Here is a 56,448-nt window from a genome sequence, read left to right as displayed (position 1 = left end):
CGCTGGATCGTCTCCCAGCTGCAGAAGACCGAGGCCCAGGTCACCAGGGCGATGGAGGAGTTCCGCTTCGACCACGCCTCCCAGGCGCTCTACGACTTCGTGTGGAACGAGTACTGCGACTGGTACCTGGAGCTCTCCAAGCCGGTGCTGTGGGACGAGGCGGCCTCCGAGGCCGCCAAGCGCGGCACCCGCCGCACCCTGGTGCGGGTGCTCGAGGCCGTGCTGCGCCTGGCGCACCCGATGATGCCCTACATCAGCGAGGAGATCTGGCAGCGCGTCGCCCCGCTGGCCGGCGCCGAGGGCGAGTCGGTGATGACCCAGCCCTGGCCGCTGGCCGACGAGGCGCTGATCGACGAGGGCGCCACCCGCGACATCGAGTGGCTCAAGGGCGTGATCGTGGCGGTGCGCAACATCCGCGCCGAGATGAACATCGCCCCCGGCAAGCCGCTGGAGGTGCTGCTGACCAAGGGAGGCGCGGCCGACCGCGAGCGCCTGGAGGCCAACCGGCTGTTCCTCTCCAAGCTGGCCAAGCTCGACGGCGTCACCTGGCTCGACGACCCCGAGCAGGCGCCGCTGGCGGCCACCCAGCTGGTCGGCGAGATGGAGGTGCTGGTGCCGATGGCCGGGCTGATCGACAAGGACGCCGAGCTCGCCCGCCTGGCCAAGGAGATCGACAAGCAGGACAAGCTGATCGGCGGTATCGAGAAGAAGCTCGGCAACGAGAGCTTCGTGGCCAAGGCCCCCGAGGCGGTGGTGCAGAAGGAGCGCGACAAGCTGGCGGATTATACGGCCGCCCGCAAGGTGCTGGTCGAACAGCGCGACAAGATCGCCGCGCTCTAGGCCGAGCCTCCCTTCCGGGATCGCCGGAAGCACAAGGGCCCGCCTGTCTCAGGCGGGCCCTTGTCGTAGCGGCGGAGGCGAACGCGTCAGTTGGCGCGTCGGAAGCCACCCAACACCCGCTGGTCCGGGCCGAAGAACACCAGCCGGTCGTGGTCGATCAGGTAGCGGTAGGCGTCGTCGAGCATGGCGGTCATGCGCTCGGATTGCTCCATGTGCGGACAGGCCATCATGGTCGAGGCCAGCCGGCCGAACTCGATGCGGTTGTCCGGCCCCAGTTCGACCCGGCCATGGAAGCGGTTGCAGCCGTCATGGCCGCTGACCCGGCCGTCCGGGGCGATCTCGAAGAAGGGCGTGGTCGGCAGGTCCAGGCGCTCGCTGGTGCCCACCAGCAGCAGGTTCCAGCGCGGCCCGACCACCGGGCCGGACAGGGCATCGCCGGGCTCGCTCACCGGCGCGGGGCCGGCGGCGCAGCCGGCCAGCAGCAGGATCAGCAGCAGGGAGAGGGCATGGCGTCGCATCGCGATCATGGCGGTCGTCCTTGAGGCGGTGAATGGGTCCCGCCAAGCTTGCCCCAGGCCCGCCTTTCGGACAATGCTGTAAGCACTATCATCGACAAGGAAGACGACCATGCTCAATGCCTTACACAACGACCCGCTGGGCAAGCTGATCCTGCGGCTCGCCGTGGGCGGGCTGATGCTGTTCCACGGGGTGTCCAAGCTGCTCAACCCCGGCTCCATCGACTGGATCGGCGGGCTGCTGCAGGGCTACGGCCTGCCGGCCGTGCTGGCCTACGGGGTGCTGATCGGCGAGTTGCTCGCGCCGATCATGGCCATCGTCGGCTGGCAGACCCGCCTGGCCGGCCTGCTGATGGCCGGCAACATGCTGGTGGCCTTCCTGCTGGTGCATACCGGCCAGGTCTTCATGCTCAACGACAACGGCGGCTGGGAACTGGAGCTGCAGGGCCTGTTCTTCTTCGGCGCCCTGGCGCTGATCTTCCTCGGCGGCGGCCGCATGGCGGTCCGCCCCGACTGACCCCAGGCCGCTTCAAGACGTCGCCGCCGGCGGTCGCCCCGCCGGCGGCGACGGACGCCTCACGCCTTGCCCCTCACTCTTCCCTTCATGCCTCACGGCATCCATCGGCCGGCGGGCTTCACCAGGTGCCGGTATTCTCCATCGACGCCCAGGGCTCCTTGGGCGGCAGCGGCTCGCCGGCCTGCAGCAGCTCGACGGAGATGCCGTCCGGGCTCCTGACGAAGGCCATGTGGCCATCCCGGGGCGGGCGATTGATGGTCACGTCATGGGCCTGGAGGTGCTCGCAGAGCGCATAGATGTCGTCCACCCGATAGGCGAGGTGGCCGAAGTTGCGCCCCCCAGTGTAGGTCTCGGGATCCCAGTTCCAGGTCAGCTCGAGTTCCGGCGCCTGGAGCTCCGTGGAGCGTGCCTCGTCCTCGGGAGCGGCGAGATAGACCAGGGTGAAACGCCCCTTCTCGCTCTCCTTGCGGCGCACTTCCCGTAGCCCCAGCAGGTCACAGTAGAAATGCAGCGAGGCCTCCAGGTCACTGACCCGGACCATGGTGTGCAGGTATTGCATGAAACTCTCCTTCTTCACAGGACAACCCGGCGTCGGCATCCTGGCAGGAACCCGCCGAGCTGCCAACGCGAGCACGATACATGAGCCACTACTGTGACCTGGCCCCGGAGCATCCGTTTCACGGGCCCTACCATGACCACGAGTACGGTTTCCCGGTCGAGGGGGACGACGCGCTCTTCGAGCGCCTGGTGCTTGAGATCAACCAGGCCGGCCTGTCGTGGCTGACGGTGCTCAAGAAGCGCGCGGCCTTCCGCGCGGCCTTCGACGACTTCGTCATCGACCGCGTGGCCGCCTACGGCGATGCCGACCGGGCCCGGCTGCTGGCGGACGCGGGCATCATCCGCAACCGCCGCAAGGTGGACGCCGCCATCCACAACGCCGGCGTGGTCCAGGGGCTCCAGGCCGAACACGGCAGCTTCCGGGCTTGGCTCGAGGCCCATCATCCGCGCCCCCACGAGGACTGGGTCACGCTGTTCCGGCGAACCTTCCGCTTCACCGGGCCCGAGATCGTCGGCGAGTTCCTGATGAGCACCGGCTACCTGCCCGGCGCCCACCGCGAGGACTGCCCGGTGCAGGCCCGCATCCTGGCCGCCGGCCCCCCCTGGGCGCGGGCGGCGGCCCCGACTGCCTGACGGACGGTCTCCCGGAGGATTCCCGCAGATGGACTCCCTGACACAGGCCGCCCTGGGGGCGGCGATCGGCGGCACCCTGCTGGGGCGTCGCCTGGGGCGCAAGGCGGTGCTGCTCGGCGCCGCCCTCGGCACCCTGCCCGACCTGGACGTGCTGATCGACTACGGCGATGCCGTGGCCAACGTCACCCGCCACCGCGGCTTCAGCCACTCGCTGTTCGTGCTGGCCGGGCTCGCCGCGGCGCTGACGCTGCTGGCGACACGGCTGGCCCGAGCCCGGGACATCGGCTGGCCCCGCTGGGCGGCCTTCTTCTTCCTCTGCCTGCTCACGCATCCGCTGCTGGACGCGTTGACCACCTACGGCACCCAGCTGTGGTGGCCGCTGGACGTGCGCCCCGCCGCCTGGCCCCTGGTGTTCATCATCGACCCGCTCTACTCGCTGCCGCTGCTGGTCGGCATCGCCACCGCCCTGGCCACCGGCAACGGGCGCCGCGGCCCCGCCTGGGGGCTGGTGATCTCGTGCCTCTACCTGACCCTGGCGCTGGGCGCCAAGACCCTGGTCGGCGAGCGGCTCGCACCGGTGCTGGCCGAGCATGGCCTGGCCGAGGCACCGCGGCTGCTCCAGCCCACGCCCTTCAACATCCTGCTGTGGCGCGCCACCGTGGTGGAAGGCGACCGGGTGCACGAGGCCGTGATCGGCGTGTTCGACGGCGAGCATCGCCCGGCGCTGGAGACCTATCGGCGCGGCGCCGACCTGGCCCCGGCGGCCCGGGCCCTGCCCGCCGGACGGCGGCTGGCCTGGTTCGCGGGCCCCTTCCTGCGCTACGAGCGCCGCCTCCACGACGGCCGGGAAAGCCTGGTGGTCACCGACCTGCGCCTGGGCTTTCCCGGCTTTCATCCCTTCCGCTACCGCCTGGCGACCCGGCGCGGCGGCGACTGGCAGCCGCTGCCGGCCACCGAGCGGCTGGGCAGCGCCCGGGACGACAATCGCCAGGCCCTGGCGCGCCTGGGCCGGCGCATCCTGTCGCCGGCGCCGACGCTCTGCACCAGCCGGTTCGTGTCCCGGGAGTGGCGCCTGCGGGCCCCCGCCGCCTGCCGGTGAGCGACCCCAGACGCGACGGGGGGCGGCCTTCCGGCCGCCCCCGTCATCCGACCCCGGGCCGGATCAGGCCAGGCGCTCGACCAGGCCGCCGATGGCCTGACGCGCCTCGCCCATGGCGGCGTCGCGGGACGCCTCGCCCATGTTGAGCCCCTCGGCATACACCAGGTCCACGTCCCGGATGCCCATCAGCCCGAGCATGCCCTTGAGGTGCGGCGTCTGGCTGTCGAGCTCGCTGCCGGCGTACTGGCCGCCGCGGGCGGCGAGGATCACCGCGCGCTTGCCCTCCACCAGGCCCTGGGGACCGTTCTCGGTATAGCGGAAGGTCACGCCGGCGCGCAGCACCCGGTCGAACCAGGCCTTGAGCTGCGAGGGGATGCCGAGGTTGTAGAGGGGCACCGCCAGCACCAGGACGTCGTGGGCCAGCAGCTCCTCGATCAGGGCATCGGAGCGGGCCGCCAGCTCGCGCTGCTCGGCGCTGCGCTCCTCGGCGGGCACCTGCCAGCTGGACAGCTCCGGCAGGGCCAGGTGGGGCAGCGCCTCGGCCACCAGGTCGCGGCGCGTGATCGACAGGTCGTCGCGCTCCGCGGCCAGGGCGTCGAAGTGATCGGCCAGCTGCTTGGAGTTGCCGCCGAGGATGGAAGAGGTCAGGACGAGGATACGGGTCATGGCGATCTCCTTGCGCATCGTTTGCTGAGGAATGACCGCCATTGTACGTTCATTTTTTCACACGATAAGCGGGAAAAAACGCAGCTATCGTTCGACTACATCGAACAACCGGCGCTCAGGGTGCGATACCCTGGCCACAGCCCCGATAGGTCTCCCCATTGAGCTTCAGCGTCACCCGGGCCGGCCAGGGCTGGCCGCTCATGTCGTCGAAGCAGGCCTTGGCCTCGATGCGCAGGGTGAAGGGCCGCGCCGCCTGGCCGCTGGCCAGGATCACCCGCCCGGCCTGGTTGTCGAGGGTGGTCACCCGGTAGGGCAGGGTCGCTTCCCGGCGGCCGTAGTCCAGGGTCATGGTCAGCTCCGGGACGTCGTTGGCCAGCTCCACATGCCAGCCGGGCTCGTTGCCGCGGCCATGGAACATCACCCCGGGGTGCTCCTGGCGGGTCAGGGCGTCCAGGGTGACGTCCTGCCGGCAGTCCAGCCGCCCCCGCTGGCTCTCGACCAGGGCCTCGTCGCCCTTCAGCCAGACGCCGAGCTCGCCGTTCTGGTAGCGGTTGCCGCTGGCCACCACCGCCGGCTCGAGACGGTTGGCGCCGTGAGCCGACCACAGCCGCAGCTCGTCCTCGGTGGTCGCGGTGACCAGGTCCTGGGCGGGGGTACAGCGCCAGCCGACCAGCTCGGCGGCCTCGCCGGGGAACAGCGCGGAGGGCAGCAGGGGCGCCTCGGGGGAGGCCGCGTCCTGGCCGTCGCCGGATGCCGCCGGGGGCTCGGGCGCCGGCTCGGGGGCCGGGGCGCTCACGTAGGTGACGCAGCCGGGCAGCCCCAGCGCCAGCAGCAGCGGCAGGGCGAGACGAAGGGGGACATGGCGGGACATGGCATGGGCTCCTTTGCGTACGATCCGTCGCCGCCAGGATACCAGCCGCCGGGCGACTTGGCGCCGCCCGGCGACGATCTGCGTGGCCCGGCGGGCCTCAGCCGTGGCGCCGGCGCAGCACCCGCGCCGCCTCGACCATGTTGGCCAGCGCCGGCTCCACCTCGGCCCAGCCGCGGGTCTTGAGGCCGCAGTCCGGGTTGACCCAGAGCCGCTCCACCGGGATGCGCTCGGCGGCCTTGTCCATCAGCGTCACCATCCAGTCCACCGCCGGGATATTGGGCGAGTGGATATCGTAGACGCCGGGGCCGATCTCGTTGGGATAGGCGAAGTCGCGGAAGGCGTCGAGCAGCTCCATGTCGGAGCGCGAGGTCTCGATGGTGATGACGTCGGCATCCAGGGCGGCGATGGCGCCGATGATGTCGTTGAACTCCGAATAGCACATGTGGGTGTGGATCTGGGTGGCATCGTCGACCACCGCGGCGCTGAGCCGGAAGCAGTCCACCGCCCAGTCGAGATAGCCCTGCCACTCGGCCCGGCGCAGCGGCAGCCCCTCGCGCAACGCCGGCTCGTCGATCTGGATGGCCTGGATGCCGGCGGCCTCCAGGTCGGCCACCTCGTCGCGCAGCGCCAGGGCGATCTGCCGGCAGGTGGCGGCACGGGGCTGGTCGTCGCGCACGAAGGACCACTGCAGGATGGTCACCGGCCCGGTGAGCATGCCCTTCATCGGCTTGTCGGTGAGCGACTGGGCATGCTCGCTCCAGCGCACCGTCATCGCCGCCGGGCGGGCCACGTCACCGAACAGGATCGGCGGCTTGACGCAGCGCGACCCGTAGCTCTGCACCCAGCCGAAGCGGGTGAAGGCGAAGCCGTCGAGCCGCTCGCCGAAGTACTCGACCATGTCGTTGCGCTCGGCCTCGCCGTGGACCAGCATGTCCAGCCCCAGGGCCTCCTGGCGGCGCACCGCCTCGGCGATCTCGGCCTCCATGCGCGCCTGGTAGTCGGCATCGGCCAGCTCGCCGTGGCGGTGCGCCCGGCGGGCGGCGCGGATCTCGGCGGTCTGCGGGAAGGAGCCGATGGTGGTGGTGGGGAACAGCGGCAGCGCGAGACGGCAGCGCTGGACCCGGGCCCGCTCGCCGTAGGGGCTGGCCCGCTCGCTGTCGGCGGCGGTCACCGCGGCCAGCCGCTCGGCCACCGCCGGGCGATGGATGCGCGGCGAGGCGCGCCGAGCGGCCAGGGCCGCGGCGGCCTCGGCCAGGCGCGCCTCGTCCTCGGCGGACAGCCGGGCGTCCAGGGCACGGCCCAGCAGCACCGTCTCGTCGAGCTTCTGGCGGGCGAAGGCCAGCCAGCTCCTGAGTTCGGCGTCGAGTTCGGTCTCGGCGGCCAGGTCCACCGGCACGTGCAGCAGCGAGCAGCTCGGCGCCAGCCACAGCCGCTCGCCGAGGCGCGCCGCCAGCGGGGCCAGGCGGTCATGCAGCGCGGCCAGGTCGGCGCGCCAGACGTTGCGCCCGTCGATCACGCCCAGCGACAGCGCCTTGTGGGGCAGCAGCCGGTCGACCACCCGCTCGACCTGGTCGGGGTCGCGCACCGCGTCCAGGTGCAGGGCATCCACCGGCAGGTCGACGGCCAGTGAGAGGTTGTCGCCCAGGCCGCCGAAGTAGGTCGCCAGCAGCAGCTTCACCGGCGCCGCCTGCAGGCGGTGATAGGCCCGCTCGTAGGCCTGCCGCCAGGCCGCCGGCAGGTCCTGGGCCAGGGCCGGCTCGTCGAGCTGCACCCACTCCACGCCCTGTTCGGCGAGCCGCGCCAGCACCTGGCCGTAGACCTCGAGCACCCCGTCGAGCAGCGCCAGGCGGTCGAAGGCCTCGGCATGCTCGCCGCGCCCCTTGCCCAGCCACAGCCAGGTCAGCGGCCCGGTCAACGCCACCTTGACCGCGTGCCCCTCGGCCCTGGCCTCGGCGACCTCGTCGAACAGCCGCGAGCTGGCCAGCCGGAAGCGCTGCTCCGGGTGAAGTTCGGGGACCAGGTAGTGATAGTTGGTATCGAAGTACTTGGTCATCTCGCAGGCCGCGGCGGGCTCGCCGCTGGGCGCGCGGCCGCGGGCCATGCGGAAGGCGGTGTCCAGGTCCACCTCGCCGCGGGCGAGCTCGTCCTCGGCGCCGAAGCGCGCCGGCACCGCGCCGAGCAGCAGGGAGACGTTGAGCACCTGATCGTAGAAGGCGAAGTCGCCCACGGTGACCACATCCAGCCCGGCATCGCGCTGATCCGCCCAGTGGCGGCGGCGCAGCGCGCGCCCCTCGGCCTCCAGGGCCTCGCGGTCGATATCGCCCTTCCAGTAGGCCTCGGTGGCCTTCTTGAGCTCGCGGTCCGCGCCGATGCGCGGATAGCCCAGAACATGAGTGAATGTCATGGTATAACCCCGTTTACTTGAATGATGCTACGGAGTCTGGCTGGCCACCATGACTGAATCAAACTAAGCTTTCTAATCCTCAACATGAACAGCGCTCAGGATCATGCTCGAACTCCGCCATCTCCGCACCCTGGTCGCCCTGCGCGACGCCGGCTCCCTGGTGGAAGCCGCCGAACGGGTACACCTGACCCAGTCCGCCCTCTCCCACCAGATCAAGGACCTGGAGGAGCGGCTGGGCAGCCCGCTGTTCCTGCGCAAGACCCGCCCGGTGGAGTTCACCCGGGCCGGCCGCCGGCTGCTGACCCTGGCCGAGCAGGTGCTGCCCCAGGTGCGCATGGCCGAGCGCGACCTGGCCCGGCTGGCCGGCAGCGAGCAGGGCCGGCTGCATATGGCCATCGAGTGCCACAGCTGCTTCCAGTGGCTGATGCCCACCGTCGACCACTTCCGTGACCACTGGCCGGAGGTGGAGATCGACATCCCCGGCGGCCTGCACTTCGACGCCCTGCCGGCCCTGGCCCGGGAACAGCTCGACCTGGTGATCACCGCCGACCCCCAGCCACTCACCGGCGTGCACTACGAACCGCTGTTCCGCTACGAGGGCCTGCTCGCGGTGGCCCGCCAGCACCCCCTCGCCGGTCGCGCCCACGTCACGCCGACCGACCTGGCCCGGGAGACCCTGATCACCTACCCGGTGGAGCGCGCCCGGCTGGACGTCTTCACCCAGTTCCTCGACCCGGCGGGGGTGGCGCCCCGGGAGGTGCGCACCGCCGAGCTGACCGTGATGATGATGCAGCTGGTGGCCAGCGGCCGCGGCGTCTGCGCCCTGCCCAACTGGGCGCTGACCGAGTACCTGGAGCGGGATTACGTCAAGGCGGTACCGCTGGGCGAGGACGGGGTATGGAGCACGCTGTTCGCGGCGATCCGCGAGGAGACCCGGGAGGCGCCCTGGATGCAGGACTTCCTGCGCACCGCCCGGGAGACCTCCTTCGCCGTGCTGGAGGGCATCAAGCCGGCCTGAGTCAGGCCGCGTCCGGCTCGCCGGAGCGCTGCGGCAGCAGCAGGGTGAAGCGGGCCCCGCCCAGCGCCGGGCTGGCGTCGACCATGACGCTGCCGCCGTGCCAGGCCATGACCTTCTGCACGATCGACAGCCCCAGGCCATAGCCGCCGGAGCGCCGCGCCCGGCTGTCGTCCAGGCGGGCGAAGGGCTTGAAGATCTCGCCGCGCTGGGCGGCCGGCACGCCGGGCCCGTCGTCCTCGACATCGATGCGCAGCAGCCGTGGCTCGTCGTGGACGCGGACCCGCACCCGGGACTCGGCGTGCCGGCAGGCATTGGCCACCAGGTTCTGCACCGCCCGCTGCAGGTAGCGCGGCTCGGCGGTGGCCTCCACCTCCGCCCCGGGCGCCAGGGCGATGTCCAGGTGCGCATGCAGCGGCTGCAGCCCCTCGATGACCCGCTCGGCCATGGCCCGGCATTCCACCAGGGCGGTCTCCAGGCCGGCGCCCTGGGACTGGTCGCTGCCCAGCCGCGCGTAGGTGAGGATCTCGTCGACCAGGTCGTCGAGCTCGGTGATGTCGGCGTCGACGCCCTCGAGCTGGCGACGCACCCGGGGATCGTCGGTCATGTCCTCGACCATCTGCACCGCGAAGCGGATCCGCGCCACCGGGGTGCGCAGCTCGTGGGACACAGCGCGCATCATGTCCTGCTGGCCGCGCAGCAGCGACTGCACCTGGGCGGCCATGCCGTTGAGCGCCATGCCCAGCCGGCTCAGGAAGTCATTGCCCTCGACCTTGACCCGGGTGTCCAGCCGCCCGGCGGCGATTCGCGTGGCGGCCAGTTCGAGGCGCACCATGCGCGCCTCCACCCCGCGCACGATCAGGTAGATGATCACCGCCAGCATGACCAGCAGCAGCACCAGCACCAGCAGCAGCAAGGAGACCGGCAGCGGCTCGAAGGCGCGCAGCGGGCCGACCTCCAGCCACTGGCGCTCGCCGGCCGCCCCCGGCAGGCGCAGGTAGAGCGACATGGCCCAGCGCTGGGGCAGCAGCCGCACCACCACCTCGGTGTCGTTCATCGAGGCGAATCGCTGGGGATCCAGCCCCTCCGGCGGCGTGTCGCCGAGCCGCAGCTGGATCACCGGGCTGCGCAGCCGCTCGAGCCGCGCCGCGCGGCGCTCGGGGGGCACCGCCCGCAGCCACTCGCCCAGCAGGCTCGCCAGCGCCACCAGCTGGTGCTCGCCCAGGCCCGTCAATTCGGCACGCAGCAGCCGCGGCTCGCCCGGCAGGCGGCGGTAGAGCCGCCAGTGCAGCCCCTCGGTCCGGCGGACCAGGGTCTGCCCGGCCTCGAGCCGCGCCCGCTCGAAGTAGCCCAACGGATAGTCGGCCATGGCATGCAGCGACAGCTCCATGCCCAGGGCCGCGCCCTGGCGCTGCATCCAGGGGATGCGCTCCAGCGGCGCCATCGCCTCGAGCTGGGCGGTGAGCAGCGTCATCGGCGCCTCGGCCAGCTGCTCCTGGTAGTGCTGCCGGCGCACCTTGTCGACCAGGGTGATGGCCAGCAGGGCCAGGGCGAAGATCATCACCAGCGCCAGGGCCAACAGCACGTAGACCCGCAGGAAGGTGCTGTCGGCCAGGGCGCGGGGCAGCAGGCGGGAGCGCGCCATCAGCCGTCCTTGACGAACAGGTACCCCTTGCTGCGCACCGTCTTGATCCGCTGCGGCTGATTGGGGTCGTCGCCGATCTTGGGACGAATGCGCGAGACGCGCACGTCGATGGAGCGATCCTGACCGTCGTAGCGGATGCCGCGCAGCTGGGAGAAGATCTCCTCGCGGGTCAGCACCCGGCCGGCATGGCTGGCCAGCAGCCACAGCAGATCGAACTCGGCGCTGGTCAGGTCGATGCGCTCGCCGGCCAGGAAGGCCTCGCGGGTGGCGTTGTCGATCTCCAGGTCGCCGAAGGTCAGCCGGGGCTCCTCGCCGGCGCCGCCGGACTCGCGCCGCCGCAGCAGGGCGCGCATGCGGGCCAGCAGCACCCGCGGCTGCACGGGCTTGGCCACGTAGTCGTCGGCGCCCATCTCCAGCCCCAGCACCTGGTCCATGTCGTCGGTGCGGGCGGTGAGCATCAGGATCGGGCCGGGATACTCCGAGCGCACCCGCCGGCAGATCGACAGGCCGTCCTCCCCGGGCAGCATCAGGTCCAGGATCACCAGGTCGGGCTGCAGGTCGAGGATGCGCGCGGCGCCCCGCCCGCCGTCGGCCTCCAGCGTCACCCGGAAGCCGTTGGCCTCGAGGTAGTCGCGGGTCAGCTCGGCCAGGCGCTCATCGTCCTCGATGATCAGGACATGATCCGGCTCGTGGGTCTCCAGGCTGTCATCCATGCGGCGTTATCGTCCTCGGCAAGGTTCAGGTAGCATGGCGGCGGCAACGACCGCCATCGGCTTAAGAATACCCGACAACGGCCCCCTTCGCTCAAACGCGTGCATCGCGATGGCCCCCCGGAGGCCCAACCGTGCGGGTTGGCGACGAGGCCGCGAAACGCCCCCCGGAAGGCCACAGCCCATCCACAAGTTATCCACTTGATGACCGGCCAAAAGCACACTATCTTGTGCTCGACTCAGGCGGGGGCACCACATCATGTGGCACTAGCAACCCTGCCGATTCCTGTCAACCGTCGCCCTCGGCGGCCTTCTTCAACCGACAAGGTAGGGAACCCCGGCGCCATGGATACCACCGCTGCCCCGGACCGTCCGTCCGTCTCCGTCACCGCACCGCAGACCCTGCGTGTCATCAAGCGCACCGGCGATGTCGTGCCCTTCGATGCCGACAAGATCGCCGTGGCCCTGAGCAAGGCCTTCATCGCCGTCGAGGGCGACAACGCCGCCGCCTCCTCCCGGGTCCGCGACTTCGTCCAGCGCGCCTCGCAGAGCATCGAGGAGGCCTTCCTGCGCCGCATGCCCGATGGCGGCACCCTGCACATCGAGGACATCCAGGACCAGGTCGAGCTGGCCCTGATGCGCGCCGGCGAGCAGAAGGTGGCGCGCGCCTACGTGCTCTACCGCGAGGAGCATGCCCGCGCCCGGGCCGAGGCCAGCGCCGAGGCCGACATCGCCAAGCCGCACCCGACGCTCAACGTCACCGCGCCGGACGGCAGCACCCGCCCGCTGGACCTGGGCCGCGTCGAGACCCTGGTGCGCGACGCCTGCGAGAACCTGGCCAACGTCGAGGCCGACAAGATCGTCGAGGACTCGCTGAAGAACCTCTACGACGGGGTGAGCGTCGACGGCGTCTCCCAGGCGCTGATGATGACCGCCCGCACCCTGGTCGAGAAGGACCCCAACTACACCTACGTCACCGCGCGGCTGCTGCAGGACAACCTGCGCCGCGAGGCGCTGTCCTTCCTGGGCATCGCCGACGAGGCCACCTACCAGGAGATGGCCGACTACTACAAGCCGGCCTTCCAGGCCTACATCGAGAAGGGCATCGAGTTCGAGCAGCTCGACCCGCGGCTGGCCGAGTTCGACCTGGCGCGCCTGGGCGACGCCCTGGATCACACCCGCGACGCCCAGTTCACCTACCTGGGCCTGCAGACCCTCTACGACCGCTACTTCATCCACCGCGACGAGGTGCGCTACGAGCTGCCCCAGGTGATGTTCATGCGCGTCGCCATGGGCCTGGCCCTGGACGAGGACGACCGCGAGGCGCGGGCCATCGAGTTCTACGAGCTGCTCTCCAGCTTCGACTACATGGCCTCGACCCCGACCCTGTTCAACGCGGGCACGGTGCGCAGCCAGCTCTCCAGCTGCTACCTGACCACCGTGCCGGACGACCTGGACAGCATCTACAGCGCCATCCGCGACAACGCCCTGCTCTCCAAGTGGGCCGGCGGCCTGGGCAACGACTGGACCCCGGTGCGCGCGCTGGGCTCCTACATCAAGGGCACCAACGGCAAGTCCCAGGGCGTGGTGCCCTTCCTCAAGGTGGTCAACGACACCGCGGTGGCCGTCAACCAGGGCGGCAAGCGCAAGGGCGCCGTCTGCGCCTACCTGGAGAGCTGGCACCTCGACATCGAGGAGTTCCTCGAGCTGCGCAAGAACACCGGCGACGACCGCCGCCGCACCCACGACATGAACACCGCCAACTGGGTGCCGGACCTGTTCATGAAGCGGGTCTTCGACGACCAGGAGTGGACCCTGTTCTCGCCGGCCACCTGCCCGGACCTCCATGACCTGTACGGCGCCGCCTTCGAGAAGCGCTACCAGGAGTACGAGGAGATGACGCGCAACGGCCAGCTCAAGCTGTTCAAGCGGGTCAAGGCCAAGGACCTGTGGCGCAAGATGCTGTCGATGCTGTTCGAGACCGGCCATCCGTGGATCACCTTCAAGGATCCGTGCAACCTGCGCAGCCCGCAGCAGCACGCCGGCGTGGTCCACAGCTCCAACCTGTGCACCGAGATCACCCTGAACACCAGCCCCGACGAGATCGCGGTGTGCAACCTGGGCTCCATCAACCTGGCCCAGCACGTGGTGGACGGCGCCTTCGACGGCGACAAGCTGAAGAAGACGGTGCGCACCGCGGTGCGCATGCTCGACAACGTCATCGACATCAACTACTACGCGGTGCCCCAGGCGGAGCGCTCCAACTTCAAGCACCGCCCGGTGGGCCTGGGCATCATGGGCTTCCAGGACGCCCTCTACGCCCAGGACATCGCCTACGCCAGCGACGAGGCCGTGAGCTTCGCCGACACCTCCATGGAGCTGGTCAGCTACCACGCCATCGAGGCCTCCGCCGACCTGGCCGCCGAGCGCGGCCGCTACGAGAGCTTCGAGGGCTCGCTGTGGAGCCAGGGCGTGCTGCCCATCGACTCCATCGACAAGCTGAAGGCCGAGCGCGGCGAGCAGTACATCGAGGTCGACACCTCCGCGACCCAGGACTGGGACCGCATCCGCGAGAAGATCGCCAGCCAGGGCATGCGCAACTCCAACGTCATGGCCATCGCCCCGACCGCGACCATCTCCAACATCTGCGGCGTCTCGCAGTCGATCGAGCCGACCTACCAGAACCTGTTCGTCAAGTCGAACCTGTCGGGCGAGTTCACCGTGGTCAACTCCTACATGGTCAACGACCTCAAGGCGCGCGGCCTGTGGGACGAGGTGATGATCAACGACCTCAAGTACTACGACGGCTCCGTGCAGCCCATCGACCGCATCCCGGACGACCTCAAGGCCAAGTACGCCACCGCCTTCGAGGTGGAGCCGAAGTGGCTGGTCGAGGCCGCCGCCCGCCGCCAGAAGTGGATCGACCAGGCCCAGTCACTGAACCTCTACATCCAGGGCGTCTCCGGCAAGAAGCTGGACGTGACCTATCGCATGGCGTGGTTCCGCGGCCTCAAGACCACCTACTACCTGCGCGCCCTGGGCGCCACCTCGGTGGAGAAGTCCACCGTGGACCGCGGCAACCTCAACGCGGTGAGCAACGCCTCGCCGGGCGCGGCCCCGGCGCCGAGCCCGGCTCCCGCCCCGGAAGCCAAGCCGGAGCCCAAGGGCATCGACGACTTCCTGCAGGGCAAGAGCGGCAGCGGCTCGCAGGCGCCCTCGGCGGGCGAGATCGACGAGCTGGGCTGCGAGGCCTGCCAGTAACAACCAAGAAGGAAGAGGGAAGACGGCGCTACGCGCCGATGAAGGGGGAAGGCCCACGGCCCCCTCTTCCGCCCGCAGGGCGCTTCCTTCTTATCCCTTCCACCTCCGAGGAACGAGGAAGAACATGATCGATTGGAACGAGTTCCACGAAGACGATACCGCGGTCGCCGAGGCGCCCCAGCCGGCGCCCGCCCCGCAGCCCGCCGCCGCGCCCCAGCCCGAGGCCCCCGCCGAGGCGGTCCGCGAGAGCGCCGGCCAGTACGCCGCCGCCGACCAGGACCGCGTGGCCCGCGCCAAGCAGTCGCTGGAAGAGCTGGACGTGGCCGCCGGCCTGGAAGAGCTGGAGATGGGCGCGGCGCGCATCGAGGTCGACCAGAAGCGCATGATCAACGCCCGCGCCGACCTCAACCAGCTGGTGCCCTTCAAGTACGAGTGGGCCTGGCAGAAGTACCTGGACGGCAGCGCCAACCACTGGATGCCCCAGGAAATCAACATGAACGCGGACATCGCGCTGTGGAAGAGCGACGATGGCCTCACCGAGGACGAGCGCCGCATCGTCGAGCGCAGCCTGGGCTACTTCTCCACCGCCGACTCGCTGGTCGCCAACAACCTGGTGCTGGCCGTGTATCGCCTGATCACCAACCCCGAGTGCCGCCAGTACCTGCTGCGCCAGGCCTTCGAGGAGGCGATCCACACCCACGCCTACCAGTACTGCGTGGAGTCGCTGGGCATGGACGAGGGCGAGGTCTTCAACATGTACCGCGAGGTGCCCTCGGTGGCCGCCAAGTCCGCCTGGAGCCTCAAGCACACCCAGTCGCTGGCCCGCCCGGACTTCCACACCGGCACCCCGGAGACCGACCAGGAGCTGCTGCGCAACCTGATCGCCTTCTACTGCGTGACCGAGGGCATCTTCTTCTACTGCGGCTTCAGCCAGATCCTGTCCATGGGCCGGCGCAACAAGATGACCGGCGTCGCCGAGCAGTTCCAGTACATCCTGCGCGACGAGTCCATGCACCTGAACTTCGGCGTCGACATGATCAACCAGATCAAGATCGAGAACCCGCACCTGTGGACGCCGGAGTTCCAGGACGAGGTCACCCAGATGATCCTCGAGGGCACCGAGCTGGAGATCGCCTACGCCCGGGACACCATGCCCCGCGGCGTGCTGGGCATGAACGCGGCGATCATGGAGGAGTACCTGCACTTCATCTGCAACCGCCGCCTGGCACAGATCGGCCTCAAGGAGCAGTTCCCGGGCGCCGAGAACCCCTTCCCGTGGATGAGCGAGATCATCGACCTGCGCAAGGAGAAGAACTTCTTCGAGACCCGCGTCACCGAGTACCAGGTGGGCGGCGCGCTGAGCTGGGACTGATCGCCCCGGCGAGAACCATCGACCAGCGCACCACGCGATGGCCAGTGCCCCCGGGCACTGGCCATTCTCGTTGCCGGGGCGGCGGGATGGACATCTTCCCCGGCTTGCGGCAGCGTAACCCGGCCAGCATCAGTCACAGGAGGTGAGCCACCGCATGTCCCCGCCCGCATGGACCGAGGAGGTCCTGGCGTTCGCCCGCGCCGTCTATCTGCACGTGTCGGCCGACGGCCGGATCCTGGATGCCATCGGCAACACCCGCGCGCGCCTCGGCCTTTCCCGGGAGGCCCTGATCGGGCGGCGCCTGGCGACCCTCGACGACCCCGGCATCCGCCTGGGCGCCTCGCTGGCCGAGCGGCTGGCCCTCGGGGAGCCCCGGCCACAACAGCCCCGCACCTTCGAGACCGACGCCTGCCGGGTCTACCCGCTGTCCGACGGTCGCTTCGCGATCCGGCTGCGCGCCGATCGCCCCGCGGACGGCGACGTCACCCGCCGCCTGCTGGACCGGCTGCCGATGATGGTCGCCTACGTCGATCCCGAGGGCCGCTTCCGGCTCAACAACCAGGCCTACCTGGACTTCGTCGGCCTCGAGCGCGACGCCCTCTACGGCCGGCCGGTGGCCTCGGTGCTCGACGAGGCCTCCTACGCCAAGGTGGCGCCGCGCTTCCGCCGCGCCCTGGCGGGCGAGGAAGTGACCTACGAGGACCGGCTGACGCTGGCGGACGGCCGGACGCGCTTCTTCAAGGTCCACTACATCCCCGACTACCTGGACGGCGAGGTCGCGGGCTTCTACGCCATCATCCAGGACATCTCCGAATACGGGGCCATGATCCAGCTGCTGCGCGACGTGCATACCGGCGTCAACCGCACCGACGTGGGTCCCCGGGAGATCATCGGCCGGCTGCTGGAGGATGCCCTGACCTACCTCTCGCTGGACATCGGCCTGGTCAGCCGCATCGAGGGCGAGCGCTACACCGTCTGGTGGGCCGCCTCCCGGGACGCCGAGATCGCGCCGGGCACCACCTTCGCGCTGGGCGACACCTACTGTCGGCTGATGCTCGACGAGGCGGATGTCTTCCATACCGTCCGGGCGGGCGAGGATCCGCGCGTCAACGGCCATCCCTGCTACCGGCAGTTCGGCCTGGAGAGCTATATCGGCATTCCCCTGCGCCTGGAGGGGCGGGTCTGGGGCACCCTCAACTTCTCCAGCCCCCGGCCGCGGCCAAGGGCGTTCAGCGAGATCGAGGAGGAGCTGCTGCGCCTGATCGCCAGCGCGGTGGAGCGGGTCATCGCCCACGAGGTCGAGATCGAGCGCATGCGCGACGAGCGCGACCGCATGGCCGACCGGGCGATGACCGACCCGCTCACCGGCCTGCCCAACCGCGCCGGACTGGATCGCCACTTCCAGCGGCTGCTGGGGGCGCGCGCCGAGGGCGCGCCGCCCTTCTCGCTGGCGGTGCTGGATGTCGACCACTTCAAGGCCATCAACGACACCCACGGCCACGACGTCGGTGACCGCGTGCTGGTCTGGCTGGGCGAGCGCCTGGCGCAGTGCCTGCGCGACGGCGATCTCGTCGCTCGCACCGGCGGCGAGGAATTCGTGATCGTGATGCCGGAGGCCCGGGCGCAGCAGGCCCGGGAAGTGGTCGAGCGCGTTCGCGCCCATGTCCGGCAGGGCCGCGTGCCGGTGGCCGACGATCAGGCCATCGCCGTGACCGTCAGCGCCGGCCTCGGCGAGCATCGGCCGGGCGAGGCCTTCGGCGAGCTCTTTCGTCGCGCGGATACCGCGCTCTATGCCGCCAAGCGCGCCGGCCGGGACCGGACGCACCTCGCCGGGCCCGCCGCCTGACGCGCACCGCCACCCCACGAGACAGGAGCGCCCTCATGTCCTACCGCCCCGCGGAAGATCGCTACGCGGTGGAGGGCGGCGTGAACCTCTGGGCGGCCTCGTCGGCGCACTGAGGCCGGCGCCGCGCTCTTCGGCTTAGTGCTGGACCGGCGGGATATCGTAGTCCGCCGGGTCGACGACGCCCTCGAGCTTGCCGATCTGGCCGAAGTCGCCGGTGGTCAGTTCGCTGTCGATATGGGTGTGGGGAAACGCCAGGTTCTTGATCACGTCGACCTTGCAGGGCATGCCCTTGGCGTCCACGTCCATGATCCAGGCCAGGAAGCCGCCGGAGAACTTGGCCAGGCTGCCGATCGGGTAGAGGCCATAGTGCTGGATGTACTCCACCAGCACGGTCTTGTCGTAGGTCTCGGGACGGTCGTTCACCCACCGATAGGCATCCAGGGGGGGCCGCGGCGGAATGCCGTTACGCTCATGGGTGAGCTTGTTGATCACCTTGACCACCGACACCAGCCGCACCAGCTCGGAAAGCTCGGCCTCGCGCTTGCCGGCCGGATAGCCGCCGCCATCGAGGCGCTCGTTGGCGTTCTCCAGCACATCCCGACAGCTGGGGCTCGGCTCCCAGCCCAGGGCCTCGAGCCGTGCCAGCAGGGTGTCGACATGCGTCTTGAGGAGCGCTTTCTGCTGGGGCTTCATGTGCGACTTGAGAGTCGGCAGCGCCTCGCCGATCAGCAGGGGCTTCCCCATGGTATGCAGCAGGGCCCCCACGACCGCCTCGCGCACCTGGGGGGCATGGGGATCGCGCAACAGCATCAGGTCGGCCAGTTGCCCCGCCACCTGGATGGCATGCCGCACCCAGCCCGGCTCGTCACGCAGGAAGACCAGCGCATAAAGGAACGCCTTGCGGTCCTGGCCCAGCATGAAGAGCAGGGCGTCGGCGCTGTCGTAGAGCATCTCCTCGGGAAAGCGATGCTGGTTCTTCATGTACATCAGGACCAGCTGTACCTGATGGGCGATCTCCAGCACCCCGCGCAGCAAGGGGGACTGCCGGGTCCGCTTCCTGCGTTCCTGCTCCTCGTGCTGCACTAGTCGCTTCTCCTTGGCCCCGGGGATGAACAGGGGCGAATGCGTGGCCACCTTGTCGTTGAGGCCGCAGCGATACACGGCCTCCCGCTCCGTCTCGGCCACGAAATGGAACAACAGTTCGGCGCGCGGGCGCTCCAGGTTCAAGAACTGGATCCCCACGGCGGCATGCCCATGCTTGCCGAAGGGGCGCAGGTGGGCGATGCGTCCCTCGGCATGGAAGCTTTCCCCGTTGGGGAACGACAGGGTGACGCCCGGCACCACCTGGCCCACCGACAGGGCGATGCTGTCCGCGATATCGATGTCCACCATGCACCCGCCGACCGACAGGTTGCGCAGCAGGCCGGGCACGCTGAGCTCGTGTCGGTAGACCTCCACCTCGACCCTGACGCGCATGCCGAGCACGAAGGGGATACGCACGGCCCCGCGGCTCTCCTTCATGAACACGGACTCGGGGAGCTGACAGTCCAGCCGGTAGGTCTGGGAATCGACCTTGAGGACGCGGGCCCTCAGCTGGTCGATGCTGTGGACGTCATGGCCGGCGGCATCTCCCGGTCGCCGGGCTTCGATATCGAGGGTCAGGGGCCTGTCGACCAGGTAGGGCTCGATATCCCGACCTCCGGCATCGACCTCCAGGGTCAGGCGCGCCGCGTTCAGGTCGATCTCGAGACACTCGACGGACAGCGGGCCGGGCAGGGCCGCGGAGAACAGCGACAGCTCGTGCTCGTGCTTGAGCAGGGACTGCAAGACCTGCATCAAGGGGTTGCTCGTACGGGAAACGATGGCCATGGCTTTAGCACCCTCTTAGCGGATCGGCCAACGGTCGCCTCGGGCGGCTCCGAGGAGGCGAGCGACAGGACACATAATGAGTGCAGGATATGCAATATTAGAAAATTGTGCCCAACCAAGCGCCCGATACGATCGCGTCAACGGCCATGGCGCAGGCGGCTCGGCTAGCGTCTCGCGGGCGGCGGCCCCCGTCGCCGCCCCAGCAGCAGGCCAAGCCCCGCCAGCATGCCCGCCAGGTGGGCGAAGTGCGCCACGCCCTGGCGGGTGCCGGCGATGCCGGACCATAGCTCCACCAGGCCGATGACGATCACGAAATACTTGGCCTTCATGGGAATCGGCGGGATCAGCAGCAGGATGTACTGGTTCGGATAGCGCATGCCGAAGGCCAGCAGCAGCGCATAGACCCCGCCGGAGGCCCCCACGGTGGGCGCGTAGGTGCCGAGCGAGACCACCGCCAGCTGGGCGGCGCCCGCCCCCAGCACGCACAGCAGGTAGTAGACGGCGAAGCGCTGGCTGCCCCAGTCCCGCTCCAGGGGGCTGCCGAACATCCACAGCACGAACATGTTGATGAACAGGTGGAAGAGGCTGCCGTGGAGGAAGGCATAGCTCAGCAGCTGCCAGGAGCGGAACTCGCCCACCGGCATGCCCGGGGGCAACGCCAGGGCGGCCGGCGCCTCGACCAGCGGCCACAGCGCCAGGTGGCGGAACATCGGTCCCGGCGCGACCAGCTCGGCCAGGAAGCCCAGGCCGTTGACCAGCAGCAGCAGCGAGACCACCGACATCCCCCTCGGCGGCCCGAGTTCGCGTCGCTCGCCATGCATGCCTCGCCTCCATCCGCCGCTGCGCCCTCACAATGTGGACGCCGTCCCCGGCCCGGGCAAGCCCGCCACGCCTTGACGAGGCGTCGAGCTCTGGCCCGGCTGGCGGAGGGATCTTCCTGTGGCTGGGCCTGGCCAGGGCCCTGCTGACGGCCTGGTGGCTCTGGCCGGAAACACGAGCCGCATCCCCCCCCGGGGTTGCGCTGTAGAGCTGACGGCCGCTCAGGGTGTGGCGTCGACCAGCCCCATCGGATCGGTCGCGACCTCCACTCGGCGGGTCTCGACGGCGGCGGGAGCTCCCGGCTCCACCGCCCGGGGACGCCAGGACAGGGTGATGCCGCGCCCATCAGGATCGGACTCCAGGGCCTCGAGGCTCCCGCGGTCGCCGAGGAACAGGCTATCCAGATGGGTCACGGCCTGGCGGTCGGTGTCGTGCGCCAGCAGCGCCAGGTAATGGAAGACCCCGCTGCCCTGGTTACTGACGCTGAACGGCACCACCAGGTACAGCCGGCCGTCACGCTGCAGGTCGAGGGCGCGCAGCCGGGTCACGTCCATCGCGACCCGGCCCCGTTCCGGGCCATGGGCATAGTCGCCCACCGCCCGGGTGAACTCGCCCTCAGGCTCGAAGCGGGTCAGGGGCACGGCCTGATCTCGCTCCGGCAGCCTCAGGGCCAGGGGCCCCCCGCCCTCGATCGAGAACAGCCGCCGCAGGACATCCTCCCCGGCCGCCTGGCGGGCTTGCCACTCGCCCAGCGGCACCACCTCCCCGTCCGCGGTGCGGTAATAGAGATCGTCGTCGGTGAAGTTGAAGCGATAGATCCCGGCGGCCGTCACCAGCACGCCGGAGACGGCGAGAATGGCGAGGGCGAGGGTGAACAGGCGGCGTGGCGACATGGCGGACTCCCGGCAGGAAGGAAGGGCGCGGCCATCCTCTCATGCCCGAGCCCTGCCCTCGTGACGAAGGGCAGGGCTTCCATGGTGGTTGCACGGACCGTCGTCCCGCGGCGACCGCCCCGGGGTCAGCGGCTCGCCCGGGCGCAGCCGGCGACCACCAGCGCCGCCGCCACGGGCAGGCGCCAGTCGAGGGCCGCCGCGCCGCCGACCACCAGGAAAATGGCCGCGAGCACCGGCACGGCGTAGGCCAGGCTGCCCACCAGGCCGCTGTGGCCGACGCGCAGCGCCCGGTCCCAGGCCACCATGGCCAGCCCGTAGGGGCCGGCCCCCAGGGCCAGGCCGGCGAGCAACGGGGACCAGTCCGGCATCGTCGCCCGCCCCTCGACGACCAGGCTGACCGCCGCCGCCGCCACGCTGGCCACCAGGAACAGCCGCGGCATCAACGGCGCCAGGGCGATCGGCGCCCGCTGGCAGAGCCAGGAGTAGAGCGCCCAGCAGCTGCCCGACAGCAGCGCCAGCAGGTAGCCCGGCAGGTGCGCGGCCAGCCCGCCGGCGCCCGCCTGCGGCGCCAGCAGCAGCGCGGCGCCCGAGAAGGCCACCACCGCGCCGCCCAGCACCGAGCCGGGCACCCGGCCGCGCAGCGTCCACTGGCTGAGCACCACGAACATCACCGGCCAGGTGTAGGTCACCAGCGCCGCCTCGGCGGTGGGCGCCAGGCCGAGGCCGCCCAGGTAGGCGCCCACCGCCCCCAGCACCAGCAACGGCATGACGCCGAACAGCCCGAGGCGCCAGCGCCAGGACAGCGGCACGCGGCGGACGGCGCGCCGGGCACTGGTCGGCAGGGCACCCAGGGCGCCGGCCAGCAGCGCCAGGGCGGTGAGGCGCAGCGGCGGGATGCTTCTCGCCATGTCCACCAGCAGCGGCGCCAGGCTCCACAGCACCACCGCCAGCAGGGCCGGCGCCACGCCGGCGACCATCACCTGTCCCGATCCCATGCTGGGTAACCGCATCTCGCCTTCCTCCCTGTCCGATGAATGACAGGGGCAGGCTATCCGGTCCAGAATCATCACAAAAACGATCTCTCATGATAGAAAACATCAACTTTGGTGATGCATGAGACCCAGAACCTTCGACCTCAACCTGCTGCGCACCCTGGTGACCATCGCCGACACCGGCACCGTCACCGACGCCGCCCAGCGCCTCGCCTACACCCAGTCCACGGTCAGCATGCAGCTCCACCGGCTGGAGGCCTCGCTGGGGGTGACGCTGCACGAGCGGCAAGGGCGGCGCCTGCGCTTCACCCCCGAGGGGGAGCGGCTGCTGGGCCACGCCCGGCGCCTGCTGACCCTCAACGACGAAGCCTGGGGCGACATGCAGGAGCGCCAGGTCACCGGCGACCTGAGCCTGGGCATCCCCGAGGACTATGCCTCGCTGCTGCCCTCGGTGTTCTCCTACTTCCACCAGCTCTACCCGGCGGTGCGCCTGCAGGTGCACTGCGGCACCAGCGACGACCTGGTCCGCCGGGTGCGGGAAGACGAGCTGGACCTGGCCCTGGCGACCCGCCAGCGGCACTCCCCCGGCGGCGAGGTGGTGCGCCGGGAACCCCTGGTCTGGGCGGTGGGCCTCCATCAGCAGCCCTCGCTGCAGGACCCGCTGCCCCTGGCGCTCTACTCCCCCGGCGCCGACGTCTTTCGCGAGGTCGCCGAGCGTGCCCTGCAGGCCGCGGGGCGCGACTGGCGGCCGGCCTACTCCAGCCAGTCGATGGCCGGGCTGGCGCCGCTGGTCACCGCCGGACTGGCGGTGGTGGTGGTCACCCGCAACATGCTGACCGACGAGCTGCGCGCCCTCGACGAGAGCAGCGGCCTGCCGCCGCTGCCCAGCATCGAGCTGGCCCTGCACCGGGCGCCGCGTCGTCCCACGGCGCCGGCCGCCCGACTCTACGAGCTGATCCGCGAGCAGCTCGCTCCCGACGCGGCCCTCGATTGAGGACGGCGGCGGCGTTGCGATTTAATCAGTTGATTAATACACTGCCGGCATCCCCCGGGCTCCCAGGACGGGAGCCCCTCACCGGCCGCCGAGGACGCCCCGATGCTGCCCACCCGCCGCCCCTCGATCGCCGCGCTGCTGGCGATCGGCCTGATGGTCCTGCCGCTTAGCGGTTGCTCCCCGGAGGCCGAGCCGCCGGAGGCGCCGCCCACCGTGGTCGACAGCCACGTCATCCGGGGCGACAACGGCATGGCGCCGACCCGGCTCTCGGGCCGCGTCAAGGCCGCCGAGCGCACCGCCCTGAGCTTCGAGATCCCCGGCGAGATCCGGCGCCTGCCGCTGGACGTGGGCGACGGCTTCAGCGCCGGCCAGCCCCTGGCGACCCTGGTCGAGGACCGCTATCGCCTGGTGGCGGACCAGCGGCGCGCCGAGCGGCGCGAGGCCGAGGCGGTGCTGCGCGAGAAGCGCCAGGACTACCGCCGCCAGGCCAGCCTGGCCGAAAAGGGCTACGTCAGCGACACCCGGCTGGACGCCGCCCGGGCGGCCCTGGACACCGCCGAGTCGCGCCTGGCCCGGACCCGCGCCGCCCAGGCGCTGGCCGAGCGCGACCTGCGCCTGACCACCCTGGCGGCCCCCTTCGACGGCTCGGTCAGCCGACGCCGGGTCGAGCCGTCCGAGCGGGTCGGCGCCGGCCAGCCGGTGCTCGAGGTGATCTCCGACCGGGAAGGCTTCGAGGTGGAGACCAGCGTGCCCGAGACACTGGTCGGCGCCCTGGAGGAGGGCGCCCGCCACCGGGTGATCCTGCCCGCCCTGGGCGGCGCCGGCACCCCCGCCACCCTGCGTCACCTGGGCACCCAGCCGCGCTCCTCCAACAACTACCCGGTGATCCTGGCCCTGGACGCCCCGCCCGAAGGCATCCGCTCGGGGATGACCGCCCGGGTCGCCCTGTCGCTGGCCGCCCCGGACGGCGACGCCGCCCTGCCGGTGCCGCTCACCGCCCTGGTCCACGACGGCGAGGGCGCGGCCCATGTGCTGCGCATCGGCGACGACCGACGCCTGGAGCGGGTCGCGGTCGAGGTGGTCAGCCTCGACGACGGCCTGGCCCGGGTGCACGGCGCGCTGGCCCCGGGGGAGCGCATCGTCGCCCGGGGCGCCGAGTTCGTCAGCGCCGGGCAGCGGGTCGCCCTGCTCGGCGAAGGCCCGGAACGCTACAACTGAGGCCGCCATGAACCTGACCCAGCTCGCCCATCGCCGCCGGCCCGTCGTCTACCTGGCCACCCTGCTGGCCATGCTGTTCGGCCTCTACAGCTATTTCACCCTGCCCGCCCGGGAGGATCCGTCGATCACCATCCGCGAGGCGGTGGTCACCACCGCCTATCCGGGATTGCCGGCCACCCAGGTCGAGGAGAACATCAGCAAGCCGCTGGAGGAGAGCATCCGCACCCTCGGCGAGGTGGAGCGCATCCGCTCCACCTCCCTGCGCGGCCGCTCGATCCTCCACGTCGAGATCCAGGATCGCTACTTCGACCTCGACCAGATCTGGGACGAGATGCGCCAACGGGTCGAGGCCGCCCGCCCGCGGCTGCCGGAGGGGACCCAGGCGCCGGTGGTCAACGACGACTTCGGCGACGTGGCGGTGGTCACCGCCGCGCTCACCGCCGAGGACTTTCCCCAGGCCGAGCAGCAGGAGATCGCCGAGCACGTGCGCGCCGCCCTCTACGGCGTGCCCGGCACCAAGAAGGTCGAGCTGCTGGGCCTCCAGGAGCAGCGGGTGTTCGTCGACATCGCCGAGGCGCGCCTCGCCGAGCTGGGGCTGACCCCGGGCGACCTGGCCGGCCAGATCCAGAGCCGCAACATCTTCCCGCCGGGGGGCGTGCTGGAGGCCGGCGATCAGCGCCTGGCGCTGGAGGTCAGCGGCGAGTTCGCGAGCCTAGAGGCGCTGGGCGACACCGAACTGCGGCTGCCCGACGGCGGCACCCTGCGGCTGCGCGATCTGGGCGAGATCCGTCGCGACTACCAGGACCCGGCGGACAAGACCGCCTACTACAACGGCGAGCCGGCGATCGTCTTCGCCGTCTCCATGCTCGAGGGCAACAGCGTCCTGGACTTCGGCCATGCCGTGAAGGACCGCCTCGAGGCCCTGCGCACCACCCTGCCGGCGGGCTACCGGCTGAACATCATGACCTTCCAGCCCGAGCAGGTGGCCAACGCCGTCTACGGGGTCACCGCCAGCGTCGTCCAGACCCTGGCCATCGTGCTGGGCGTGGTGATCCTCTTCCTGGGCGTGCGCACCGGGCTGATCGTGGGCTCGATCATTCCCACGGTGATGCTGGCCACGCTCGCGATCATGGGCTTGGCGGAGGTGACCCTGCAGCGGGCCAGCCTAGCCACCCTGGTGATCGCCCTGGGCCTGCTGGTGGACAACGCCATCGTCGTCGCCGAGGACTTCAAGACCCGCCTGGAGGCCGGCCTCGACCGCGACCGGGCGCTCCGCGAGACCGGCGGCGAGCTGGCCCTGCCGCTGCTGTCCTCGACCCTGACCACCATCCTGGTGTTCCTGCCGTTGATGCTCGCCGAGCACGCCGCCGGGGAATACACCCGCTCGATCTCGATCGTCATCGCCATCACCCTGCTGACCTCCTGGGTCCTGTCGCTGACCGTGACGCCGGCGCTGTGCTACCGCTTCCTCAAGGCTCCCCGGGGGGGCGATGCCGACGGGGGGCCGACGGACGGCGGCCCCAACCTCTCCGATCGCGCCTTCGGCTGGGTGTCGCGGCGCTACGCCCGGCTGCTGGTCCGCCTCCTCCACCACCGCGTGCTCTTCCTCGCCCTGATGGCGCTGGCCCTGGTGGCAGGCGTGGCGATGATGCAGGCGGTGCCCCAGAAGTTCTTCCCGGACTCGGACCGCAGCCAGGTGCTGGTGACCCTCGACTTCCCCTCGGACATCGCCGCCAACACCACCGATCGCCGCGTCCAGGCGCTCAGCGAGGCGCTGCTCGAGGCGCCGTCCCTGGCCGAGGACGTCTCCGGGGTCGCGGCCTACGCCGGCTTCGGGGGGCCGCGCTTCGTGCTCTCGCTGACGCCCCTCGACCCGTCCCCCAACAAGGGCTTCCTGGTGCTCAAGGTGACCGACCGGGAGCGAGTGGACGCGGTGATCCGCGCCACCCGCGAGTTCCTGGCCCGTCACCAGCCCGACCTCTCGCCCCAGGTCACGCGGATGTTCCTCGGCCCCTCGGACAGCACCCTGCTGCAGGTCCAGGTGAAGGGGCCGGACCGGGAGGTGCTGTTCGCCGCCGCCGAGCGGGTGGAGGGCCTGCTGCGCGACCTCGACGGGACCCGCGACATCCGCCAGAGCTGGGAGGCGCGCATCCCCTCGCTGACCGTCGAGGTGGACCAGGCGCGCGCCCGCGGCGCCGGCATCACCTCCGAGGACATCGCCCGCTCGCTCGCCGGCGCCATCGACGGCTACCGGCTGAGCCACTACCGGGAGGGCGACGACATCATCCCGGTGGTCATGCGCTACGCCGAGGAACAGCGCGAGAGCCTCGGCCGGCTCGAGTCGCTCACCGTCTATCCGCTGGGCACGCCGGGGGCGGGCGTGCCGCTCAACCAGGTCGCGGACATCCGCCTCGACAGCGGCTACTACCGCATCGACCGCGAGAACCTGGTGCGCACCATCACCGTGGAGGGGCGCCACCGGCGGCTCACCGCCGAGGACATGGTGCCGCGGGTCACGCCGGCGCTGCGCGAGCTGGAGGCCGAGCTGCCGCCCGGCCACTGGATCGAGTTCGACGGCGTGATCAAGGAGTCCCGGGAGGGCCAGGCGGCGCTGCAGGCCAACCTGCCGCTGTGCCTGGGGCTGATCTTCGTGCTGCTGGTGGCCCAGTTCAATTCCTTCAAGCGTCCGCTGGTGATCGTCGCCACCATCCCGCTGGTGATCGTCGGGGTGGCCCTGGGGCTACTGGCCACCCGCGCCAACTTCGGCTTCATGGTGCTGCTGGGGATCTACAGCCTGGCCGGGATCATCATCAACAACGCCATCGTGCTGATCGACCGCATCGATATCGAGCGTCGCGATCCGCGGCTCTCCGGCCGCGATGCGGTGGTCAGGGCCTCGGCACGCCGGCTGCGGCCGATCCTGATGTCGGCCATCACCACCATCCTCGGCTTCCTGCCGCTGATCGTCGGCCGCGACCCGCTGTTCTACGGCATGGCCGGCGCCATGGCCTTCGGCCTCGGCGTCGGCACCCTGATGAGCCTGGGCGTGGTACCGGTGCTCTACAGCTACTTCTTCGGCATCGACACCCGCGAACCGACCGGAGGACAGGCGTCATGACCGCCCCCCGCCAAGCGTCGGCCGCCGAGACCCGCGAGCGCCTGATCCAGGCCGGCATCCGCCTGTTCGGCGAGTACGGCTACCAGGCCACCACCACGCGCATGCTGGCCGAGACGGCCGGGGCCAACATCGGCTCCATCGCCTACCACTTCGCCAACAAGCACGGCCTCTACCTGGCGTCGGCGACCTACATCGCCGACCAGCTGCGCGAACGCCTGGCGCTCGAGGAGGCGGCGGCTCCCCCCGAGGACCGCGACGCCGCCCAGGCCGAGCTGCAGGCCATGGTGCGGCGCATGGTGCACACCTTCACCGAGGACGACGACTGCCGACAGTGGCTGCTGCTGGTGATGCGCGAGCAGGTCAGCCCCAGCGAGGCCTTCGAGATCCTCCAGTCGCGGGCCTTCGGCGTCGTCCAGGTAACGCTGAGCGGCCTGATTGCCCGGGTGACCGGCCGCGATCCCGACGATCGCCGGGTGATCCTCGAGACCCACACCCTGATCGGCCAGATCGTCTTCTTCCTGATCGCCCGTGAGCCCCTGCTGCGCCGGCTGGGGGTCGCCGCCCTCGACGCCGACACCCTGGCCGACATCGAGGCGGTGGTCGACGCCCATTTGCGGCTCTATGCCGCCCCGGAGGATTGAGGAGCTCGCCATGCGCCAGCCCATCGTCGGCTATCACCGTGACGAGGAAGGGCACTGGGTGGCCGAGCTGGCCTGCGGCCACAACCAGCACGTCCGCCATCAGCCCCCCTGGGTGGAGCGCCCCTGGGTGACCACCGAGGCGGGGCGGCGCTCACGCCTCGGCCTGGTACTGGACTGCGTGAAGTGCGAGCGCGGCGAGCCGCGGGACAACCCCTGAGCCTAGACTGAGGGGACAGGTCCAGCAGGAGCCGGTCCGCCATGGCCTCGTCCGATGACAAGCTCACCCGCTATCGCCGGAAGCGCGATGCACGGCGCACCCGCGAGCCCATGGGCGACGAGCCCCGGCGCAGCGGGGATGACGACCGACCGATCTTCGTCATCCAGCAGCACGACGCCTCCACCCACCACTACGATTTCCGCCTCGAGGTCGACGGCGTCCTCAAGTCCTGGGCAGTCCCCAAGGGCCCCTCCACCGATCCCCGCGTCAAGCGCCTGGCCATTCCCACCGAGGACCATCCCCTGGCCTATGCCGACTTCGAAGGCGTCATCCCCGAGGGCCAGTACGGTGCGGGCACGGTGCTGATCTGGGATCGGGGCCACCATCGCCATCTCGGGGAAGACGACGCCCCGCTCGCCGAGCAGCTCGCCGACGGCCACGCTACCTTCTGGCTGGAAGGCGAGAAGCTGCACGGCGGCTATGCGCTGATCCACACCCGCCTGGAGAAGGGCAGGGACTGGCTGCTGATCAAGATGAAGGACGAAGCGGCCGATCCCGGGGTCGATCCCGTCGCGACCCGCCCCGAGTCCGTCGCCACGGGCCGCCGCCTGGAGGAAATCGCCGCCGAGGAGGACGCCTGAGCCGGCCTCAGGCCGGCGGCAGGTGCCCGGTCTTGACGTAGACTCGGGCACCCGCCTCGCCGGTGCCGGGGGCGTGGCGGCCGCCCGGGGGCAGGCGCAGCCAGGTGCCGGCCGGATAGGCGCCCTCCGCATCCTCCAGGACACCCTCGAGCACCAGGTACTCTCCCCCGCCGGGAAGGTCGCGCTCGCCGCCCCGGGTGTTCGGCGCCCAGCGCTCGAGCCGCACCCGCTCGTCGCCGAAGGCATGCAGGGGCAGCGTCTCGATCCCCGCCACCGGGCCATCCGCCCAGGGGCCGTCCCGGGTGTCGATGACCGTCCGGGTGGTGTCGGCCGCCTCGAACTGGTGCAGCTTGACGAAGATCAGCGCCCCGGATGCGCCCACGCGCGGGGCATGGGCGGTGCCGATGGGGTTGCGCAGGTAGCAGCCCGCCGGATAGGCGCCATGCTCATCGGCGAACTCGCCCTCCAGCACCAGGATCTCCTCACCCCCGCCATGCTCATGCGGGGGGAAGACGCTGTTCGGCGCATAGCGCACCAGGGAGGTGGCCCGGGCCACCTCCTCGCCGATGCGGTCGAGCATCATGCGCTCGACCCCGGGGGTGGGCGAGGCCACCCAGCGATACTGGTCCGGCGTGATCGCCACGCGGGCCTGGAAGTCGGCATTGAGTCGCATCGGGCCTCCTGGGGCAGCGAGCCATGATCGATGATCGCCATTGTCGCTCGGGGGCCGGACGGGGTCACCCCCGGTCGACGGCTTCCGCCAGGGCCGCCGGGGGGGCGCTACCAGGGCGTCTGCCCGGCCCTGCTCGAGGCGAACTTCCTCGAGCGCTACCGGCAGGGGCTGGCCCTGCACGAGGCCGAAGCCGTCCTGGCGGAGACGGCACGCGAGATCGAGCGGGCGGAGCGCCGGCTGTACGACGAGGACACCGACGCCGAGCAGCGCCAGCGCCTGCACCAGGAGTTGCGCCGGCTATACCAGGACTACCGGCTGCGCCAGCGCGAACTGCTGCGCCTGGAGCGCCGCCTCGGCGATGCGGCCTGGGCCTCCCCCTGACGCCGGGCTCAGAGGACGCCGCCCCGCGCCTGGCGCACGTTGCGGGCGATTTCCTCCAGGTGTGTCTCCCAGGAGCCGCAACACCCGCCCCAGATATCGACATGCGGGTAGCGACGGGCCAGGTCGCCCATCAGGCGGCCCAGCTCGGGCGGATCGCCCTCCTCCAGGTGGCCGAGCTTGCACAGGGCGATCTTGTCCATCCGGGCGGCATTGGGGCGCAGGCTGCGCAGCCGCCGGATCCAGTCGCCGGGCTCGAGGGCCGGCTCGAACTCCAGGGGATGAGAGCAGTTGATGCCGTAGCCATCCGGGGCCGCCGCGCCGGCCTCGGCGTCCACCGTCTCGATCGCCTCGCGCAGGCTCGGCCCGGAGGCCAGCCGGCCCCGGCCGTCCAGGGTGAAGGACAGGTTCAGCGGCAGGCCGGCACCGGCCGCGGCGCGGGCGACGCCGACCGCCTCGGGCACGTTGTTGAAGGTCGCCGCCCAGACGCCGTCGACGCGGGCCGCCGCCAGGGTCTCGAGCTGGACGCCATGATAGTCCTCGGCCTCGGTGGCGGTGATGGCCTCGCCGCGGCCATAGGCATCGCCCCGCGGCCCCACCACGCCCAGCACCAGCACGGCGGGCAGTCGCGCCCGGAAGGGCGCCGCGGCCTCGCGCAGGAAGTCGATCGCCCTGTGCTGCATCTCGGCCAGCCCCGCCCGGGAGTAGCCCAGCCGTTCGGCCCAGTCGGGGCTGGCCCGATAGTCGAGGCCGCCCATCATCACGGCCAGGCCATGACGCTCGGCGACCTCCAGGTAGCGCCGGTACATGCCGTGCAGGTCGGCGACGGCCGCCGGATCGTCGAGCAGCGGGTAGATCGCGAAATGCGGCAGTTCATGGCCGAACTTGTACATGAGCTCGGTTTCCGTCCCGCCCTCGGTGAGATACGCCGTGCCCTCCGGGCGACGGGGAAACGTCAACATGACCGTGTCCTCCCGGCCGGCCGCCGGCGCGGCCGGCCCGTCTCGAAGTTCCCCTTCAGCATGGCAGCCTGCGCCGGGCCCTGCCGTTGCTCTATCATGGACGGATCGCGACCGCACGGAGCCCGCCTTGGCCATCGACCTGCTCTACAACGTCTTGATCTTCCTCGGCGCCGCGGTGCTGATCGTGCCCCTGATCAAGCGCCTGGGGCTCGGCGAGGTGCTCGGCTACCTGGTCGCCGGGGTGGTCATCGGCCCCTCGGCGCTGGGCCTGGTGCCCGACGCCGAGGCGGTGCTGCAGTTCTCCCAGGTGGGGATCGTCTTCCTGCTGTTCGTCATCGGCCTGGAGCTCAAGCCCGCCCGCCTGAAGCTGATGCGCAAGGCGGTGTTCGGCTTCGGCAGCCTGCAGGTGGCCCTCACCACCGTCCTGCTCGGCGGCCTGGCCCTGGCCGCGGGGCTATCCCCCGCCGCGGCCCTGGTGGTGGGCTTCAGCCTGGGGCTGTGCTCCACGCCCCTGGTCCTGCAACTGCTCGGCGAGCGCGGCGAGCTGGGCGCTCGCCACGGCCGCTATGCCTTCGCCCTGCTGCTGTTCCAGGACCTGGCGGCGATCCCGGTGCTCGCCGCCATGCCCCTGCTGGCCGGCCAGGGGTGGCTCGCCGAGGGCTGGGGCCCCCTGCTGCGCGAGGCGCTGGTGGCCGTCGGCGCCTTCGTCGGGCTGATCGTCGGCGGCCGCTACCTGCTGCGCCCGCTGTTCCGCTATGCCGCGGCGACCCGCAGCCGCGAGGTCTTCGCCGGCACCGCCCTGCTGGTGGTGATCGGCGCGGCCCTGGTGATGGCGCTGGCCGGGCTGTCCATGGCGCTGGGCGCCTTCATCGCCGGGGTGCTGCTGGCCGACTCGGAGTACCGCCACAGCATCGAGGCCGATATCGAGCCCTTCCGCGGCCTGCTGCTCGGGCTGTTCTTCATGGCGGTGGGCATGACCGCGCAGATCGGCCTGCTGGCCGAGACACCGGGGACGATCCTCGGGCTCACCGCCGCCCTGCTGGCGGCCAAGTGGCTCGCCATGATGGCGGCGGCGCGAGCCTACGGCACCGGCTGGCGGGTGGCGCTGAACCTCGGCGCGCTGCTCTCCCAGGGCGGCGAGTTCGGCTTCGTGCTGCTCACCGCGGCCGGCGCCGCCGCCCTGCTCGACGCCAAGCTGGTCGGGCTGCTGGTGCTGGTGGTGTCGCTGTCCATGGCCGCCACCCCGGTGCTCTTCCTGCTGCATGCCCGGCTGGTGCGGCCGCTGTTCAAGGCCGGCAAGCGCCGGCGGGACTTCGACCGCCTTCCGGAGACCGCGCCGCAGATCATCATCGCCGGCTTCGGACGCTTCGGGCAGATCATGGGCCGCGCCCTCCAGGGGCTGAAGATTCCCTACACGGTGCTCGACATCAATGCCGACCACGTCGAGTTCGTGCGCCGCTACGGCAACGAGGTCTACTTCGGCGACGCCTCGCGGCTCGACCTGCTCCAGGCCGCCGGCGCCGACCGGGCGCGGGTGCTGGTGGTGGCGGTGGGCGACATCGACGCCTCGATGCGCATCGTCCACCGGGTGCGGCGTCGCTTTCCCCACCTGCGCCTCTACGCCCGGGCCCGCAACCGCTACCACGCCCAGCTGCTGATGCGCGCCGGGGTCACCCACCTGATCCGCGAGCTGCTGCCGGCGAGCCTGGAGCTGACCCGGGAGGTGCTGGTGGGGCTCGGCATCCCCCGGGAGCAGGCCCAGCACACCGTGGACACCTTCCGCCCCCACGACGAGCAGGCGCTGCGCCGCCAGCTCGAGGCCTTCGGCAACGAGAAGCAGCAGCTGCAGACCCTCCAGGACGCGGCCCGGGAGCTCGAGGCGCTCTACGAGGAGGACGAGGAGATCGTCACCCGGATCCAGCCGCCCCGCTGAGCGCTCAGCGGTGGCGGGTGTCGAAGGCCACGCTACGCACCAGGGCCACCACCGCCATGCCCGGCCGCAGCCCCAGCTCGTCCCGGGACTTGCGAGTCAGCCGGGCGCGCAGCACCTGGCGGCCGAGGCGCAGGCGCACCTCCACCGCGGCGCGCCCCGGCGCGGGCGGCCCGATCTCCTCGATCACCGCCCGCAGCCGATTGCGGTAGCTGGTGGCGCCGGGGTCGTCCAGCGCCAGCGCCACCTCGCGCACCGGGATGCGCAGCCGCAGGCGGGTGCCGGGGGCGGCCTCCACCCCCGGCAGGGTCAGGGCCTGGCCGTCGTCGAGGCGCAGCCGGGTCAGGGCGTAGTCCGGCTCGTGGGCGTCGACCTCCGCCGTCACCAGGGAGGCGGCATCGAAGCCGCCCAGCCGGTCGGTGAGGTCGAAGCGCTGCAGCAGCGCCTCCAGGGGACCGTCGGCCAGCACCCGGCCCCGCTCCAGCAGCACCAGGTGATCGGCGATGGCGGCCAGCTCGTCGGGGTCATGGCTGACGTAGACGATGGGGATGTCGATGTCGCCGGCCAGCCGCGCGATGTAGTCCAGCAGCTCCTGCTTGCGGGCGCCGTCCAGGCCGGTGAGCGGCTCGTCCATCAGCAGCAGCCGCGGGTCGCTGAGCAGCGCGCGGCCGATCGCCACCCGCCGGGCCTCGCCCCCGGACAGGGTCGCCGGGAAGCGGTCCAGCAGCGCCTCGATGCCCAGCAGCGCGACGATGGCGTCGAAGCGGTCGCGCCCGGACCCGCGCATGCCGTAGGTCAGGTTGCCGCGCACGCGATAGTGGGGAAACAGCCGCGCCTCCTGGAAGACCACCCCCAGGCGCCGGCGGTGCGGCGGCACCCAGAGGCCGCGGCCGGTATCCACCAGCGTCTCCTCGCCGAGCCCCAGGCGGCCCCGGTCCGGGCGGTCCAGGCCGGCGATCAGCCGCAGCAGGCTGGTCTTGCCGCTGCCGGAGGCGCCGAACAGGGCGGTGACCCCGCTGGCGGGCAGCGTCAGCGAGGCGCTCAGCGAGAAGTCCCCCAGGCGCTTGTCCAGCGCCAGGGACAGGGCGGGGCGCCGGGTCGGCGGCGCGGCATGGGCGGCGGTGACGTGCTGCATGGCGTGGCGTCTCCCTCAGCCGTCGCGGTGGCGCAGCCGGCGCCGCGCCTGGCGGGCCAGCCACTCCGAGACCACCAGCGAGATCATGGCGATGGCCACCGACAGGGTGCACAGCCGCGCGGCGGCGCCCTCCTGGCCGGGGGTCTGGATCAGGGTGTAGAGCGCCAGCGGCAGGGTCCGCGTCTCGCCGGGAATGTTGGCGGCGAAGGTGATGGTGGCGCCGAACTCCGAGAGGGCCCGGGCGAAGGCCAGCAGGGTGCCGGTCAGCAGGCCGGGCAGCGCCAGCGGCAGGGTGATGGTGAACAGCACCCGCCAGCGCCCCGCGCCCAGGGTGCTGGCCGCCGCCTCCAGGTCGGCGTCCACCGTCTCCAGCGACAGGCGCACGGCGCGCACCAGCAACGGAAAGGCCATGACCCCGCCGGCCACCGCCGCGCCCTGCCAGGTGAAGGGCAGGGTGACGCCGAACCACTGGTCGAGCCACTGCCCCAGCCAGCCGCGCCGGCCCAGCGCGACCAGCAGCAGGTAGCCGACCACCACCGGCGGCAGCACCAGCGGCAGGTGCAGCACGCCGTCGAGCAGCGCCTTGCCCCGGAAATCGCGGCGCGCCATCAGCCAGGCCACGGCGATGCCGGGTACCAGGATCCAGGCCACGGCGGTCCCCGCCACGCGCAGGCTGATCAGGATGGCGTCGAGCTCGGCCTCGCTCAGCATCATTCGCGGCTCGCCGGCAGGGTGACGGTGAAGCCGTGCTCGACGAAGATCGCCCGCGCCGCCTCGCCGTCCAGCCAGTCGCGGAAGGCCCGGGCGGCCTCGCCGGCGGGCGGGTCGATCAGCGCCACCGGATAGCGGATCGGCGGGTGGCTGTCCGCCGGGAAGGTCCCCAGGCGATGCACGGCGTCGCTGGCCAGGGCGTCGGTGCGGTAGACGATGCCCAGCGGGGCCTCGCCCCGGGCGACCAGCGCCAGGGCCGCGCGCACGTTGTCGGCCCGAGCCAGCCGCGGCGCCAGGGCCTGCCACTCGCCGAGGGCGCGCAGCGCCTGGCGGGCATAGAGGCCGGCCGGCACATGGTCGGGGTCGCCCACCGCCAGGCGCTCGCCGTCGGCCAACAGCGCGCTCAGCGGGGTGCCCTCGCCGGGCGTGACGGGCGCCGACACCGCCGACGGGGCGGCGATCAACTCCAGGCGGTTGTAGAGCAGGTCGTCGCGGGCCGCCAGGGCCACCCCCTGCTCCGCCAGCCAGTCCATCCAGCGCGCGTTGGCGGAGAGGTAGAGATCGGCCGGCGCGCCCCGGGCGATCTGGCGCGCCGCCGTCGACGAGGCGGCATAGACCGGCACGACGTCGACGTCGTGGGCGCGCTCGTAGCGGGCGATGGCGGCGTTCAGGGCATCGGTGAGCGAGGCCGCGGCGAAGACCCGCACGGTGGGCTCGGCCTGGGCGGGGGCCGCGGCCCCGAATAGCAGCAGGATCAGGGCGGCGGCCAGCCGGGCCCGGCCCCGGCGCGGCGGCGTGACATGGTGCATGCGAGGATCGTCGTCTCCTTGAGTACAGCGCTGACACTACAGCGGCGCCCCGACCCGCGGCAAGCGAGGGCGCGGGCAATAGCTGACCGAATGGTCAGGATATGCCCGCCGGCGTCCGCCGGCAACTCAGCGCGCCGGCGGCCACCAGTCGGGCAGCAGCGCCCGGTTCTCGGGGCGGGCGAAGCGGTCGTCCATCAGCACCACCACGCCGCGGTCCTCGGGGCCGCGGATCACCCGGCCGGCGGCCTGCACCACCTTGATCATCCCCGGCACCCGGTAGGCGTAGTCGTGGCCGCGGCCGAAGCGGGCCTCGAGCCGCGCCTTGAGCGCCTCGTGGAAGGGATCGAAGGGCGGCAGCCCCAGGGTGGCGACCACGGCGCCGACCAGCCGCTCGCCGGGCAGGTCGATGCCCTCGGCGAAGGCCCCGCCGAGCACCGCGAAGGCTATGCCGCTCTCGCCGGGCACGAAGCCGGCCAGGAAGGCCTCGCGCTCGGCCTCGTCCATGCCGCGCCGCTGGGCGCGCACCGGGATCTCCGGCCAGGCCTCGCGGAACCGCGCCAGCGCCGCCTCCAGGTAGGCGAAGCTGCTGAAGAAGGCCAGATAGTGGCCCGGGCGGCGCCGGTACTGGCCGGCCAGCTCGGCGACGATGGGCGAAAGCGAGGCCTCCCGGTCGCGCAGCCGGGTGGAGACGTCGGCGCGGCAGCGCACCTCGAGCTGCTCGGCGGCGAAGGGCGCGGCCACCCGGCGGCTCACGGCGTCGTCGGGCAGGCCCAGCAGGTCGCGATGATAGCCCGCCGGGCTGAGGGTCGCCGAGAACAGCACCGCGCAGCGGGCGGCGGCGAAGCGCGGCGCCAGGAAGTCCGCCGGCACCAGGTTGCGGATCGCAAGGCTCGCCCGACCGCGGCCGGGGCGACGCAGCTCGCACAGCGAGTGCTCGCCGAAGCGTTCCGCCAGCCGGGCGAAGGCCAGGGCCTCGAAGAGGAACTCCTGGAGCGCGGGATCGACGCCGGCGGGATGCTCGCCCAAGTAGTCGGTGATCGCCGCCACCGCCTGCTGCGCCGCGCCGAGCAGCCCTTCGGGCGGGGCCTCGAGGGCCTGCCAGTCCCGCTCGTCGGCCTCCCGGAGCAGCGCCTGCCAGCGCCGCGCCAGGCGCCCCAGGGGCCGCGACAGGGCCGGCGGCGCACCCCGCCGCAGCCGGTTCAGCCGCCGCTGGTCGAGTTCGGCGCTGTACATGCCCCGGGCGCGATCGACCAGGTTGTGGGCCTCGTCCACCAACACGCCCAGCCGGATGCCGTCGGCCCGGGCCAGGCCGTGGATCAGGGCGCCGTCGTCGAAGTAGTGGTTGACGTCGCCCACCAGGACGTCGGCCCAGCGCGCCAGCTCCTGGCCCAGGTAGTAGGGGCAGACCGCGTGGTCCAGGGCCACCTCGCGCAGGGCGGCGCGATCCAGCCAGCCGCGGGCCACGGCGGCGCGGCGGGCCCCCGGCAGCCGGTCGTAGAAGCCCGCGGCCAGCGGGCAGGCCTCGCCGTGGCAGGCCCGGTCCGGGTGCTCGCAGGCCTTGTCCCGGGCCACCAGCTCCAGCACCCGCAAAGGCAGGCGCTCGGCGCCCCCGGTCGCGCCCAGGTCCGACAGGGCGTCCAGGGCCAGGCGCCGGCCCGGCGTCTTCATGGTCAGGAAGGCCAGGCGGTCGAGGCCCTGGCGGGGCATGGCGACGAGCAGCGGATAGAGCACACCCAGCGTCTTGCCGATGCCGGTGGGCGCCTCGGCCAGCAGGCAGCGGCCGGTGGCGGCGGCCCGGTAGGCGTCCTCGGCCAGGGCCCGCTGGCCGGGGCGGAAGTCGTCGTGGGGGAAGGCCAGCGCGCCGAGCGCCGCGTCACGGGCGCCGCGATGCGCGGCCTCCTGCTCGGCCCAGGCCGCGTAGGCGCGGCAGTGGGCCGCCAGGCGCGACCAGAGTGCATCGGCGCAGGCCTCGCGGGTCAGCACGGTCTCGCGGCCGGTGGCCACGTCCAGGTAGACCAGCGCCAGGGTCAGGGTCTCGAGCCCGCGGTCGGCGCACAACAGGGCGCCGTAGGCCTCCGCCTGAGCCCAGTGCAGGGCGCGCTGGTTGGCGGCCATGCGCTCCAGGCTGCCGCGATGGGTCTTGATCTCCTCCAGGCGGTTGGCCTCCGGGTCGTAGCCGTCGGCGCGGCCGCTCACCGTCAGGCCCTCGAGGCGGGCCGACAACGCCACCTCGGCCTCATAGCCCTGGCCCCGCCGCGCCCGGACCCGGGCATGGCCCTCGATGCCCTCCCGGGCGCTGGGCGCCGGGGTGAAGCGGTGATCCAGGTCGCCTTCCCGGGCGGTGAACTCGCACAGCGCCCGCACCGCGACCCGCGAGCCCGCCGCCGCGCTCACGATGCCGCCCAGCGCACGTGGCAGACCGCCGCCGGGATGTCGTGCGCTCGGAAGCAGGCCAGCCAGCGGCGCTGGTTGTCCTGCAGCCGGTCCCCGGGGGCCTTGACCTCGATCAGCCGGTAGCCCCCGCCGGGGAGGAACTGGATCAGGTCCGGCAGGCCGGCGCGGTTGACGCGGGGCGCCTCGAGCAGCCGCGCGAAGCAGGCCCGCAGGTGGGCCGGCGGGATGGCGGCCAGGGCGCGCTCCAGCAGCGTCTCGTCCAGCGCCTCCCAGTGCACGAAGGGCGAGGCCAGGCCCCGCTTGGTCCGCCAGCGCTCGCGGATGGTGGTCCGGTAGCGGCCGTCGTCGAGTTCGGCCAGACGGGCATCGAAGCGCGCCCGGCGCCGGGCCACGAAGTCCTCGCGGCCGAGGTCCGCCGGGCCGGCGTGGAAGGGATGGAAGAAGGCGCCGGGCAGCGGCGCGAAGATGACGTCCCAGCACAAAAGCCCGAACAGCCCGGCGATCAGCGCGTTCTCCACGTAGTGCACCGGCGCCGCCGGGGTGCTCAGGTGCTCGGCCACGGCCCGCTCCACGCCGTTCGCGGCGGGCGTCAGGACCAGCTCGAGCCGCTCGGGGGCCGGCTCCGGCGCCCGCGGCGGGGCCTCCAGGCCCAGCTTGCGGCACAGCCGCGGCCGCAGCCGGTCCAGGGCCTGGCGCTCGGCGTCGTCCACCGGCGGGGCCGCCTCGAGCTCGCGCAGGGCGCGGCGATAGGCGCCGAGGCGCTCGAGCAGGCGCAGCCGCCGGACCCGGGCCTCGCCGAGCCCGGCCTCCGCGTAACAGGCCAGGGCGGCATCGGCCTCGTCGCGGCGTTCGGCCTCGCGGCCCAGGCCAACCAGCAGCCGGGCCCGGCGGGCGGCCAGCCAGGCGTTGTCGGGCGCCGGCGGCACCTCGGCGGCCAGCGCGACGGGGCAGGCGCCGTCGTCGAGGCGCTCGCGCAGCCGGTGCAGGGCCAGGTAGGCATCGACCTCGTCCCGCCGCCGGAAGGCCCGGGAGTCGTCGCTGAAGGGTACCGTCTCGAAGCGCTGCCGGCCCAGCTCGGCGAGCACGAACTCGGCCCAGTCCTGGCGCAGGTTGCCGAAGAACATCAGCCGCAGCCGATCACAGAGGTCCATGCAGGTCAGGCGCACCAGGCGGTCCGGGGCCTCGGGCCACCACTCGCAGAGCCGCCGGGGGACGAGCGCCCGGGCGGCCAGGGCCTCGTGCAAGGCGTCCTTGGACGCCCGCGCGGGCAGGCCCGTCGCGGCGATCTCGCCGGCCAGGGCCCGGCGCAGCTCGGGCAGGCGCAGCTGGCGACACAGCTCGTCGAGGGACACCGCGGGCGCGTCCTCGACCCAGCCGGCCTCGATCAGCGGGCCGAGCGCGGCCTCGACGTCGCCGATCTCGTCATAGGCCAGGCGGGAGGTGCGGAAGTGCTCGCCCTTGCGCATCACCATGCGCGCCAGCAGCGCCCGGGACGGCTCGGGCAGGGTCGGGAAGTCGGCGAGGAAGGCCCGCTCCCGGCCATCGAGCAGGTCGGCGTGGCGCGCGGCGACCCAGTCCAGCAGCGACCGGAAGTTGGCCAGGTAGTAGCGAGGGTCGTCCAGGGGGGCGGTGAGCGCGGCGGCGGACGTGGCACTGTTCATGCATCCATGGTATCAGCCCGCCGCCGCGGGCGTCAGAGGCCTGGCTCGCCGGCCAGCCAGCGCAATTGCCGGGCCGCCGGCACCGCCCGGCAGCCGCTGGTGTCCTGCCCCGCCCACAGCGGCGAGAAGTCGCTGCTGCCGGCGGCCTCGGCGGCAGCCCGCAGCGGGGCGAGCGCCGCCGTGGCCAGCGGGAAGGCCGGCACCCCCTCGCCCATGGGCCCGAGCTCGCGCATCAGCCGGGTGACCAGGCCCCGCGCCGGGCGCCCGCTGTAGAGGTCGGTGAGCGCGGTGTGACGGGCCTCGCCCGACAGCAGGGCGCGGCGATGCCCCTCGCCGATGGTGCTCTCGGGACAGCCCAGGAAGGCCGTGCCCACCTGCACCGCCGCGGCGCCCAGGGCCCGGGCCGCGGCCACGCTGCGAGGGCCGGCGATGCCTCCGGCGGCGATCACCGGCACCGCCACCGCCTCGCGCACCTGGGGCACCAGCGCCAGGGTGCCGACCTGGGTGGTCATGTCGTCGTGGAGGAAGCTGCCGCGGTGGCCGCCGGCCTCCAGGCCCTGGGCGATGATCGCATCCGCGCCATGGGCCTCCAGCCAGCGCGCCTCCTCGACGGTGGTCGCGCTCGACAGCACCCGGGCGCCCCAGGCCTTGACCCGATCCAGCAGCGCCGGGGCCGGCAGGCCGAAGTGGAAGCTCACCACCGTCGGCCGATGGACCTCCAGCACCTCGCAGGCGGCGGCGTCGAAGGGGCGTCGCCCGGCGCCGGAGGCCGGCTCGGGAGGCGTCACCCCGTACTCCGCGTAATAGGGCGCCAACCGCGCCTGCCAGCGCGCCAGGGCCTCGGGATCCGGGGGCGGCGCCTCATGGCAGAAGGCGTTGACGTTGAGGGGTCGCGCGCTGCGCGCGCGATACTCGCCCAGGGCGGCGTCCAAGGCCTGCGGGTCGAGCATCGCCGCCGGCAGGGCGCCGAGCCCGCCGGCCTCGGAGACGGCGGCGGCCAGCTCGACGCCCTGGGCGCCGGCCATGGGGGCCTGGAGGATCGGCCAGGCGAGGCCGAGGTCGTCGATCCATGACATCCGATGACTCCTGTGCGGTGGGAAAGGCCGCCGGCGTTCAGCCGCCCAGCGGCCCGTGGGTGATCGCCGACAGCGCGGGGTTGACCTCGAGGACCTGCGCCTCGATACCCTCGACGCCCAGGTCGGCGAGGCGGGCGGCGTGCTTGTCGAGGTAGGCCCTTGCGCTGGCCGCGTCGTCGAACAGGTAGACGCCGCCGGCCTGATGGCGCTCCGGGGCCTCGGTCCACAGCTTCCAGCGCAGCCCGGGCTCGTCGTTGATGTCGTGGGCCAGCGGCGCCAGCGACTCGGCTATGGCCTCGCCGAAGGGGCCGGGAAAGGGGAAGACGATCTGCAGCAGGGCCGGCATGGGGGCCTCCGATGACAAGGGCGAAGGCCCCAGCATAGCGCCTGCGACGACGGGGGACACTCAGCCGCGGTCGGCGGGCGGCCGCAGGGTCATGGTCTCGCCGCGGATCTGGATGTCGAAGCGCCCGAGGAAGCTCATGCCCAGCAGCACCATGTCGTCGGCGAGCCCGGGGCCGATGGAGCCCCGCACGTCCCGGGCCGTGAAGCCGCCCAGGCTGACCGTCTCGAGGGTGGTGAGCGCCCCGCGCACCCGGCCGTTGGCGGTGGAGAACCAGGCCTCCCCCTGGCGCGCGAGGCCGAGGCGCCGGGCCAGGGCCTCGGGCACGGCCACATAGGTGGCGCCGGTGTCGAGCAGCATCGGCACCGGCCGGCCGTTGAGCCGGCCCGTGGCCACGAAGTGGCCGGCGGCGTTGCGCTGCAGGGTGATCGCCTCGCCGTCCACGGCGTCGACCAGGTGCGCATTGGGGTTGGCCCGCTCCTCGAGCAGGCCCTGGAGCCACCAGGTGCCGAGGCCGATGAACAGCACCCAGAAGGCCAGCATCATGCCCAGCCCGGCGCGCCTGGCGCCACCGCGTTGCGTGGTCATGCCCCGTCCTCGTCGCCGTCGCCTGTGGCCATCATGGCAGCGAACGCCCGCGGGCGCCTCAGTCGGCGACCTGGCCCGCGGTGGCGACCGCGCCCGGCGCCTCGGCCCTGGCCAGGTCCATGCCCACCAGGATGGCCAGCGAGATCAGCACATAGGCGGCGAAGCGTTTCCAGGCCCGGATCATGTGTGCCACCCCATGGCGTCAGGGCCGATGGAATGAGCGGACTCCCGGCGGCCGCGATCGCCCGCCGGGGCGACGAAGAGGGAATTCAGCGTTTGCATGGCGTGTTCTTGTGACCTTGGGTGAGCCCCTAGCATACCAGAGCCCGATGGCCCGCCCGAGGCGGCTCGGGATCACTGGCCATTGCGGGTCTCCCACTCTCTCGCTGCCTGCATGCCGCGCGCCTGGTCGACGCCCAGGCAGATCAGGATGGCGACGACGAACAGGCCCGCGCACAGCAGGATCGAGGCCTGGAGCCCCACCACCGACTGCAGCAGCCCCAGGCCGACGATGCCCACCACGCCGGCGAGCTTGTTGGCCAGCCCCCAGAAGCCGAAGAACTCGGCGGCCTTGCGGGTCGGCGAGAAGAGCCCCACCAGGGCGCGGCTGGCGGACTGGCTCGAGCCCAGGCTGAGCCCCGCCAGGCAGCCCACCACCAGGAAGAGGTGCTGGGCCTGCCAGTCGAGTCCGAGCGCGGCGTTGAGCCCTTCGGTGAGGGCGGGGGTGGCCCAGATGGCCAGGATCGCCGCCACCCACAGGGCCAGGGTGATCAGGTAGGTGCGCCTGGTGCCGATGCGATCCTGGATGGCTCCGAAGCCCAGCGCCCCGGCGGCGGCGGTGATCTGCACGATGATGAACATCAGGTTGCGCACCGAGGCGTCCCAGCCGATCACCTGGGCGCCGTAGATGAAGGCGAAGGCGATGATGATGTAGACGCCGGCCATGGAGAACAGCAGGGAGACCAGGAAGGTGGCCAGGTCGCGGAAGCGCCGGAGCTCGTGGAGGGTGGTCGAGACCCGCCGCCAGGCGATCTCCCGGTAGGGGCGGCCCGGCGGCTGGGGGGTGCCGCGCTCCCGGACCCACAGGAAGGTGGGGATGGCGGTGACCAGGAAGAAGCCGGCGGCGAAGGGCCCCACCCAGCGGATGCGCTCGAAGTTCTCGGCGCTGGCCTCGCCCAGCACCACCAGGGTGAAGCCGGCGGCACACAGGCCGCCGACATAGCCCAGCGCCCAGCCGAAGCCGGAGATGCGGCCCAGCGCCTCCGGCGGGCCCAGGTCCGGCAGGAAGGCGGCGATGAAGGACTCGCCCATGGAGTAGGCGTAGTTGGACACCACGATCAGGACGAGGCCCAGCCAGACGTAGCCGGGGGCCACGAAGTAGAGCAGCGCCGTGGTGGCCACGGTGGCCAGGTAGCTGACGAAGAGGAAGGCCTTCTTGGCGGCCCGGTAGTCCATCACCGCCCCGCACAGGGGACCGGTGATCACCACCAGCAGGTAGCTCACCGCCAGCGCCAGGCTCCACAGGAAGTTGGCGAGCCGGTAGTCGTCGCCGCGGTCGCCGACGATCACCGTGGTGAACAGCTCGCCGAACACCACGGTGATGATCAGCAGGGTATAGGCCTGGTTGGCGAAGTCGAACATCGCCCAGCCCAGGATCTCCTTGCGCGAGGCCCAGGGCCTGGCGGGCGCGTCGGCGGTGGTCACGCTCATGGCGGGGCATCCCTGTCGAGAAAGGGGCCAAGATAGCAGTCGCGGTGCTCACCGGCCATTGAGGGACGAGGGACGAGGGACGAGGGACAGCCATCAGGCCGGGGAAACGCCCCGGCCGCAAGGCGAGGCGCTGCCGCCTGGTATGGTACTTCCTCTACGCCCCGTCACCGAGGCCTCTCGGTGACAGGTGCTACACCAGATCCCGGGGAATCGTCTCGTCCCAGGTGCGGGCGAAGATGCGGGTTTCGCCCTCCCAGGCGTCCAGGGTGGCGCGCAGCCGGAAGTTCTCGGCGTCGCCGGTCATCAGGGTGCGGGTCAGGGTGCGCACCTCCCAGTCGCCGCGGCGGAAGCTGCGCTCCCATTCGGTCCAGCCGCTGAGGCTGTCGTAGCTGCCGTAGGAATAGCTGTAGCGCTCGGTGACCCGGGCCGCGATCTCCATGTCGATCTCGTCGAGGCGGTAGCGGCCCTCGTCGTTGATCACCTCCAGGGTCGTCTTGTCGTTGGCCAGGTCGCGGATCACCCGCCAGCTCTCCTGGGTCGGCTGGATCAGGGTCTTGGCGATCGGCGGCGCGCCCTCCGGCTCGGCGAAGGCCGGCAGGGCCGCCTCCTCGTCGGGGCGCGGCGCCCGCGTGGGCAATATCAGCCGACAGCGGGCGGGACACAGCGTCAGCGTGACCGGCCGCGGGGCGGGCCAGGCCAGCGGCCAGTAGCTGGTGGAGATCGCCAGGCGGATGGCATGGCCGGCGGGAAACTGCTGGGCGATATGCTTGAGCGCCACCCGGACCCGATAGCGTCGGCCGGGCTCCAGGGGCTCGGGACGCTCGTCGCTGTCCCGGTGGGTGAGGTTCAGCAGGCCGTAGGAGACCCGGGTGGCCTTGTCGTCGGCGGCGACGTCGATCAGCCGCAGGGCCACCATGGCCACCGGCTGGTCGGCCTCGAGCTCCAGTTCGGCCATCGGCTGACCGCAGATCTCCAGCGCCTGCTCGAGCCGCGGCGTCTGGAAGACCAGCGCGCCGCCGTCCTCGTCGCGCTGGTCGTGGGGCAGGTCGGGCGGGGCGTTGTAGGAGCACCACTTGCCGGCGTAGAGCCCCACCGAGAGCGGCGAGCGCAGGGTCAGCACCGCCGGGTCGTCATCGCCCTCGGCCTCCGGCAGCAGGTCGTGGCCCACCGTCAGCCGGAAGGAGGCCGGCACGATATTGGCCGAGGGCCACGCCGGCTCGGCCACCCAGCGCCCCGGGCGCACCTCGTAACGGGCCGAGGGTGGCACCGATTCCTGCATCCACACCCGCAGCATGGGCTCGTCCATGATTCCGGTGTCCTGGCCCTTGAGCCAGTGATCCCACCAGCGCAGCGAGTCCTGCAGGAAGCCGATGGCCGGCCCGGGTACGCCCAGGTGCGGGTACTTGTGGGCCCAGGGCCCGACCAGCCCCTTGCGCGGCACCGTCAGGCCGGCCAGCAGGCGGAAGACGGCGTTGCAGTAGCCGTCGGCCCAGCCGCTGATGGCGTAGACCGGGCAGCGGATGGCGGCGAAGTCCTCGCAGACCGAGCCGTGCTTCCAGTAGTCGTCGCGGCGCTGGTGCTCGAGCCATTGGGCCAGCCACAGGCCGCTGCCGTCGAGGCGCTCGAGCCACATCTCGCGCCAGCGTTCCCCGACCAGCTCGGGATCCGGCGGGCAGGCGTTGCCGTCGAACATGGTCGAGGCCCAGGACAGGTTGTCCCCCAGCAGGCAGCCGCCCATGTGGTGGATGTCGTCGGCGTAGCGGTCGTCGGTGGAGCACAGGGTGATCACCGCCTTGAGCGCCGGCGGCGCCAGGGCGGCGATCTGCAGGCCGTTGAAGCCGCCCCAGGAGATGCCCACCATGCCCACCTCGCCGCTGCACCAGGGCTGCTCGGTCAGCCACTCGATGATCGCCACGCCGTCGGCGAGTTCCTCGGGCAGGTACTCGTCGGTGAGCACGCCGTCGGACTCGCCGGTGCCGCGGATGTCGACGCGTACCCCGGCATAGCCGTGCCCGGCCCAGTAGGGATGGCTCTGCACGTCCCGGGCGGCGGTCAGGTCGCGCTTGCGATACGGCAGGTACTCGAGGATCGCCGGCACTGGGTGCGCCTCGGCGTCCTCCGGCCGCCAGATCCGCGCCGCCAGGCGGGTACCGTCGGCCATGGGGATCCAGGTCTCCTCCTCCATGACCCGGCGGGGCAACGTCTCGACGATACGCATCCGCGTCCTCCTCGTTCAGCCCTCGATCTCGTCGAACTCGAAGGTGAGCCTGGCGATCAGGCGGTCATAGTCCTCGAGCAGGCGTTCCGGCGAGGCGGCGCCCATCCAGATATAGGCCAGGGCATAGCTGTAGCTGTCCTGCTCGGGCAGGGTCGACAACCGCTGCCCGGGTTCCACCTGCAGGGCGATCACGGTCCCGGGGAAGTCCGACTCCAGGGCGGCCACCTCCTCGTCGCTCGGCACCCGGGTGACCACGGCGTCGGTGAAGAAGACGCGGTGGAAGAACTTGGCCGCCACCGCGTAGTCGCCCTGGCGGTGGGGCATGGCGGGCCGCTGGCCGAGCGCCAGGTCGATGGTGACCTGCTGATTGCTGACGCCGTCGACCTTCTCGAAGAGATCGCAATGGGACTGGGAGATGCGGGTGTTGATCTCCAGCAGCCAGATGCGGTCCTGGGCCTCGTCCCAGAAGTACTCGATGTTGAAGGCCGAGTCGTCGAAGCCGATGTGGCGCATCACCCGGCCGGTGAGCTCGCGCATGGTGGCCTGGACGGGGTCGGGCAGGCCGGAGGGATAGCGGTAATGGAAGAAGCTCAGCACCTGGGGATAGCGCAGCGAGTCGACGATGCCGTAGCTGACCACCTCGCCGTCGTGAACATAGCCTTCCACGGTGCACTGCCAGCCGCCGATGATCTCCTCGGCCATGCAGAAGTGGCCGTCCACGGCGGCGATCTCGTCGGGCAGCCGGGCGTGCTCGAGCACGGTGTTGAAGGGGTCGGCGATCAGGCCGATGTCGTCGCGCAGCCGCTCGATGGCGTGATAGAAGTCCTCGGGGGTGTCGATGCGAAAGCCCAGCCGGGAACCGGAGGACTTGATCGGCTTGACGAAGAAGGGGAAGTAGAGCCCGGCCTCGCCGATGCGGATCAGGGCGTCGTCGTCGAAGGGATCGAAGGCGGTGAAGGTGGGGATATGAGCGGGGATGACCTCCTTCTGCACCTGCCGACTCCAGTACTTGTGCTCGCACTTGAGCAGGCTCTCCAGCGACGGGGAGCGGGTGTCGAAGCGGTCGCAGAGGATCGGCAGCATGGTGGAGACCGGGAAGTCCATGTAGCCGACGATGGCATCCACGCGGCCGTCGAAGGCTTCCAGGGCCTCGGTGGCCTCCTCCAGCATGGCCGAAATGTCGAAGACCTCGGTGTCGTAGACCGCCGCCGGGGCGATGAGGCCGTGGAAGCGATACGCCTCGGCACCCTTCAGGGTCTCGAGTCGCTGCCGGTTGAAGTCGTTGAGCCCAACCACGAAGACATTGCGTGCGTTGCCGTTCACGATCGCCCCCTGCGGATTCCCGCCTCCGGGAGCGTCGCGGGCCCGTCCCGAACGTCTCCCCGGCGACACCGTCGCCTTCTTGGCAGCATAGTCCAGGCGGAGGCCGGCGGCGCCCCGGCGGACCGGGACGCCGCGCGCCGGGCTCACTGGCCGCGGGCGCTGTCCTCGATGGCCTTCAGGGCGTCCTGCAGGTCCTGGAACAGCGCCTGGGTGTGCGCCACCACCTCGCCGATGTCCTTCGCCGAACTCGAGGCGCGCTCCGCCAGCTCGCGCACCTCGCCGGCCACCACCGAGAAGCTGCGCCCCGCCTCGCCGGCCCGCGCCGCCTCGATGGAGGCGTTCAGGGACAGCAGGTTGGTACGCATGGCGATGGCCTCGATGTCCTCGGCGAAGCGGGTGACCCGCTGGTTGGCCTCGGCGAACTGCTCGGTGCGCTTGACCATGTTCTCGCGGTGGGCCACCTCGTCGGCGGCATCGCGCAGGAAGGCGGTGTAGACGATGGCGTCGTCGAGCCGGATGCGGGCCAGGGACAGGCTGGCCCAGCCGGAGCTGCCGTCCTTGCGCACCACCTCCACCTCGCGGGTCTTGCCGACCAGGCGGTCCTCGCCGGTGTCGCGGTTGCGCTGCACGTAGGCGTCGTGGTGATCGCGGATGGCGTGGGGCACCAGCATCTTGACGTTCTCGCCCAGCACCTCGTCGCGGCCGTAGCCCCACAGCCGCTCGGCGGCGCCGTTGAAGAAGGTCACCCGGTTGTGTTCGTCGATGGTCACCACGGCGTTGATGGCCTGCTCCAGGGTGCTCTCCATCAGCGCCCGTACCTTGCGCTGCTCGGTGATGTCGCGCACGAAGGCGGTGTAGCCCTGGCGCCCCTCGACCACGAAGCGCGAAAGCGCCAGGTTGACCCAGCGCATCTCGCCGTCGAAGCGCACCAGCTGGACGTCGCGGCTGGTGCCGACGATGCGATCGTCGCCGTGGCGACGGTGGCGGTCGACGTAACCGTCGTGATGGGCGCGGATGGCCTCGGGCACCAGGCGGTTGACGTTCTCCCCCAGCACGTCTTCCCGCCGACAGCCCCAGAGGCGCTCGGCGGCGCCGTTGAAGAAGGTCACCCGGTTGTGCTCGTCGATGCTGACCACCGCGTCCAGGCACTGCTCCAGGGCCTGGCGCGGCCCCAGCGCCGCCTCGCGGCTGGCGGTGATGTCGCGGACCACGGCGGCATAGCCCTCGCCGCCATCCAGCGCCACCCGCGACAGGGCGATGCTCACCCAGCGCCTGCCGCCGTCGGGACGCTCGAGCTGGACCTCGCGATGGCGGCCCACCTGGACGTCATGGCCGGTGCTGCGATGGGTCTGGACATGGTCGTGGTGCGCCTCTCGCAGCAGCTCCGGCACCAACCGATCCACCGGCTGGCCGATCACCGCTTCCCGGGACAGCCCCCAGAGCGCCTCCGCCGCCGCGTTGAAGCGCACCACCCGGTCGTCGGCGTCGACCACCACCATGCCGTCCACGGCCGTCTCCATGGCCGCCTCGGCGAGCCCGTCCGTCGCCCCGTCCTCCAGCACCGAGGCCCCCTCCACTTCCCTGCGCGTCCCTGGCTGCAGCCATTTCCGATAGTTCAGTTGCATGCGCATCCCCCGCATCGTCGCTTGTTGTTCGTCGTAGGCACCGGGCGAGCCTCACGGGGCTCGCCTCGTGGTATGTCCTACCCTAGTCATTGATCGTCAGGAGTAACGTTTAATTAAGATTAACGGCTGTCACGGGGGGCAACGGGGAACTCGACAGCCGCGGCGCGACCTCAGGCAGAACAGGCGGGCGGGAGACGAGGATGCGAGAGCGCGACGATGTCATCGAGCGGTTCAAGGCCAGCCTCGACGACTGGAATGCCGAGATCGAACGGCTCGGCGAGGCGATGCGACGGGCCGGAGCGCGGACGCAGGCGCGGCATGCGGAGGACCTGGCACGGTTGAAACGCCGCCGCGACGAGGCACGCCGGCGGCTCGAGGCGCGGCTGGCGGCCGGCGAAGAGGCGCGGGACGACCTGCGCCAGGGGGGCGAGGCGGCCTGGGCCCGGCTGCGACGGGCCCTCCGGGACGCCGCCTCGCGCTTCGAATGAGCGTCGCCCGGCTCAGCCGTCGGGACCGTCGCCCCGAGCCTCGCCGCCGCGATCGAGGCGCTCGATGGCCGCCTGACCCCGATGGGACAGGGTCTCCAGGCGCTCGATCTGCTCGCCCAGCCGCGGCAGGGCCTCGCGACGGTAGCTCGCCAGGTCGTCCACCGCCGCCATGACGTCGGCGAAGGCGCCTTCCAGCGCCTTCATGTCGAGGTTGGCCGAGGCGGCCCGGGTCTGGATGTCCACGCCCTGCTGGCGCAGCGCCCGAGCGGTGCCGGCGATGGTCTCGCTGGTGGCGGCGTTGAGCGATTCGATGCGGTCGAGCACCAGCCGCTGGTTGGCCAGCGCCAGCGCCACCGTGGCCGCCACGCTCAAGGCCGAGACGGTGACGTTGATGGCGCGATCCACCCCGCGCATCAGCTCGCGGTTGTTGCGAATGATCACCTCGAGGGCCAGCACGCCCTGCTGGCAGACCGCCTGCTGCTGCTGGAGGTCGAGGATGCGCTGGCGCAGTGGGAACAGCAGCTCCTCCTCGACGAAGCGGCGCCGCGATTCGTCGGCGATGTCCGCCAGGGCCGCGCTCAGGCGGTCATCGATCAGCCGCCCCAGCGCCACCTGGCGCGCCAGCTGCTCCAGGGTGGCGCGCATGGCCTCCTGGTCGTCGGAGAGGGTGAGGTTGTCCCGATCCAGCATGTCGCGGCCGCCCTGGAGATCGGCGATGATCGCCTCCAGCGCCTGCTGGGCGGTCTCGAAGCGGTGGAAGTAGCGCTGCAGCCGACTGCTGGTGCCCGGCAGCAGGCGCAGCACCCGATCCATCGGCCCCGGGGTCAGCCGATGGTGCCGGGGATCCAGGGCCTCCATGCGGCCGCGCAGCTCGACCAGCGCCTTGGCCACCGGCCCGCCCTCCTCGCCGTGCCGGGCCAGCTTGCGCAGCGGCGTCTTGAGCATCTCGCTCTGTCGCGCCGCCTGCTGCTGGAGCTCGAGGCCCATCTCGTCCACCGCCCGGCGCTGCCGGTCGGCCGCGCCCTCCCCCTCGGCCTCCAGGGTCTCGGCGACGAAGCGCTCGGCCATGGCGGCGAGCTCGGCATCCGCCTCGGCATGCTCGGGGGCATCGGCCGCCGGCCGCTCCAGCTCTTCGGCGATGCGTTCCACCGGCGGCAGCGACAGCGGGTCGCCGCGGCCGGTGTCGGGGGCGTCACTCATGGGGCTCTCCCTCCTCATGCTTGCAGTCTATCGCGTCTCGCGGCCATAGCGCCCGGCGCCATCGATGAAGCGGCGCAGCTCCTCGCAGGCCTGGTCGGCCCCGACCCGGGCCCGGGGTCGGTCGGTGACGATCCGCGACAGGGCCACGCTGGTGTCGTCCAGCGCCGTCAACGCCGCCTCGTTGCGTGCGGCCAGCCGGCGCAGCGAGCGCTCGGTGTCCTCGATCAGCGCCAGCCGGCGGCGCAGGGCGCTGGTCTCGTTGGCGCTGAGCCGGTCGGCCTCCTGGCCCAGCCGGCGGCGGATGAATTCCACGTCCAGCCCCTGCACGCCGCGCGCCTGGGAGGCCATGGCGGTGAAGGTGTCCACCGCGCCGTAACAGACCTCCTCAACCAGGGAGCGGGCCCGCTCGTGGGCCAGCTCGGTGGCGTCGAAGCGCGAGCCGAGCACCTCCAGCACGTGCCGGTAGCGGCTGTAGAGGCGATCGACCTGGGCGGCATGGTCGTCGCGCCCGACCTCGACCAACGCCTGCTTGGCGCGGCACAGGGCCTGCACCACCTCGTCGGCATCGGCCGGCGGCGCCGCCGGGTCGAGCTCGCTGACGCCGGCCTCCCGGGACGCCTCGGCGCGCCGGCGATCGGCCTCCGCCTGCAGCATGGCCTCGAGGCGGCGCTTGTGGCGCCGCGCCCGGAAGCGTCGCCAGCGCCGCTCCAGGGGGATCTCCACGGCGATCCCGGCGAGCCCGGCCAGCCAGCCGGCGAGGCTGGGGTCGAAGCCGCCCCACAGCGAGGTCAGCCACATCAGCAGGCTGAGAAAGGGCGCCAGGAAGGCATAGCGCACCACCGCCTGCCAGCGGGTGGGATGCTCGGAGGGCACCGCCAGGCGGGGGCTGGCCAGGCCGACCAGGCACCAGGGCAGGCAGGTCAGGAACAGGCCGTAGGCCGCTCCCTGCAGGAATCCCAGCATGGCGTCGTCCTTCTCCTCCCATGGCCACGGCGATCGCTAATGCCCCCATGATGAGGCCAGCGGGCACTTCCCGCCACCCCGGCACGGCCGCCGGCCATGGTATGCTGGCGGCATCCCGCTACCGGATTCGTCCGCCGAGGCCGCCCGACGTGATCGCACCCGACTCCCTCGCCACCGCCGACAGCCAGGCCTGGCACCAGCACCTGGCCCGACTGATCCGCAGCGCCGGCGGCACCGGTTTTCCGGGCCTGCTGGAACAGACCCTGCAGGCCCTGTGCGGGTTCGATACCATCCTGATCAATACCTACAAGGGCCAGCATCGGCCGCTGCTGATCCACGACAACTACCCGCCATCGCGGCGGGAGCAGGGGATCGAGCGCTACCTGAGCGAGGCCTACCTGCTGGATCCCTTCTTCAAGGCCGTCCACGACGGCCTCGACGGCGGCGCCTACCGCCTGCGCGAGCTGGCCCCGGATCGCTTCGAGAGCAGCGACTACTACCACCACTACTATCGCGCCCTGGGGCTCGCCGATGAGGTCGGGCTCTTCGCCCGGGTCGACGCCGACGTGGTGATGGTGGTATCGCTGGGCTTCACGGACCAGGGCCCGCGTCTGACCCGCCGGACCCTGCAGGCCCTGCGCCATGCGAGCCCGGTGCTCGAGGCGCTGCTGGGCGAATACTGGAAATGGCAGGGGCACAGGTTCCAGGCCAGCCTCGAGGAGCACGAGCCGGTGGAGGCCGCCTTCGACAGCTTCGGCCAGGAGACCCTGACCCAGCGCGAACGGGAGATCGTCCGGCTGCTGCTGGCCGGGCACTCCACCAAGTCGGCGGCCCGGGAGCTGGACATCAGCGACGGCACCGTCAAGGTGCACCGCAAGCACATCTACCAGCGCCTCGAGATCTCCAGCCAGTCCCAGCTGTTCCGCTTGTTTCTCGACCACGTGGCGCTGGTCTCCCGCCAGCAGACAGAACAGTAGGCGAGCCCCCCAGGGGGCTCGCTCGTTGTCGCGCTCATCTGCCAGCGACTACTCGGCGTCGGCCATCTGGGGCGCCAGCCGTCGCAGTCGGGCGTAGACGACGGCATAGAGGCACAACGCCGCCAGCGACCCGGCCGCCCCCAGCAGCATCACCGCGCCGTAGCCCAGCTCGCGAGCCAGCAGGAAGCCGGCGATCGCCGGGGCGGCGGTCTGGGCGACCCCCTGGGCGGCCGGCACCAGCGCCGCATAGCGGCCCGAGGCATCGATATGGCTCAGGGTGCCGAGCTGGAAGATGTCGGTGAACAGCCAGGCGATGCAGAAGCCGAAGGTGCCGATGACGAAGGTGGTCGCCGATATCTCCATGGCCAACAGCGCCAGCACCCCGGCCATGCCCACCAGTGCGGCCATCAGCACCCGCGACTGGCCGGCACGACGACTCAGCCAGACCGCCGCGACGCAGCCGGAGAGGGTGAAGACGTTGCCCAGGGTCAGCACGTTGGCGATGAAGGCATCCGTCAGCCCGGCGTCGACCCCGGCGCGCTCGATGAATGCCCAGAACGAGCCGATGGTGATATAGAAGCACGCTACCGCCAACAGGCAGCACCACGGTAGTAGACGCGGCAGGCGCGGCGCGGTATCCGCCCAGCGCTCGCCGGCCAGTTTCTCGGCGCCGGCCGGGGTGTGCGGATAGAGGGCGGGCAACACCGCCAGGCACAGCGCGAAGGCCACGCAGAAGGCCAGGAAGATGCCGTCGATGCCCCAGGCCCCGGTCAGGTGGGGAATGGTGTAGAGCTCGATGGCGTTGATCGCCACCAGGCCGAACATCATGATGCTGAAGTTGCGCCCGGTCCGGGTGGTGATGGCCAGGCAGGCGATGCCGGTGGAGTAGCAGATGCCGCCACCGAAACCCGCCAGCACGCGCATCGCCAGCAGCGACGAGTAGTCCTGATACTGGGTCGACAAGTAGTTGCCGGCGATCGCCACCAGGATGCCGAGCAGCGCCAGGTGGCGCCGATTGAGGCGCGACACCAGGACGGCGGTGGCCAGCGAGGCCAGGAACATGCCGCCCAGGTCCGCCGAGGCCAGCCAGCCCACCTGCTGCTCGTCGAAGTGCAGGAAGTCGGCCCATGCCCCGACCATCAACGGCATGCCCATGACCACGGCGTTGCCGACGAAGCTGATCGCCACGGCGGCGGCGATCGCCAGCGGATGGTCGACGCCAATGCGGGGGAGTCTCCGGGCCTCGCCCGGGACGGTGGTGGATTGCGTCATCGTGGATACCTCACTCGGTTGTTGGTTGTTGTCGAGTCGGTTTCCGGCCACGGGGCCCCACGGCTCCGCACGCGCGGGCGCCGGCGGCCCCATGGGCCGATTTTCGCTCTGGGGATGAGAGGTCCCGGCCCCTGGCTGCAGGCAGAGGGCCGGGCCTCCGGGCTTAGCCGCCGGTCGGCGTCGGGGCGGCGTACTGGGGCATGGTGATGCAGGCGACGTTGCCGCCGCCGAGCAGGATCTCGCGGGAACCCTCGATGCCGACGATGCGGTGACGGGGGAACAGCTCGGCCAGGGTGGCCTGGGCGACGCGATCGTTGGGGTCGCCGAACAGCGGCACCACGATCACCGAGTTGCCGGCGTAGTAGTTGATGTAGGAGGCGCAGATGCGGGTGCCGGCCTGGCGCAGGTGAGTGCCGTCGACCCGATCCAGGCCCTCGGCTTCCTCGGCCGTCCACTCCAGTGCCCGTGGCTGGGGCAGCTTGTGCACGGTGAGCTCGCGGCCGCGGGCGTCGCGGGTGCCGCGCAGCACCTCATAGGCTTCCTGGTAGATCTCCCACTGCGGGTCGTCGCGGTCGTCGGTCCACTGCAGCAGCACCTCGCCGGGGCGCACGAAGCAGGCCAGGTCGTCGATGTGGCCATCGGTCTCGTCGAACTTGCAGCCCCGGGGGAGCCAGATGACCCGCTCGGCGCCGAGGTAGTCCTCGAGGTGCCGGGTGACCGCGTCCTTGCCCAGGTGGCCATTGCGGTTACGGTTGAGCAGGCACTGCTCGGTGGTCAGCAGGGTGCCCTGGCCGTCGGACTGGATGCCGCCCATCTCGGCGATGAGCGGCGCCCGGTAGCGGTCCAGCCCCTCGATCTCGAGCACCTTCCGGGCGATCTGGTCGTCCTGGTCCCAGGGGAAGTAGAGGCCGCCGTCGAGGCCGCCGTAGGCGTTGAACTCGAGGTCCACGCCACGCACCTCGCCGGTGGCGTCGTTGACCACGAAGGCCGGCCCGCTGTCGCGGAACCAGCTGTCGTTGCAGGTCATCTCCACCACCCGCACCGAGGACGGCAGCAGGCGCCGGGCGTTGGCGAACTGGGCGGCCGAGGCGCAGACGGTGACCGGCTCGCTCTCGGCGATGGCGGCGGCGATCCCGACCCACACCCGCTGCGCCGGCTTGCCGCCGTTGCGCCACACGTCCGGGCGCTCCGGCCAGCCCAGCCAGCAGCCGGCCTTGGGTTCGAACTCGCCGGGCAGCCGGAAACCGTCGGTCTTGGGCAGGGAGGTCAGCAAGCGCGCCATGGAACACCTCGTTCTCGTGGTTGGGGTATTCCGATGCTAGGTGCGGCCTCTCGCGACGCACCAACGACGATTATTGCGCCACCCTTGAATGGAATTCAGGGGTCGCGAGACGCGCGACGCACCAGTCGATGAAGTGCGCGACCGCCGGCCGCTCGAGGCGCTGGCGGTCGCAGACCAGCGCGTACTGGCCGAGCGAGCCCACGCTGGCGGCGAAGGGGCGCACCAGCCGCCCTCGTGTCAGGTCCTCCGAGGCCGTCAGCGCATCGCCGAGCGCCACGCCCAGGCCATTGGCGGCGGCTTCCAGGGCCAGGCCGGCATGCTCGAAGTAGAGATTGCGCCCGGCCCGGGCGTCGCCGGCGTGGGTGGCCAGCCAGGCGGCCCAGGTGCCGCCGTCCTGGTCGTCGTGCAGCAGCCGGCAGCGGGCGAGGTCCTCGGGGCGGGTCAGGCCGCCCGCATTGAACAGCCCCGGGCTGCACACCGGGAAGAAGTGCAGCGGCGGCAGGGGGCGCACGAAGAGCTCGTGGGCATCCGCCGGCCCGGCGCCGTAGATGATCGCCAGATCGAGGTCGGGGCCGAGGCTCTGGACGTCGTAGGCCCGGGCATGCAGGTGCAGGTCGATATGCGGGTGCCGGCGGCAGAAGTCGTCCAGCCGGCCCACCAGCCACTTCTGGGCCAGCTCAGCGGGCACGGCCACCTGCAGCGTGGCCTGGGTGCCCGGGGCGGCGATCGCCTCGCAGGCCTCGCCGACCCGTTCGAAGGCCTGCTGCAGGCTGTGCAGCAGGCGCCGAGCCTGGGGCGTGGGCTGCATGTGACGCCCGCGGCGCACGAACAGCGTCGCCCCGAGCTGCTCCTCCAACTGGCGGACCTGGTGACTGACGGCGCTGTCGGTGACGCACAGCTCCGCCGCCGCGCGGCCGAAGTGGGCATGCCGAGCGGCGCACTCGAAGGTGCGCAGCGCGGTCAACGAGGGCAGACGACGCATGGCGGGAGCCTCCTCGGGCGCTCTATCGACGGGCCCGACAGGATACGCGATTCCCGCCCGCCGGGCGCGCCATCAAAAAGGCCGGCCCGAGGGCCGGCAAGCGACGTGGAAAGCGTTTCCCAATGGCACGTCGATGAAACCTGGGGGCGCCGCTGGCGGCGCCCTGACGGACGTGGGAGCCGCCCAGGACCGGAAGTCCTCGGCGCGATGGACGATAGCGCCGCCGACCACGCCGATCAGCGCCCGGGGATGGGCGGCCCCCACGGGACACGCGCACCACCCTCAGGGCGCCAGCGTCATCCACACGCTCTTCAGCTCGGAGTACTCCTCCAGGCTGTGGTGGGACTTGTCGCGGCCGTTGCCCGACTGCTTGACCCCGCCGAAGGGCACCGTC

General features: G+C 71.6%; 50 protein-coding genes (1 of these 50 only partly in view). 18 read left to right on the top strand and 32 right to left on the bottom strand.

Translation table 11 applies throughout. The annotated features are described in order from the left end of the window. Nucleotides 1–840, top strand: partial view of a valine--tRNA ligase gene (locus tag QC818_RS00250; protein ID WP_309650818.1) — the 3' end only. Its footprint begins 1,998 nt before the window's first position; only the last 840 of its 2,838 coding nucleotides appear in the window; its start codon lies beyond the left edge, outside the window; its stop codon occupies nt 838–840. A gap of 86 nt (nt 841–926) precedes the next feature. Here the strand turns inward: QC818_RS00250 and QC818_RS00245 are convergent, their stop codons facing one another. Next, complete coding sequence (locus QC818_RS00245; protein ID WP_309650817.1) at nt 927–1,367, bottom strand: META domain-containing protein; 441 nt, start codon at nt 1,365–1,367, stop codon at nt 927–929. 100 nt (nt 1,368–1,467) lie between these two features. Here QC818_RS00245 and QC818_RS00240 point away from each other — a divergent pair, with 100 nt between their 5' ends. Next, a complete protein-coding gene (locus QC818_RS00240) occupies nt 1,468–1,872 on the top strand; it encodes a DoxX family protein (RefSeq protein ID WP_309650816.1) in 405 nt (134 codons plus the stop codon). Nucleotides 1,873–1,990: 118 nt separating this feature from the next. Here QC818_RS00240 and QC818_RS00235 read toward each other — a convergent pair whose 3' ends face one another. Next, entirely contained in the window at nt 1,991–2,431 is a 441-nt protein-coding gene (locus QC818_RS00235; RefSeq protein ID WP_309650815.1) for a VOC family protein, read from the bottom strand. Between the two features lie 80 nt (nt 2,432–2,511). Between QC818_RS00235 and QC818_RS00230 the strand changes: the two genes are divergently transcribed. Continuing rightward, nucleotides 2,512–3,063, top strand: a complete 552-nt coding sequence (locus QC818_RS00230) for a DNA-3-methyladenine glycosylase I (RefSeq protein WP_309650814.1) — start codon at nt 2,512–2,514, stop codon at nt 3,061–3,063. 28 nt (nt 3,064–3,091) lie between these two features. Then, entirely contained in the window at nt 3,092–4,162 is a 1,071-nt protein-coding gene (locus QC818_RS00225) for a metal-dependent hydrolase (protein ID WP_309650813.1), read from the top strand. 63 nt (nt 4,163–4,225) lie between these two features. Here the strand turns inward: QC818_RS00225 and QC818_RS00220 are convergent, their stop codons facing one another. The 3 genes from QC818_RS00220 to metE form a co-directional block, all read right to left on the bottom strand. Beyond that, nucleotides 4,226–4,828: an FMN-dependent NADH-azoreductase gene (locus tag QC818_RS00220; protein ID WP_309650812.1), complete on the bottom strand. Its 603-nt coding sequence runs from the start codon at nt 4,826–4,828 to the stop codon at nt 4,226–4,228. A 115-nt stretch (nt 4,829–4,943) separates the two neighbouring features. Then, nucleotides 4,944–5,699 carry a COG3650 family protein gene (locus QC818_RS00215; protein ID WP_309650811.1) on the bottom strand — a complete coding sequence of 252 codons (756 nt, stop codon included), beginning with the start codon at nt 5,697–5,699 and terminating at the stop codon, nt 4,944–4,946. 97 nt (nt 5,700–5,796) lie between these two features. Then, nucleotides 5,797–8,103 (bottom strand): 5-methyltetrahydropteroyltriglutamate--homocysteine S-methyltransferase, encoded by a 2,307-nt coding sequence (gene metE, locus QC818_RS00210; RefSeq protein WP_309650810.1) that lies wholly within the window; start codon nt 8,101–8,103, stop codon nt 5,797–5,799. Nucleotides 8,104–8,206: 103 nt separating this feature from the next. On the opposite strand from metE, the gene QC818_RS00205 reads away from it, so the two are divergent. After that, nucleotides 8,207–9,121 carry a LysR family transcriptional regulator gene (locus tag QC818_RS00205; protein ID WP_309650809.1) on the top strand — a complete coding sequence of 305 codons (915 nt, stop codon included), beginning with the start codon at nt 8,207–8,209 and terminating at the stop codon, nt 9,119–9,121. Nucleotide 9,122: 1 nt separating this feature from the next. Here the strand turns inward: QC818_RS00205 and QC818_RS00200 are convergent, their stop codons facing one another. After that, entirely contained in the window at nt 9,123–10,763 is a 1,641-nt protein-coding gene (locus QC818_RS00200; protein ID WP_309650808.1) for an ATP-binding protein, read from the bottom strand. Then, a complete protein-coding gene (locus QC818_RS00195; RefSeq protein ID WP_309650807.1) occupies nt 10,763–11,476 on the bottom strand; it encodes a winged helix-turn-helix domain-containing protein in 714 nt (237 codons plus the stop codon). The genes QC818_RS00200 and QC818_RS00195 overlap by 1 nt, the downstream gene beginning before the upstream one ends. 342 nt (nt 11,477–11,818) lie before the next feature. Here QC818_RS00195 and QC818_RS00190 point away from each other — a divergent pair, with 342 nt between their 5' ends. From QC818_RS00190 to QC818_RS00180, 3 genes are all read left to right on the top strand, one after another. Continuing rightward, nucleotides 11,819–14,734 (top strand): ribonucleoside-diphosphate reductase subunit alpha, encoded by a 2,916-nt coding sequence (locus QC818_RS00190; protein ID WP_309650806.1) that lies wholly within the window; start codon nt 11,819–11,821, stop codon nt 14,732–14,734. A gap of 124 nt (nt 14,735–14,858) precedes the next feature. Next, the gene (locus tag QC818_RS00185; RefSeq protein WP_309650805.1) at nt 14,859–16,106 is read left to right on the top strand and encodes a ribonucleotide-diphosphate reductase subunit beta; all 1,248 of its coding nucleotides are present in this window, start codon (nt 14,859–14,861) and stop codon (nt 16,104–16,106) included. A gap of 154 nt (nt 16,107–16,260) precedes the next feature. Beyond that, a complete protein-coding gene (locus QC818_RS00180) occupies nt 16,261–17,952 on the top strand; it encodes a sensor domain-containing diguanylate cyclase (RefSeq protein ID WP_309650804.1) in 1,692 nt (563 codons plus the stop codon). A gap of 135 nt (nt 17,953–18,087) precedes the next feature. Here the strand turns inward: QC818_RS00180 and QC818_RS00175 are convergent, their stop codons facing one another. The 4 genes from QC818_RS00175 to QC818_RS00160 all read right to left on the bottom strand — a co-directional run bounded on the left by QC818_RS00175 (nt 18,088) and on the right by QC818_RS00160 (nt 22,543). After that, entirely contained in the window at nt 18,088–19,788 is a 1,701-nt protein-coding gene (locus tag QC818_RS00175; RefSeq protein ID WP_309651182.1) for a PilZ domain-containing protein, read from the bottom strand. Nucleotides 19,789–19,985: 197 nt separating this feature from the next. Continuing rightward, nucleotides 19,986–20,642, bottom strand: coding sequence for a rhomboid family intramembrane serine protease (locus QC818_RS00170; RefSeq protein WP_309650803.1), 657 nt, complete (start codon nt 20,640–20,642; stop codon nt 19,986–19,988). A 219-nt stretch (nt 20,643–20,861) separates the two neighbouring features. Continuing rightward, nucleotides 20,862–21,533, bottom strand: coding sequence for a hypothetical protein (locus QC818_RS00165; protein WP_309650802.1), 672 nt, complete (start codon nt 21,531–21,533; stop codon nt 20,862–20,864). Between the two features lie 125 nt (nt 21,534–21,658). Then, a complete protein-coding gene (locus QC818_RS00160; protein WP_309650801.1) occupies nt 21,659–22,543 on the bottom strand; it encodes a DMT family transporter in 885 nt (294 codons plus the stop codon). A gap of 103 nt (nt 22,544–22,646) precedes the next feature. On the opposite strand from QC818_RS00160, the gene QC818_RS00155 reads away from it, so the two are divergent. The 6 genes from QC818_RS00155 to QC818_RS00130 all read left to right on the top strand — a co-directional run bounded on the left by QC818_RS00155 (nt 22,647) and on the right by QC818_RS00130 (nt 29,354). Continuing rightward, complete coding sequence (locus QC818_RS00155) at nt 22,647–23,519, top strand: LysR substrate-binding domain-containing protein (protein WP_309650800.1); 873 nt, start codon at nt 22,647–22,649, stop codon at nt 23,517–23,519. A 102-nt stretch (nt 23,520–23,621) separates the two neighbouring features. Continuing rightward, nucleotides 23,622–24,737 carry an efflux RND transporter periplasmic adaptor subunit gene (locus QC818_RS00150; protein WP_309650799.1) on the top strand — a complete coding sequence of 372 codons (1,116 nt, stop codon included), beginning with the start codon at nt 23,622–23,624 and terminating at the stop codon, nt 24,735–24,737. A gap of 7 nt (nt 24,738–24,744) precedes the next feature. Beyond that, entirely contained in the window at nt 24,745–27,855 is a 3,111-nt protein-coding gene (locus QC818_RS00145; protein WP_309650798.1) for an efflux RND transporter permease subunit, read from the top strand. After that, nucleotides 27,852–28,496 carry a CerR family C-terminal domain-containing protein gene (locus QC818_RS00140; protein WP_309650797.1) on the top strand — a complete coding sequence of 215 codons (645 nt, stop codon included), beginning with the start codon at nt 27,852–27,854 and terminating at the stop codon, nt 28,494–28,496. The genes QC818_RS00145 and QC818_RS00140 overlap by 4 nt, the downstream gene beginning before the upstream one ends. Nucleotides 28,497–28,506: 10 nt before the next feature. Continuing rightward, nucleotides 28,507–28,713, top strand: coding sequence for a DUF3565 domain-containing protein (locus QC818_RS00135; protein ID WP_309650796.1), 207 nt, complete (start codon nt 28,507–28,509; stop codon nt 28,711–28,713). A 41-nt stretch (nt 28,714–28,754) separates the two neighbouring features. Beyond that, nucleotides 28,755–29,354 carry a DNA polymerase ligase N-terminal domain-containing protein gene (locus QC818_RS00130; RefSeq protein WP_309650795.1) on the top strand — a complete coding sequence of 200 codons (600 nt, stop codon included), beginning with the start codon at nt 28,755–28,757 and terminating at the stop codon, nt 29,352–29,354. Between the two features lie 7 nt (nt 29,355–29,361). Here QC818_RS00130 and QC818_RS00125 read toward each other — a convergent pair whose 3' ends face one another. Further along, nucleotides 29,362–30,027, bottom strand: a complete 666-nt coding sequence (locus tag QC818_RS00125; RefSeq protein ID WP_309650794.1) for a cupin domain-containing protein — start codon at nt 30,025–30,027, stop codon at nt 29,362–29,364. 30 nt (nt 30,028–30,057) lie between these two features. Here QC818_RS00125 and QC818_RS00120 point away from each other — a divergent pair, with 30 nt between their 5' ends. Next, nucleotides 30,058–30,408, top strand: coding sequence for a hypothetical protein (locus tag QC818_RS00120; protein WP_309650793.1), 351 nt, complete (start codon nt 30,058–30,060; stop codon nt 30,406–30,408). Between the two features lie 8 nt (nt 30,409–30,416). On the opposite strand, the gene QC818_RS00115 is transcribed toward QC818_RS00120, so the two are convergent. Further along, nucleotides 30,417–31,367 carry a homocysteine S-methyltransferase family protein gene (locus tag QC818_RS00115; protein ID WP_309650792.1) on the bottom strand — a complete coding sequence of 317 codons (951 nt, stop codon included), beginning with the start codon at nt 31,365–31,367 and terminating at the stop codon, nt 30,417–30,419. Between the two features lie 127 nt (nt 31,368–31,494). On the opposite strand from QC818_RS00115, the gene QC818_RS00110 reads away from it, so the two are divergent. Continuing rightward, nucleotides 31,495–33,300 (top strand): monovalent cation:proton antiporter-2 (CPA2) family protein, encoded by a 1,806-nt coding sequence (locus QC818_RS00110; protein WP_309650791.1) that lies wholly within the window; start codon nt 31,495–31,497, stop codon nt 33,298–33,300. Between the two features lie 4 nt (nt 33,301–33,304). Here the strand turns inward: QC818_RS00110 and modC are convergent, their stop codons facing one another. The 13 genes from modC to QC818_RS00045 all read right to left on the bottom strand — a co-directional run bounded on the left by modC (nt 33,305) and on the right by QC818_RS00045 (nt 48,896). After that, the gene (gene modC / locus QC818_RS00105) at nt 33,305–34,432 is read right to left on the bottom strand and encodes a molybdenum ABC transporter ATP-binding protein (RefSeq protein WP_309650790.1); all 1,128 of its coding nucleotides are present in this window, start codon (nt 34,430–34,432) and stop codon (nt 33,305–33,307) included. A 15-nt stretch (nt 34,433–34,447) separates the two neighbouring features. After that, on the bottom strand, nt 34,448–35,143 hold the full coding sequence (gene modB, locus QC818_RS00100; protein ID WP_309651181.1) for a molybdate ABC transporter permease subunit: 696 nt from the start codon (nt 35,141–35,143) through the stop codon (nt 34,448–34,450). Then, a complete protein-coding gene (gene modA, locus QC818_RS00095; RefSeq protein ID WP_309650789.1) occupies nt 35,143–35,952 on the bottom strand; it encodes a molybdate ABC transporter substrate-binding protein in 810 nt (269 codons plus the stop codon). Before modA ends, modB begins: the two co-directional genes overlap by 1 nt. A gap of 126 nt (nt 35,953–36,078) precedes the next feature. Beyond that, nucleotides 36,079–38,346: an ATP-dependent DNA helicase gene (locus tag QC818_RS00090; protein ID WP_309650788.1), complete on the bottom strand. Its 2,268-nt coding sequence runs from the start codon at nt 38,344–38,346 to the stop codon at nt 36,079–36,081. After that, nucleotides 38,343–40,007, bottom strand: coding sequence for a VRR-NUC domain-containing protein (locus QC818_RS00085; protein WP_309650787.1), 1,665 nt, complete (start codon nt 40,005–40,007; stop codon nt 38,343–38,345). The genes QC818_RS00090 and QC818_RS00085 overlap by 4 nt, the downstream gene beginning before the upstream one ends. 32 nt (nt 40,008–40,039) lie before the next feature. After that, nucleotides 40,040–41,083 carry an NAD(P)H-dependent flavin oxidoreductase gene (locus QC818_RS00080; protein WP_309650786.1) on the bottom strand — a complete coding sequence of 348 codons (1,044 nt, stop codon included), beginning with the start codon at nt 41,081–41,083 and terminating at the stop codon, nt 40,040–40,042. Between the two features lie 37 nt (nt 41,084–41,120). After that, nucleotides 41,121–41,429 carry a monooxygenase gene (locus tag QC818_RS00075; RefSeq protein WP_309650785.1) on the bottom strand — a complete coding sequence of 103 codons (309 nt, stop codon included), beginning with the start codon at nt 41,427–41,429 and terminating at the stop codon, nt 41,121–41,123. Nucleotides 41,430–41,489: 60 nt separating this feature from the next. After that, on the bottom strand, nt 41,490–42,014 hold the full coding sequence (locus tag QC818_RS00070) for a retropepsin-like aspartic protease family protein (RefSeq protein ID WP_309650784.1): 525 nt from the start codon (nt 42,012–42,014) through the stop codon (nt 41,490–41,492). A gap of 58 nt (nt 42,015–42,072) precedes the next feature. Then, nucleotides 42,073–42,198 (bottom strand): hypothetical protein, encoded by a 126-nt coding sequence (locus QC818_RS00065; protein WP_309650783.1) that lies wholly within the window; start codon nt 42,196–42,198, stop codon nt 42,073–42,075. A 170-nt stretch (nt 42,199–42,368) separates the two neighbouring features. Further along, nucleotides 42,369–43,724, bottom strand: coding sequence for an MFS transporter (locus tag QC818_RS00060; RefSeq protein WP_309650782.1), 1,356 nt, complete (start codon nt 43,722–43,724; stop codon nt 42,369–42,371). A 190-nt stretch (nt 43,725–43,914) separates the two neighbouring features. Then, entirely contained in the window at nt 43,915–45,942 is a 2,028-nt protein-coding gene (locus tag QC818_RS00055; protein ID WP_309650781.1) for a CocE/NonD family hydrolase, read from the bottom strand. Nucleotides 45,943–45,957: 15 nt separating this feature from the next. Then, a complete protein-coding gene (locus QC818_RS00050; RefSeq protein ID WP_309650780.1) occupies nt 45,958–47,265 on the bottom strand; it encodes an ATP-grasp domain-containing protein in 1,308 nt (435 codons plus the stop codon). Nucleotides 47,266–47,408: 143 nt separating this feature from the next. Continuing rightward, nucleotides 47,409–48,896 (bottom strand): PAS domain S-box protein, encoded by a 1,488-nt coding sequence (locus QC818_RS00045; protein ID WP_309650779.1) that lies wholly within the window; start codon nt 48,894–48,896, stop codon nt 47,409–47,411. A gap of 194 nt (nt 48,897–49,090) precedes the next feature. Here QC818_RS00045 and QC818_RS00040 point away from each other — a divergent pair, with 194 nt between their 5' ends. Then, entirely contained in the window at nt 49,091–49,378 is a 288-nt protein-coding gene (locus QC818_RS00040) for a sll1863 family stress response protein (RefSeq protein WP_309650778.1), read from the top strand. 12 nt (nt 49,379–49,390) lie between these two features. Here the strand turns inward: QC818_RS00040 and QC818_RS00035 are convergent, their stop codons facing one another. Beyond that, entirely contained in the window at nt 49,391–50,578 is a 1,188-nt protein-coding gene (locus QC818_RS00035) for a toxic anion resistance protein (protein ID WP_309650777.1), read from the bottom strand. 27 nt (nt 50,579–50,605) lie between these two features. Beyond that, nucleotides 50,606–51,541, bottom strand: a complete 936-nt coding sequence (locus QC818_RS00030) for a cobyrinic acid a,c-diamide synthase (RefSeq protein ID WP_309650776.1) — start codon at nt 51,539–51,541, stop codon at nt 50,606–50,608. A 149-nt stretch (nt 51,542–51,690) separates the two neighbouring features. Between QC818_RS00030 and QC818_RS00025 the strand changes: the two genes are divergently transcribed. Then, nucleotides 51,691–52,518, top strand: coding sequence for a helix-turn-helix transcriptional regulator (locus QC818_RS00025; RefSeq protein ID WP_309650775.1), 828 nt, complete (start codon nt 51,691–51,693; stop codon nt 52,516–52,518). 48 nt (nt 52,519–52,566) lie between these two features. Here QC818_RS00025 and QC818_RS00020 read toward each other — a convergent pair whose 3' ends face one another. The 4 genes from QC818_RS00020 to QC818_RS00005 form a co-directional block, all read right to left on the bottom strand. Next, nucleotides 52,567–53,790 (bottom strand): MFS transporter, encoded by a 1,224-nt coding sequence (locus tag QC818_RS00020; protein ID WP_309650774.1) that lies wholly within the window; start codon nt 53,788–53,790, stop codon nt 52,567–52,569. A gap of 163 nt (nt 53,791–53,953) precedes the next feature. Beyond that, the gene (aguA, locus tag QC818_RS00015) at nt 53,954–55,072 is read right to left on the bottom strand and encodes an agmatine deiminase (protein ID WP_309650773.1); all 1,119 of its coding nucleotides are present in this window, start codon (nt 55,070–55,072) and stop codon (nt 53,954–53,956) included. Nucleotides 55,073–55,142: 70 nt separating this feature from the next. Beyond that, on the bottom strand, nt 55,143–56,054 hold the full coding sequence (locus QC818_RS00010; RefSeq protein WP_309650772.1) for a LysR substrate-binding domain-containing protein: 912 nt from the start codon (nt 56,052–56,054) through the stop codon (nt 55,143–55,145). A gap of 282 nt (nt 56,055–56,336) precedes the next feature. Then, the coding region (locus QC818_RS00005) for an aldehyde dehydrogenase family protein (protein WP_309651180.1) at nt 56,337–56,448 on the bottom strand (112 nt) is incomplete at its 5' end.

This window comes from Halomonas koreensis (assembly GCF_031451675.1).
GTDB classification, from domain to species: Bacteria; Pseudomonadota; Gammaproteobacteria; order Pseudomonadales; family Halomonadaceae; genus Halomonas; species Halomonas koreensis.
This window is presented reverse-complemented; position numbering and strand designations above follow the sequence as displayed.

Bases quoted from the DNA above. Each gene is read 5' to 3' on its own strand.
- QC818_RS00245 (WP_309650817.1), bottom strand. From the start codon at position 1,367: ATGATCGCGATGCGACGCCATGCCCTCTCCCTGCTGCTGATCCTGCTG.
- QC818_RS00240 (WP_309650816.1), top strand. From the start codon at position 1,468: ATGCTCAATGCCTTACACAACGACCCGCTGGGCAAGCTGATCCTGCGG.
- QC818_RS00235 (WP_309650815.1), bottom strand. From the start codon at position 2,431: ATGCAATACCTGCACACCATGGTCCGGGTCAGTGACCTGGAGGCCTCG.
- QC818_RS00230 (WP_309650814.1), top strand. From the start codon at position 2,512: ATGAGCCACTACTGTGACCTGGCCCCGGAGCATCCGTTTCACGGGCCC.
- QC818_RS00225 (WP_309650813.1), top strand. From the start codon at position 3,092: ATGGACTCCCTGACACAGGCCGCCCTGGGGGCGGCGATCGGCGGCACC.
- QC818_RS00220 (WP_309650812.1), bottom strand. From the start codon at position 4,828: ATGACCCGTATCCTCGTCCTGACCTCTTCCATCCTCGGCGGCAACTCC.
- QC818_RS00215 (WP_309650811.1), bottom strand. From the start codon at position 5,699: ATGTCCCGCCATGTCCCCCTTCGTCTCGCCCTGCCGCTGCTGCTGGCG.
- metE (WP_309650810.1), bottom strand. From the start codon at position 8,103: ATGACATTCACTCATGTTCTGGGCTATCCGCGCATCGGCGCGGACCGC.
- QC818_RS00205 (WP_309650809.1), top strand. From the start codon at position 8,207: ATGCTCGAACTCCGCCATCTCCGCACCCTGGTCGCCCTGCGCGACGCC.
- QC818_RS00200 (WP_309650808.1), bottom strand. From the start codon at position 10,763: ATGGCGCGCTCCCGCCTGCTGCCCCGCGCCCTGGCCGACAGCACCTTC.
- QC818_RS00195 (WP_309650807.1), bottom strand. From the start codon at position 11,476: ATGGATGACAGCCTGGAGACCCACGAGCCGGATCATGTCCTGATCATC.
- QC818_RS00190 (WP_309650806.1), top strand. From the start codon at position 11,819: ATGGATACCACCGCTGCCCCGGACCGTCCGTCCGTCTCCGTCACCGCA.
- QC818_RS00185 (WP_309650805.1), top strand. From the start codon at position 14,859: ATGATCGATTGGAACGAGTTCCACGAAGACGATACCGCGGTCGCCGAG.
- QC818_RS00180 (WP_309650804.1), top strand. From the start codon at position 16,261: ATGTCCCCGCCCGCATGGACCGAGGAGGTCCTGGCGTTCGCCCGCGCC.
- QC818_RS00175 (WP_309651182.1), bottom strand. From the start codon at position 19,788: ATGCAGGTCTTGCAGTCCCTGCTCAAGCACGAGCACGAGCTGTCGCTG.
- QC818_RS00170 (WP_309650803.1), bottom strand. From the start codon at position 20,642: ATGCATGGCGAGCGACGCGAACTCGGGCCGCCGAGGGGGATGTCGGTG.
- QC818_RS00165 (WP_309650802.1), bottom strand. From the start codon at position 21,533: ATGTCGCCACGCCGCCTGTTCACCCTCGCCCTCGCCATTCTCGCCGTC.
- QC818_RS00160 (WP_309650801.1), bottom strand. From the start codon at position 22,543: ATGCGGTTACCCAGCATGGGATCGGGACAGGTGATGGTCGCCGGCGTG.
- QC818_RS00155 (WP_309650800.1), top strand. From the start codon at position 22,647: ATGAGACCCAGAACCTTCGACCTCAACCTGCTGCGCACCCTGGTGACC.
- QC818_RS00150 (WP_309650799.1), top strand. From the start codon at position 23,622: ATGCTGCCCACCCGCCGCCCCTCGATCGCCGCGCTGCTGGCGATCGGC.
- QC818_RS00145 (WP_309650798.1), top strand. From the start codon at position 24,745: ATGAACCTGACCCAGCTCGCCCATCGCCGCCGGCCCGTCGTCTACCTG.
- QC818_RS00140 (WP_309650797.1), top strand. From the start codon at position 27,852: ATGACCGCCCCCCGCCAAGCGTCGGCCGCCGAGACCCGCGAGCGCCTG.
- QC818_RS00135 (WP_309650796.1), top strand. From the start codon at position 28,507: ATGCGCCAGCCCATCGTCGGCTATCACCGTGACGAGGAAGGGCACTGG.
- QC818_RS00130 (WP_309650795.1), top strand. From the start codon at position 28,755: ATGGCCTCGTCCGATGACAAGCTCACCCGCTATCGCCGGAAGCGCGAT.
- QC818_RS00125 (WP_309650794.1), bottom strand. From the start codon at position 30,027: ATGCGACTCAATGCCGACTTCCAGGCCCGCGTGGCGATCACGCCGGAC.
- QC818_RS00120 (WP_309650793.1), top strand. From the start codon at position 30,058: ATGATCGCCATTGTCGCTCGGGGGCCGGACGGGGTCACCCCCGGTCGA.
- QC818_RS00115 (WP_309650792.1), bottom strand. From the start codon at position 31,367: ATGTTGACGTTTCCCCGTCGCCCGGAGGGCACGGCGTATCTCACCGAG.
- modC (WP_309650790.1), bottom strand. From the start codon at position 34,432: ATGCAGCACGTCACCGCCGCCCATGCCGCGCCGCCGACCCGGCGCCCC.
- modB (WP_309651181.1), bottom strand. From the start codon at position 35,143: ATGCTGAGCGAGGCCGAGCTCGACGCCATCCTGATCAGCCTGCGCGTG.
- modA (WP_309650789.1), bottom strand. From the start codon at position 35,952: ATGCACCATGTCACGCCGCCGCGCCGGGGCCGGGCCCGGCTGGCCGCC.
- QC818_RS00085 (WP_309650787.1), bottom strand. From the start codon at position 40,007: ATGAACAGTGCCACGTCCGCCGCCGCGCTCACCGCCCCCCTGGACGAC.
- QC818_RS00080 (WP_309650786.1), bottom strand. From the start codon at position 41,083: ATGTCATGGATCGACGACCTCGGCCTCGCCTGGCCGATCCTCCAGGCC.
- QC818_RS00075 (WP_309650785.1), bottom strand. From the start codon at position 41,429: ATGCCGGCCCTGCTGCAGATCGTCTTCCCCTTTCCCGGCCCCTTCGGC.
- QC818_RS00070 (WP_309650784.1), bottom strand. From the start codon at position 42,014: ATGACCACGCAACGCGGTGGCGCCAGGCGCGCCGGGCTGGGCATGATG.
- QC818_RS00065 (WP_309650783.1), bottom strand. From the start codon at position 42,198: ATGATCCGGGCCTGGAAACGCTTCGCCGCCTATGTGCTGATCTCGCTG.
- QC818_RS00060 (WP_309650782.1), bottom strand. From the start codon at position 43,724: ATGAGCGTGACCACCGCCGACGCGCCCGCCAGGCCCTGGGCCTCGCGC.
- QC818_RS00055 (WP_309650781.1), bottom strand. From the start codon at position 45,942: ATGCGTATCGTCGAGACGTTGCCCCGCCGGGTCATGGAGGAGGAGACC.
- QC818_RS00045 (WP_309650779.1), bottom strand. From the start codon at position 48,896: ATGCGCATGCAACTGAACTATCGGAAATGGCTGCAGCCAGGGACGCGC.
- QC818_RS00040 (WP_309650778.1), top strand. From the start codon at position 49,091: ATGCGAGAGCGCGACGATGTCATCGAGCGGTTCAAGGCCAGCCTCGAC.
- QC818_RS00035 (WP_309650777.1), bottom strand. From the start codon at position 50,578: ATGAGTGACGCCCCCGACACCGGCCGCGGCGACCCGCTGTCGCTGCCG.
- QC818_RS00030 (WP_309650776.1), bottom strand. From the start codon at position 51,541: ATGCTGGGATTCCTGCAGGGAGCGGCCTACGGCCTGTTCCTGACCTGC.
- QC818_RS00020 (WP_309650774.1), bottom strand. From the start codon at position 53,790: ATGACGCAATCCACCACCGTCCCGGGCGAGGCCCGGAGACTCCCCCGC.
- aguA (WP_309650773.1), bottom strand. From the start codon at position 55,072: ATGGCGCGCTTGCTGACCTCCCTGCCCAAGACCGACGGTTTCCGGCTG.
- QC818_RS00010 (WP_309650772.1), bottom strand. From the start codon at position 56,054: ATGCGTCGTCTGCCCTCGTTGACCGCGCTGCGCACCTTCGAGTGCGCC.